Genomic DNA, 56,344 nt, shown 5'->3' with positions numbered 1-56,344 from the left:
GGTGGCCGACGCGGTCAAGGCCGTGGACTGGTATGCCGACCGCGGCTATTTCCAGATCAAGATCTACAATTCCATGACGCCCGACTGGGTGCGTCCCATCGCGGACCAGGCGCACAAGCGCGGCATGACCGTCACCGGCCACGTGCCGGCCTTCGACACGCCCGACCGCTGCATCAGGGACGGCTATAGCGAGATCACCCACATCAACCAGCTGATGCTGGGCTGGCTGCTGAAGCCGGAGGAGGACACCCGCACGCCCCTGCGCCTGACCGCCATGGCGCGCGCTGCGGACCTGGACCTGAACTCGGCGCCAGTGCAGGCGACGGTGAAGCTGATGGCGGATGGGCACATCGCCCACGACCCTACTGCCGTCATCCTGGAACGCCTGATGCTGAGCCGCGCCGGCGCGACCCCGCCGGGCGATGTCGATTACCTCGACAACATGCCCATCGGCTATCAGCGCTATCGCAAGCGCACCTTCGTGCCCCTGAAGTCGCCCGCCGACGACCAGGCCTACGTGAAAGCATTCGGTAAAGTGCTGGAGACGCTGAAGCTGTTGCACGACAAGGGCATACGCCTGCTGCCGGGCACGGACGACGTCACCGGCTTCACCGTGCACCGGGAGATGGAGCTGTACACCATGGCCGGCATCAGCCCGGCCGAGGTGCTGCGCCTGTCCACCCTGTCGCCCGAGGAGTACATGGGCCACGGCGATCTGGGCACCGTGGAGCGCGGCAAGCTGGCCGACTTGGTGCTGATCGCCGGCGATCCCACCCAGGACATCCGCGCGGTCAAGAAGCCGCGCCTGGTGATGAAGGGCGGGGCCATCTACTACCCCAGCGAAATCTACCAGTCGCTGAGCATCAAGCCCTTCGCCGACGCCCCGCCGGTAACGGTGCCCAAGGTGATGGAGGGCCCCGGTGATAGCCTGGGCGCGCCCGGCCTGTTCGGCGGCGGCCATGACGATGACATGGGCGACTGAGCCAAGACGCTCCAGCGGCATGAGTTCCTACTCATGCCGCCAGGTTTCTGGGGAGCGAAGCGGACTGGAAACCGAGGATAAGCCAAGCCGGCGGATGCCGGCGCCCGGTGCTTGAGGGAACATGACGATGGGCAACTACAAGACGGCGTTGATGGCGGGCGTAATGCTGGCCTGTCTGGCTGGCAAAGCGTCGAACGCAGCGGAGGCGGGCGGGGGGCCCGCCGCCGCACCCCGCGTGTTTACCTCCGAGCACAGCGGCACCTTCAACGGTCGGAAGTTGCGCTATACGGCGACGGTTGCGGAAACCATCCTGACCAACCCGGCCGGGCAACGGACCGCTAGTGTCTTCACCACCAGCTACATCCGCACCGACGTGCCCAAAGGCACCGTACGGCCGGTGGTGTTCGTCTTCAACGGCGGGCCGGGTTCCGCCAGCCTGTGGCTGCACATGGGCTTCGTCGGCCCCAAGCGGGTGGACTTCGCCGACCCGGTGCACCCGCCGACCACGCCGCCCTTCCACACGGTGGACAACCCCGACAGTCCGCTGGACGTGGCCGACATCGTTCTGATCGATCCGCCCGGCACCGGCTACAGCCGCGTCTTGCCCGATGGCAAGCCGGAGCAGTTCTACGGCACGGCCCAGGATGCGCAGATGACGGTGGACGTGATCGAGCGCTGGACGCGGGAGCATGACCGCTGGAACGCGCCCAAGTACCTGATGTCGGAAAGCTACGGCACCATCCGCGCCGCCGTGGTGGCCCGCCTGCTGGCCGGGGGGCCCATGGCCACGGGCAGCATGGACGGCATGACGCTGAATGGCATCATCCTGCTGGGACAATCCATGGACATGTCGGGCACAGCGGGGGATGACGTGCGTGTCCTGACGGCTCTGCCCACCCTGGCGGCGACCGCCTGCTATCACCACAAGGGCCCGGCCGGCTGCACGGCCGAGAGCCAGGTGGCCGCGGCCAAGGCCTTCGCGGCCGACCGTTACCTCAAGGCGCTCTATGCCGGCAATGCCCTGCCGGAGGTGGAGCGCGAGGCGGTGACGGCGGAGCTGTCGTCCCTGACTGGCCTGCCGCCCGCGGTCATCAAGGCCAACGACCTGCGCATCAGCACCGGGGTTTTCGCCCGTGAACTGCTACAGGGCCAGGAGATTGGCGCTTATGATGGCCGCTACACCCTGCCGCTGGCCGGCAGCGCCGAGGATCCGGTGGCCGACGACCCGGCCATGGGCCAGTACGTGCCGGGCTTCGTCGGCGCTTTCAATGACTACATCCGTCACGACCTGGGCGTGACGGTGGCGGAGCCCTACGAGGCCATTTCCTTCCGGACGGTCAACGCCCGCTGGGACTACGGCAAGGCTTCGGGCGCCGAGACCAACCATGCCAAGGATCTCGCCACCGCCATGCGCCGCAATCCGCGCCTCCGGGTTATGGTGGGGGCCGGCTACTACGATCTGGTGACGACCCTGGGCTCCGCCGCCTATACCATCGCCCACGCCGGCATTCCCCAGGACCGCACGGAAACCCATCTCTACCCTTCGGGCCATATGCCCTATATGGGCAATGAGGCGCGTACCGCGCTGGCGCGCGACGTGCGGACTTTCCTGAGCCGGTAGTGTTCCCTCAATCGCCGGGCGTCCGCGTCCTACAACGGCATGGCAATGCCGTTGACCGAGCACATTTAGGATTGGTTCATTCCCGATGAGCGACAGCAAGGCTGGCCTGAAGCCCGGCGGCTTGAAACAGGGCGTCACCCTGATCGACCTGGTGATGCTGGGGGCGGGCACCGCCATTGGCGCCGCCATCTTCTCCGTGCTGGGACCCGCCACACAGGTGGGCGGCGCCGGCATCCTGGTGGCGGCCGGGCTGGCGGCCTTGCCCATGGTGCTGTTCGCCCTGGTCTACGCCTACATGGCCTCGGCCGTGCCGCGCACCGCGGCCTCCTATGAGTGGCAGCGGCAGTTCAGCCACCCGGTCATCGCCTTTTCCATCGTCTGGCTGCGGGTGTTGAGCAACGCCGTGGTCATGATCGTTTTGGGCCGGGTGCTGATGAACTACCTGGGCATGGTGCTGCCCCTGCCGGCGGTGCCGGTCATCCTGGGCCTGTTCACCCTGATCTTCGCCCTCAACTACCTGGGCGTGGCCGTGGCGGCGCGGGTCCAGACGGTGCTGATGATCATGCTGCTGGGCCTGTTCGCCGTACTGGTGGTCAGTGGTGCCCCGGCGATGAAGCCGGAACTGTTCGTGCAGGCCGTGACCGGCGGCTGGACGCCCATCTTGGCGGCCCTGCCGCTGATGATCCAGCTGTTCCTGGGCATCGAGACCGCGACCGAGGTGGGGGAGGAGGTCAAGAACGCCAAGGTGGTTGTGCCCTGGGGCATCGCCTTGGGTCTGCTGCTGACCGTGGTGGTCTACGTCGCCGTCTCCTTCACCGCCCTCAGCGTCGTGGGGCCGGAGGAACTGGGCCAGGCCAAGGCACCCCTGCTGATGGTGGCGCAGGCCACGCTGGGCCGCTGGGCCACGCCCCTGATCGTCACGGCGGCGGTGGCGGCCTTGATCAAGTCGATGAACGCCATCTTCCTGGTCTATGCCCGCTTCCTCTATGCCATGGGCGCCAGCGGCGTCCTGCCGGCGCCGCTGGGCCGCATCCACCCCCGCTTCGGCACGCCGCATGTGGCCACCGCCGTTGCTTTCCTCGCGTCCTGCACCGGCCTGTTCCTGCCGGACAGCCTGCTGTTCCTGCTGCTGTCCATCAACGTGCCGACGATGATGAAATACTTCGGCTCCTGCCTCGCGGCCTATAACGTGGCGGACAAGCACCCGGAAGTGCGGGCCCAGGCCCGGCTGCGCTTCAGCCCGGGCCTGGTGAAGGCGCTGTCGGCCCTGGGCATGGTGGCCGCCCTGGTCATTGCCGCCCTGGGCTTCGGCACCGACTGGCGGCCCTACGCCCTGCTGGCCATCTGGCTGGCGCTGGGGCTGGGGTATTATTTCCAGACGCGGCGGAAGCGGCTGGCGGCGGCCTAATCCATACGAAGTTCATGGGCTTCGCGTCATGCAGGAGGGGACATGAGTGTCCCCTTTTTGCGTTGACGAGGGACATATTTGTCCCCATTCTTTTTCCAGCCAAGCACCCTACCACAGCGCGAAAGGGGATCAGATTGCCTACAAGGAGATCTAATTGCCAACCAAGCCTCGCGTGCTCAAGAGTGCACTAGTCCGGTTAGGTGCTGAAATTCGCCCGGGCAAGGGCGGCCATCAAGTCGCTGTTTTGAATGGGCGCAAAGCGCACATCCCGAATCATGGCAAGGGCTTTGAGATCAGCGATGTTTTGCTTCTCAAAATTTTGAAAGATCTTGGTCTTTCACGGGCAGATCTGGATCTTTGATTTATGTCCGCGTTACAAAAATTGCGAGGTTCCCTATGCGTTTCCCGATCACTATCGAGGAAGATGGCGGCGTCTACATCGCCTCCGCCCCCGATCTTCCTGGTGTGTATGATCAGGGGGACAGTATTGAAGAAGCTGTCGCCCGTCTTCGGGATGCTGCGGTCGTGATGATCGGCGAAATGATCGAGGATGGTGACGCCATCCCCGATCCTTCACCGGTCAACTCCGACAGGAGTATCCTCATTCCGTCACTGGTCTGGGCCAAGGTCCTGGTCTATCGCGCCATGAGGGCGAAGGAATGGCGCCGGGCCGATCTTCAGCGGGCAATGGGTGTGGACAAGACCGTCATTTCGCGTCTGCTCAATGTGCACCATGCCTCGCGCATGGATCAAATCGATCAGGCCTTGGCTGCATTGGGCGTCGATCTGGACATTCGGACAGCCGCCTAGCCGTTCAGCGCCGCGTTCTCCTCATCCGTGAACAGCCGCGACCGGGTGAGGAAGCGCAGGCCCTCCGGCCCTTCCAGGGAGAACATGCCGCCCCGGCCGGGAACGACGTCTATGGTCAGGCGGGTGTGCTTCCAATACTCGAACTGGGCTTTGCCCATGTAGAAGGGCTGGCCGCCGATCTCCCCCAGCAGGACGTCGCCGTCGCCGGTCATGAACTCCCCGCGCGGGTAGCACATGGGCGCGCTGCCGTCGCAGCAGCCGCCGGACTGGTGGAACAGCAGGGGGCCGTGGCGGGCCTCCAGCCTCTGGATCAGCGCCAGCGCCTCCGGTGTCGCGTCGACCCTCAGCACGGCGGCCCGGACCACCGTTTCCGATGGTCCGGGATCCGTGGAGGCCTGGATGTCCGGGTTGGGAATGGCCAGGCCCGCCATCAGAAGAAGCCCAGGGCGTTGGGGCTGTAGCTGACCAGCTGGTTCTTGGTCTGCTGGTAATGGTCCAGCATCATGGCGTGGTTCTCCCGCCCGATGCCGGACTGCTTGTAGCCGCCGAAGGCCGCGTGCGCCGGGTACAGGTGGTAGCAGTTGGTCCACACCCGGCCCGCCTGGATTTCCCGGCCGAAGCGGTAGGCGCGGTTGATGTCGCGCGTCCACACGCCCGCACCCAGGCCGTACAGCGTGTCGTTGGCGACGTGCAGGGCCTCCTCCTCATCCTTGAAGGTGGTGACGGCCACGACCGGGCCGAAAATCTCCTCCTGGAAGATGCGCATGCGGTTGTTGCCCTGGAACACCGTGGGCTGGACGTAGAAGCCGCCGGCCAGGTCGCCCGACAGTTCCGCCCGGTTGCCGCCGGCCAGCACCTTGGCGCCTTCCTTTCTGCCGATGTCGAGGTAGGAGAGGATCTTCTCCAACTGCTCGCTGCTGGCCTGGGCGCCGATCATGGTGTCGCCGTCCAGCGGGTTGCCCTGCTTGATGGCCTGCACGCGGGCCAGCGCCTTGTCCATGAAGCGGCCGTACAGGCTTTCCTGGATCAGGGCGCGCGAGGGACAGGTGCAGACCTCGCCCTGGTTCAGGGCGAACATGACGAAGCCCTCGATGGCCTTGTCCAGGAAGGCGTCGTCCTGGGCCGCCACGTCATCGAAGAAGATGTTGGGCGACTTGCCGCCCAACTCCAGCGTTACCGGAATCAGGTTCTGCGAGGCGTACTGCATGATCAGCCGGCCGGTGGTGGTTTCCCCGGTGAAGGCGATCTTGGCGATGCGGGAACTGCTGGCCAGCGGCTTGCCGGCCTCGACACCGAAGCCGTTGACGACGTTGAGCACGCCCTTGGGTAACAGGTCCTGGATCAGTTCCACCAGCACCAGGATGCTGACCGGCGTCTGTTCCGCCGGCTTCAGCACCACGCAGTTGCCGGCGGCCAGGGCCGGGGCCAGCTTCCACGTCGCCATCAGGATGGGGAAGTTCCAGGGGATGATCTGGCCCACCACGCCCAGGGGCTCGTGGTAATGGTAGGCGATGGTGTTGTGGTCGATCTCCGAGATGCCGCCTTCTTGCGCGCGAATGGCGGCGGCGAAATAGCGGAAATGATCGGCGGCCAAGGGGATGTCGGCGGCGCGCGTCTCGCGGATGGGCTTGCCGTTGTCCCAGGTTTCCACCGTCGCCAGGGTTTCCAGGTTGTCGTCGATGCGCTGGGCGATCTTTTCCAGGACGCGGGCGCGGTCGGCGGCCGAGGTGCGGCCCCAGTCGCGTTTGGCGGCGTGCGCCGCGTCCAGCGCGCGCTCGATATCCTCCGCGTTCGACCGCGGTATCTCGCAAATGACCTGGCCGGTGATGGGGGTGGTGTTCTGGAAATACTCGCCGGACGCCGGCGGCACCCACTCGCCGCCGATGAAATTGCCATAGCGGCTCTTGAACGAGACCGGGCTGCCATACTGTCCGGGGGCGATCTTGGCCATGTAACGTGTCCTCCAGCTTGTTTTGCGCCTCAGGCGGGCGGTTTGCGCTGGCTTACCAATGGCAAGGGCCGTGCCAACGGCGTTGGCGATTTCAGGAATCCCGCCGGATCAAGCCCTTAATCCATGCCACTTAGGTCGGGTTGCGGGGGCCGCCGATCTGCCCCATGCTTTCCCCCAAAGACCGGCGCCGGACCTGTCGCAACGCGCGACACGTCCGCGACACCTGTCGCGATTATCGGGAGGATCAGCATGGCGAACGCCCCGCAAAGCCTGGCGGCTGTCCTGGCCATGGCACGCGAGCGGCTGGGCGAGGCTGGCGGCCTGGAGGGTGCCTCCATCCCGCCCATCATCGCGCGGTCCTGGCGCCGCTGCGCCGATCGGGGCCTGCGCGCCGACCGACCCGCACGCCAGGATCCGCTGTCACGCGCCGATCTGGCGGTGCTGCGCGAGCGCCACCATACCCTGATGCATCTTGCGACACCCGAGCTGGACACCCTGCACCAGGCCATGCGCGACCTGGGCGGCATGGTGCTGCTGACCAACGACCGGGGCCTGATCCTGGATGCGCGCGGCGACGCCGGCTTTGTCCGCCGCGCCCGCCGCGTTTCCCTCCAGCCTGGCGCCGGCTGGGGGGAGGATGACGAGGGCACCAACGCCGTGGGCACAGCCTTGGCGGAACGTGCCCTGGTGCAGGTGCGGGGGGCGGAGCATTACCTGACCGACAATGCCTTTCTCATCTGCACCGCCATGCCGGTGATGGACCCCTATGGCGCGCTGGCCGGGGTCATCGACTTGTCGGGCGACACGCGCGCGGCCCGGTCGGACAGCCAGGGCACCAGCGCCAGAAGCCTGGCCAGCCTGGCGGTGGCCCACCTGGAACATCGCTGGGCGGCACAAGCGGCGGAGGGGCACGAGCTGGTGGTGCGCCTGCACGCCCATCCCGGCTGGCTGGGCACGCCGCAGGAAGGCCTGCTGGCGGTGGACGATGGCGTGGTGCGCGCGGCCAACCCGGCGGCGCTGGCCCTGTTGGGCCTGGACGCCGCCGCCATCGGCCGCGTGCGGCTGGAGAGCGTGCTGGATGGCGGCCTGGCCCGGGGCGACCGTATCCTGCGCACTGCCGACGGCGGCCGCCCGCTGCATGCCCGCATCACCACGCCGGGCAAGAGCCGTCCCGCGATACGCCGCCCGGCCCATACCAAGGACCTGTCCCCGCCGGCGGCCGCCCCGGACGGCATGCTGTGGGATGCCGGCACCCGGCCGCTGCTGGAGCGCGCCGTCCGGGCGCTGGACGCCGGCATCCCCGTGCTGCTGCAGGGGGAGACGGGAACGGGTAAGGAGGTGTTCGTGCGCGCGGCCCATGCCGCCTGTGGGCGGGCGCAGGCGCCCCTGGTGGCGGTCAACTGCGCCGCCATTCCGGAAGGCCTGCTGGAATCCGAGCTGTTCGGGTACGAGGATGGTGCCTTCACCGGCGCCCGGCGGGGCGGCCATCGCGGCCAGATCCGCCAGGCCGACGGCGGCATCCTGTTCCTGGATGAGATCGGCGACATGCCGCCGGCCCTGCAGGCCCGCCTGCTGCGCGTGCTGCAGGATGGGGAGGTGACGCCCGTGGGCGGCCGCCCGGTGAAGGTGGATTTCCTGCTGGTCACCGCCACCCACCGCGACCTGGCGACATGCGTGGCCGAGGGCACCTTCCGCGCCGACCTCTATTACCGGCTGAAGCACCTGGTGGTGACCCTGCCGCCCCTGCGCGAACGGCCATTGGACGGCATCATCGACGCCCTGATGGCCAGCTTCGGCGCTGCCGAGCGGGGCGTCCGCCTGGCCCCCGCCGCCCGCGACCGCCTGCGCCGCCATGACTGGCCCGGCAACCTGCGCGAACTGGCCAACCTGCTGCGCACCCTGGTGGCCCTGTCGCCGCCAGGGACCTTGATCACCCCGGCCGACCTGCCGCCGGATGTGGTACCGGCCCGCGCGGCACCGGCGCCCAACCTGAAAACGCGGGAGGAGGATGCCATCCGCCAGGCACTGGAGCGCCACCGTGGCAACATCAGCGCCGCCGCCCGGGAACTGGGTGTGCACCGGAGCACCCTGCACCGGCGAATGCGGCCGGAGTGATCCTATAGTCTATCAGCGGGCTATGACCGCCAGCGCCGCCTCCGCCATGGCGCGATAGCCGGCGTCGGAGGGATGCAGGTGGTCGCCGCAGTCATAGTCGGCGCGGATGCGCTCCGGATGGGCGGGGTCGCGGACGGCGGCATCGAAATCGATCACGTCGTCGAAGGCGCCGCTGGTGCGGATCCAGGTGTTGATCTTTTGCCGCACCGCGTCCTTTTCCGGCGTGGCATACCCGGGGAAGGTGGCGCCCATGGCCGGCGTAAGGGTGGCGCCATGCACCTTCAGGTGCCGCGCCCGCGCCCGGTCGATCAGCTGGCGATAGCCGGCGATGATGTCCTCCGCCGTCACCGCTGGGTGGGTGGCGCTGGTCCGCAGGGTCGGCAGGCCGCTCAGGCCCAGATCGTTGATGCCCTCCAGCAGGACGATGTCGGTCACGCCTGGGACAGCCAGCGCATCGCGGTCGAACCGGGCCAGGGCTGATGGCCCGACCTCGCCCCGCAGAACCCGGTTGCCGCCGATGCCGGCGTTGGCGATGCCGATATCGCGCCGACCCTTGGCGCGCAGCAAGGCGGCCAACTGGTCCGGCCAGCCCCGCATCAGCCTGTCCTTGGCACCGAAACCGTCGGTGATGGAATCACCGAATGCGACGATGGTGCGCGCCTGCGCGCCGGCATGGACCAACAGGGCGGACACGATCTCCCGCGCGTCCTCGGCCCGCGCGCCGTTCAGCGCGACGGCCTCGGTCCGGTCATCGCCGGGCAGGATGTCGGTGTGATGGTTGTTGTCCGCCTGCGGCACCGTCACCGGTTGAGGCAGGTGCAGGCTCACCACCAGCACCGCGCCGGCCTCGACCGGCAGGTCGAGCGGATCGCTCAGCAGCGGTGCGCCCGCCGGCACGCGAACGGCGCGGGCGCCATCGAAGGTCAGGGTGCGGAAGGCACCGGGCGACACATGACCCTGGGCGTCGGCCACCGCCACCGTGACATGATCGACCAGCAGGTCCTGCGGCAGGGTCTCGGCCGACAGTCGGACGCGCACTTGGTCGCCCCCGGCGCTGATCCGCAGGGTGTAGCGCACCGTGCCTTGCACCTCCGGCGCCGGCTTCCAGAACGGCAGGGGCAGCTTTTCCGTGGGCAGGGAAGGGCTGGACGCCCAGGTGGTTATCCAGGTGCCGGTATCGGTTGCCCCGGCCGGGCCGCATAGGCCCGTAACCAAGCCAACCGCGAGAAGCGCGGAAAGCATCGTGTGTCGCCGCATCGATGTAGTCCCCCCCTTATCAATCGTTTATTGGCGGCGACTTGGACGGCGCGGTCACTACGCCTATCCTGCCGTCGCAGTTAATAGATGTTGCGTATAACTTTTATAGCGCGCAGTCGCCTGAAGCAAGAGTGAATTGCAACCGATTGCAGAAACCTGTGGGCGTCCCACGCCGGTGGTCAGGCGTCGCTTTAGACTGGGCAGAAGGGCGCCTGGCGGGGCTTTCCTCACGCCCGCAACTGATCCCGGATCGGCAGGCTGCGGATGCGCTTGCCGGTGGCGGCGTGGATGGCGTTCAGCAGGGCGGGGGCGATGGGGGGGACGCCGGGTTCGCCCACGCCGCCCAGGGGCGCGTCGTACTTGGCCGCCGGCATCAGGTGGACGCGGATGTCCTTGGGCGCCGTGTCGATGCGGGTGACCTGATAGGTGTCGAAGTTGTCCTGCTGCACCTGGCCGGCCTTGAAGCTGATCTCGCCCAGCGTGGCCAGGCTGACGCCCTGGGTCACCGCCCCCTCCAGCTGCGCCCGCACCCGGTCGGGGTTGATGACGGGGCCGCAGTCGAAGGCGATGTCGATGCGGGGGATGGTCAGCTTGCCCTGGGCATCCACCGCCACCTGCACGACGGCGGCGGCGTAGCTGGCGAAGCTGCGGTGGGCGGCGATGCCCCGTCCCTGGCCCTTGGGTAGGGGCTTGCCCCAGCCGGCTTCCCTGGCCGCCCGCTCCACCACGCCGCGCAGACGGCCGGTGTCATAGGCATAGGCCACCGGGTCTTCGTTGTAATTCCAGCTGTCCGACAGGTCGGCCGGGTTGATCTGCCGGGCCGGGCCTATCAGGTCCAGCAGGAAATCCTTGGGGTCGCGTCCCGCCGCCTCCGCCAGTTCGGCGACGAAGCTCTGCACCGCGAAGGCGTGCGGGATGTTGGAGACGCTGCGGAACCAGCCGATGCGGGTGTGGCTCTCGGCCTCCGGGTTCTCCACCCGCAGGTTGGGCACGATCCAGGGCGTGTTGACGGCGCCCATGCCCAGTTCCGAGGCGCCTTCATGCTTCACGCCGGCGGTGAAGGTGGCGCCGATGGACGGGGCCACGGTGCGATGCAGCCAGGCCACCGGCTTGCCCTTGGCGTCCAGCCCGCCCTCCAGCCGCTCCACCGACACGGTGTGCAGGAAGCCGTGGTGCAGATCGTCGGTGCGGGTGAAGGTCAGCTTTACCGGCCGGCCATCCATGGCGCGGGACAGCAGGGCCGCCTCCGCGATGTAATCCGGCTTGGACTTGCGGCCGAAGCCGCCGCCCACCAGCGTCTGGTGGACCGTCACGTTCTCAGGCGGGATGCTCAGCACCTTGGCCACCGTCTCGCGCGTCGTCTGCGGCGCCTGGGTGCTGCCCCAAATCTCGCATTTGTCGCCCGTCACCTGGGCGGCGGCGGCCGGCGGTTCCATGGGCGCCTGGGCCAGATGGGGGATGTAGTATTCCGCTGTGACATGCTTGGCCGCCGACTTCAGCGCGCCGTCCACGTCACCCACGTTCCGCACCACCTGGCCGGGGGCGCGGGCCGCCGCCTCCAGCTCCGCCCGGTAGGCGGCGCTGTCATAGCTGGCGTTGGGCCCATCCTCCCAGGTGACCTTCAGCTTCTCGCGGCCCTTCAGCGCGGCCCAGGTGTTCTCCGCCACCACGGCCAGGCCGCCCTTGGGCAGGAAGCCGGAGGGCAGGGGTGCCGTGTTCAGCACCACCACCTTCAGCACGCCCGGCACCTGCAGCGCCTCATCCACGTTGTAGTGGCCCAGCTTGCCGCCATGCACCGGCGGGCGGGCGACCACGGCGTACAGCATGTTGTCCCGCCGCACGTCGATGCCATAGGTGGCGCGGCCGGTGGTGATGTCGAAGCCGTCGACCAGGCCAACGTCGCCCCGGCCGATGTAGCGGAACTTGGCCGGGTCCTTGAACACCAGGGTCTCACGGGCCGGCACAGGCAGGGTGGCGGCGGCCGCCGCCACTTCGCCGAAGCCCAGCCGTCGCCCGCTGGCGACATGCACCAGGCTGTGGTGATCCACCGTCACCTCCGCCACCGGCACACCCCACTGCGTGGCGGCCGCCTGGGCCAGCATCTGGCGCGCGGCGGCGCCGATGCGGCGCAGGGCCTGGAAGTGGTGGCGCATGCTGCGCGAGCCGTCGGTGTTCTGGTTGCCGTAGCGCGCCTCGTCACCCAGCGCCTGGTCCACCTTCACCTTGGCCCAGTCGGCGTCCATCTCGTCGGCGATGACCATGGCCCAGCTGGTGCGCACGCCCTGGCCCATCTCCGCCCGATGGCAGAGGATGGTGAGGGTGCCGTCGGCGGCCACGGCGACGAACAGGCGCGGGTCGTCCTTCACCCCGCCGGGCATGGCGTCGCCGCCATACTTCTTGGGCGTATCCTCCGCCAGGGCGCCGGGGGCGGCCGCAAGGCCGAGCCCACCGGCCAGGACGAAGGTGCCGGCACCCAGGCCCATCAGGACGGCGCGGCGGCTAAGGTTGGTGATGCCGTTCATCACTTCGCACTCCCGCCGCTGGCCGTCTTGCGCTGTACCTCGCCGGCCGCGCGCTTGATGGCGGCGCGGATGCGGGGGTAGGTCGCGCAGCGGCAGATGTTGCCGCTCATGGCGTCGTCGATGGCTTCGTCGCTGGGGTGGGGCGTGTCCTTCAGCAGGGCCGCCGCCGACATGATCTGCCCGGCCTGGCAATAGCCGCATTGGGCCACGTTCAATTCCCGCCACGCCACCTGCACCGGGTGCATGCCGTCGGGGGACAACCCCTCGATGGTGGTGACGGCCACGCCGGACAGGTCGCCCAGCGTCGTCTGGCAACTGCGGATGGGGGCGCCGTCGGCGTGCACGGTGCAGGCGCCGCACAGCGCCTCGCCACAGCCGAACTTGGTGCCGGTCAGGCCCTGGACATCGCGCAGATACCACAGCAGGGGCATCTCTGGATCGCCCTCGAAACGCTGCGCCTGTCCGTTCAGCGTGAACGTGATCATGTAAACCGCCCATCCATTGTCGTGCCGGGCCTTCACCGTTGCGGCGGTGAACAGCCGGCACCCATTCTGCCACCGGTCCCGAAAGAGGGGAACCGTTCTCGGGCGCTGCGGTGGCGCGGCCCAATGGCATCCCTCAATGGCGTCCTATGAGCGAAACCGGAATACGCAACAAGATCAAGGTCGTCATCAGCGCTTTCCCCGGGCGGTATACAGCTTCGGCGCGCATGAGTTGGGGCAGTTGATCCGGCTAGGGTGTGGCCTCCCCGCGGGCTCCCCAGGCCCGTATCCGACAGGGTTTCCCCATGCCGCTCATTTCCAACTGCACTTTCGCCAATCCCCAGGGCGCCCAGATCCCGGCGGAGCCGGCACCGACCGCCGCGCCACCCCTGGCCCCCATGCAAGGCGACCATGTTTTCGGTGACGTCGTCGGCGTCGTCCGCAACGCCTTGTCCGACATCTTCGGCGGCGGTGCCGTCTGGCCGACCCGCATGGCCAACTACAGCGGCATGCTGGCCGAGGTGTGGAACGGCCTGTCGTCGATCGACCTCGGCCATGCCAACACCGGGGCCCCCGTTGTCACCCGGACCGGCCTGCCGGAACAGGACCAGCACGCCCACATGTTCGGCGGCTACGCCAGCCGGCTGCGTTGGCACCTGGCGGAGGTGGTGTGCGCCGGCCACGCCCATGGCGGGGAGGAACGGCGTATCGGCGGCGTCACCACCCGCTGGCGCGGGGAGGTGCTGCACGCCCTGGATGACGTGCTGCGGCACCTGGTGGACGAAACGGCGCTGCTGGCCTACATCCGGGCCCCCAATGCCACCCGTCAGGCCGCCCCCGGCACCATCGTCCACCGGGCCATTCCGCTGGACGAGGCGATCACCCTGGCGGGCCGGACCGCCGGCCCGGGCCAGGCGCAGGTGCAGGCCATCCTCAACCGCTATCAAAGCCTGCCCGGCCTGCTGGATGGCCTGATGCGACGCTTCGAGGGGCCGGTCAAACGCCTGGACCCCAACACCAACGGCTGGACGGTACTGCCGACATCCTGATCGTGCTACAGGTCGAGAGGGCGCGACAGGTCAGGCGCCCTGCATCATCTGTTTGAACGTCAGCTCGATGAACTCCGCCGGGTGAACCAGCTGCAAGGTCACGGAAACGATCATGTAGCCGTTCAGGATGTCCTGCGGGGTCATGGTCGATCCCAGCCCGCATTGGACGCTGAAGGCGTCGCTGGCCTTGTCACCCATCAGGCCACCCTGGCTCCACAGCCCCGTCAGGAAGTTGGAGATCGTGGCCGTGACGGTGACCCAGGTTTGGCCATCATTTGGTGCGAAAACAAACTGTTGCAGGGCAGTCTTGATGGATTGCTCGATGTAGATCAGGGTACGGCGCACCTGGATGTAGCGATAGTCGTTGCTGTTGCCGTCCAGGGTGCGGGCGCCCCATACCAGGGTGCCGCGATTGACGAAGGCGCGCAGGATGTTGATGGCGTTGCCGTTCAGCGGGACGTTGTAGTCCCCCTGCTGCGCGTCGTTCAGAAGCACCGTGGGCGTCGTCACGCCGACCGGCGCCATATTGGCGGGTGCGTTCCAAACGCCGCGACTGGTGTCGTTCGCCGTCCAGATGCCGGCCATGATGCCGCTTGGCGGCGTCACATTCAGCTTCTGCGCCACGATGCCTTCGATCGTGCCCAGCAGGGGCAGGGCACTCAGCAGGGTCTGGTTGGTGGCGCTGATCTGGCTGGCGCTGGGTGCCGTGGCCGGGGGCGTTTCGGGGAAGGCCGCCGCCAGCTGTGCCTGGACCTCGGCCAGTTTGGCGCCGGTGTAGAGGATCGACGCCTCTTGGTTCAGCAGACCCAGCACCACGGCGGCGCTGCCCTGCAGGCAGGTGTAGTCGACGTCACCCGCCGTGATCAGGCTGGTCCGCAGCGCTGGGGCGTAGGCGGCGCCATAGCTGAAGGCATCTGAGGCGGGGGCGATGGCGGTGTAGAAGGCGTCGCGCTGGGCGGCCAGGCCGTCGGCGGTCCAGCTTGCCGGATCGACGGCGCCCGGCAGATCCAGCACGGCCATGCGGTCCTGCAGGGTAGCCGCCTGTGTCAGCATGGCCGTTACCACCGCCCCATAATCGGTACCGGACAGCAAGCAGGCGTCCGGCACCACGGTCATGGTCGGCCCCACCTGCGCGCCGGCGGCCTGCAAGCCGGCCAGCAGGGCGTCCTTGGAAACCCCGCCTTGGCTGTAATCCGCGACCGACACGACGTAGCAATTGCCGCCGCCATTGGCATAGAAGGCTTGGATGGCCAGGTACAGGTTGAAATGCGGTCCGCTGGGGCGGACCGCGTAGTAAGCGGTTCCCTGGCCATTCGGCGGTGTCGCCTGGAAATCGGCCGTGCCCGCGGTCGCCGGCGCCACGTCAAAGGGCTGGGGATAGGCGCCACCGAAATAGGTGGTGTAGTCCGCGAGAGAGCTGAGCGGCACCGCCTGAAGATGGAGCGGCTTTTGGCTCACGGGGTTGCTGGCCCGCTCGGTATAGCCGACAAAGATGGGAACGGCCGTCTGCACCCCGACGATGCTGGGTGGAAAGGCCGAAAGCTCCGTGATGTAGACGCCGGGCGTGGCGCGATTGATCGGGTTGGGCACGGGCGATATCCCCCTTGGTGGCGCATCGCCGGCAGTATGCCCGCCGGCCAACACACGCCCAAGGCGAATATCATCTTAGGGTGGCGGTACCAGTTCGCGCTTGGCTGTGGCCACCACCCGGCGGCTGAGGTCGGCAAGCTGGTCGGCGGCCAGGCGGCTCACTTGCCAGAACAGGGGCACATCCAGAATGGCGCCGGGCACCAGTTCCACCAGCCGGCCCGCCTCCAGATGGCCGCGCACCAGCTGGGCGGGGTTCATGCCCCAGCCCATCCCGGCCAGGGCGCCATCGACGAAGCCTTGGGTCGATGGCAGCCAGTGGGTGGGAAGAACGATATCCCGGCCCAGCGTCCGCCGAATCCAGTCATGCTGCAGCCGGTCCTTCTGGTTGAAGGTCAGCGCCGGCGCCTGGGCCAGCGCATCGGCCGTCACCCCGCCCGGGAAATGGCGCGCCATGAAGTCCGGGCTGGCCGTGGCGTGATAGCGCAACGCGCCCAGGGCGGTGACGCGGCAGCCTTGTATGGGCTTTTCCAGCGAGGTCACCGCCGCCAGCACCCGGCCGCGCCGCAGCCAGTCGGCGGTGTGATCCTGGTCGTCGATAACGATGTTCAGCAGATGGTCGCAGCCCTGGGTGAAGGCGGCGGCCGCCGCCAGGAACCAGGTGCCCAGGCTATCCGCGTTGGCGGCGATGGCCAGGGTCACGCGCGGCACCGGTGCCGTTGGATCGACTAGGCCCGGCAAATGGGCTGTCAGCTCCCGCTCCAGCAGGCTGACGTGGTCCATGTGGCGGCATAGCCATTCGCCCTTTTCCGTGGCGGTGCAGGGAATGCCCCGCTCGACCAGCACGGCGCCCAGCCGCTCCTCCAGCTGCTTCACACGCTGGGACACGGCGGAGGGGGTGACGTTCAGCGCGGCGGCGGCCTTCTCAAAGCTGCCGGTCTGCACCACCAGCGCCACGGCGCGCGCCGCCGGGTAATCGATCATGGCTAAGTTTCGCTAAATTTGGATTAGGTGATTTAATTAGCCTAATCCTGGGGCGGCGCTTATCACAAGGCCCAGCCACCTCTGGGATTTCGCCTTACCACCATGAATATCTCGGTTTACATCGCGGGCCTGAGCATGGGGCTCAGCCTCATCGTCGCTATCGGCGCGCAGAACGCCTTCCTGTTGCGCCAGGGCCTGCGTGGCCAGCACGTCTTCGCCGTGTGCCTGGCTTGCGCCCTGTCCGATGCGATCCTCATCGGCGTTGGCGTGACCGGATTCAGCACCGCCGCCGCCTGGCTGCCCTGGCTGGACCCGGTCATGCGCTATGCCGGTGCCGCTTTCCTGGCCTGGTACGGGGCCAAAAGCCTATGGTCGGCCTGGCGCTCCACCGGCGCGCTGACGGCAGGCCCCCAGGCAGAGGGGCAGGGCTTGGGCAAGACCCTGCTGGCCTGCCTCGCCATCACCTGGCTGAACCCGCATGTCTACCTGGACACGGTGGTCCTGCTGGGCACCATCTCCACGCAGTTCGACGGCTTCCAGGCGTCCTTCGCCGCCGGGGCCATCACCGGTTCCTTCCTGTTCTTCTTTTCGCTGGGCTTCGGCGCCACCCAGCTGCGCCCCATCTTCGCCCGCCCCGCCGCCTGGCGGCTGCTGGAGGGCGTCATCGCGCTGGTGATGTGGGGCATCGCGTTCAGGCTGGTCACGGGCAGGTGACGCCGGGCGGGAACCCTGCCGCCGCTGCCTCGTTGTATCTCCCACCAGCTGGAGGAGGCCGCCTTTGCGTACCCTGACACCGATCGATGTGTGGGAAGCCCCTTCCGTCCGCCGCACCATCACAACGGTGGACGAGGCTTCCAACTGGCTGATCTACCGTTGGCCGGAAGCCCACCTCAACGATCCCGCCCGCCAAGCCGCCACCGCCGCGTGCCTGGCCGCCCTGGACGGGTCGGGTGAGGCAGAGGCCGCCCGCGCGGCCTTCGTCACCGCCGCTGAGACCGCCCACATACTGGCGGAATGATCTCAAACTGGTTCCAACGGCCCGGGCGGCCGCTGGAACCGGCCCGCCCCTACTTGGCGTGCAGCGCCTTGACCGCGTTCAGCATCAGCTGGACATGCTGGTCGGGATTGTAGTCCGTGTAGCTGGCGACGACCTTGCCGTCCTGGCCGATGACGTAGGACGTGCGGTTGGAGACGGCGGAATTGCCCTGGCTCTTGGCGTCATACTCGGCGGCGATCTTGGCGTCCGGGTCGGCCGCCACCATGAATTTGTCCCGGCACTCCACCGAGGAGAACTCGGCCACGCGGTCGATGTTGCCGGCCGTGATGCCCACCACGGTGGCGCCGTATTGCTTGAACGTCTCCGTCGCCTCGGCGAACTCATGCGCCTCCACGGTGCAGCCCTTGGTGAAGGCGGCGGGGAAGAAGTAAAGCACCACCGGCCCCTTCTTCAGCGCGTCGGTCAGCGAGAAGGTCGACGTCTTGCCGCCCAGGGCGCCCTGGGCGGTGAAGGCCGGGGCCGCGGCGCCGTTGGGCAGGGCCGCCCAGGCCGGAGCCGTGAACGCCAGCGAGAGGGCGGCGGCGAGAACGATCTTGCGCATATGATCTCCAGAGAGTTTATCGGGGCGCGTCCGCCCCCGGGTTCGTGGCCAGACCCTACGTCATCGCGGGCGTGGACGCGGGGCGGTCTTTTGCCTCAGGCGTGCTTTGGCCGCCGCTCACACGATCCCGGCCAACCCCCGGGCGGCGGCGACGAAGGTGTCCACGTGCGCCGGGTCGGTGTTCCAGGCGGTCACCAGGCGGATGCAGGCGCCATCCCAGCGGTAGAAGTGGAAGCCGGCGGCCTCCAGGCCAGCGATCATCGGCTCCGGCATCACGGCGAAGACCTCGTTGGCCTGCACCGGGCTGCGCAGGCCAACGCCGGGCAGGGCGTCCAGGCCCTGGGCCAGGCGCGTCGCCATCGCATTGGCGTGGGTGGCCAGGCGCAGCCACAGGCCGTCCGTCAGGTAGGCGTCCAGCTGTGCCGACAGGAAGCGCATCTTGGAGAACAGGTGGCCGGCCCGCTTGCGACGGTAGGCGAAGCTGTCAGCCAGGGCCTTGTCGAAGAAGATCACCGCCTCCGCCGCCAGGGCGCCGTTCTTGGTGGCACCGAAGGACAGCACGTCCACGCCGGCGCGCCAGGTGATGTCGGCCGGGGCGCAGGCCAGGCTGGCCACCGCGTTGGCGAAGCGGGCCCCGTCCATGTGGACGCGCAGCTTGTGCGCCCGCGCCACCTCCGTCAGGGCCATCACCTCGTCGGGGGTGTAGACGGTGCCGGACTCCGTCGTCTGGGTCAGGGTCAGCGCGGCCGGCTGCACATGGTGGACGACGCCGGCGCCGCCCTTGTCCAAGGCAGCCTTCAGCGCCATCGCGTCCAGCTTGCCATGGGGGCCCGCCAATGGAACCAGCTTGGCGCCGCCGGACATCAGCTCCGGCGCGCCGCACTCATCCACCTGCACATGGGCCTCGTCATGGCAATAGACGGCGCCGTAAGGCGGGGTCAGCACCGACAGGGCCAGCGCGTTGGCGGCGGTGCCGGTGGCGACGGGGAAAACGGTGACGTCGCACTCGAACAGCTCGGCCAGGTCCCGGGTCACCCGCGCCGTCAGCGGGTCGCCGCCGTAAGAGGGCTGCGCGCCCTCATTGGCCGCGGCCAGGGCCGCCAGGATCTCCGGGGCCGCGCCCACCACATTGTCGCTCATGAAGTTCATGGGGGACCGTCTCGCCTATTGCTGGATGTCGGGTGATGATCGGGGCCGGCGCGCACGAAGAGGAAGCAAAAAAGTATGGAAGAGCCTAATGCTGCCGTGCATCGCTGAAATATTGGGCAGCCGCCGCCGGCCCTCATTCCAGCGCCGTTTTCCTGACAGGGGCCATTAAATCTCTGTCATGTAGGGCGATTACGCTGGTGGGCGGCCGGCCGGTGTGACCGTAATCACGGCGTCCGGGGAACCTGCGGGCGCATCGTCTGGTTGGGTTCAGGCACCCCACCTGTGGAAGCCCCAACTGGGGAAGATGGGGTGCCCGATGAAGTGGTTCCAGTAACGACCGCGATCTGGACCTTTCCGGTACTGGGCTCCAGCAGGACGATCTGCTGGGCACCGCCGGGAAGGGCGACCTGGACGGCCAGGCGGCTGCCCACGCTGGTCATGGCTTCGATGCGGCTGCCTTCCGGCAGTTTCAGCAGCGGGGCCAGGGCCTCGGGCGGCAGGGCTGAAGCGGCGGTTGTGCCCGCAGTGGTCGCGCCCAGGGTCGCCGTATCAGGATGGCGGCCGAAGGCGCGGGGGTGGTTCGGGTCGGTGGCACGCCGCCAGACCTCCACCCCGATGAAGGTGAAACCGGCGACGATCAGTACGCCCATGATGACGAGGAAGGTCTTTATTGTCCGCACTTGCTTCAACCATCTGTGCCGCCCCGGGCCAGCCTGCCGACCCTGCCGTCGCGCGTTTCAGCGCCATGGCGGGTGAGGGCGGGGCTGACCGCCTGGACCTTGGCGCCCCGGTGGTGGATGGCGCGGATGATGAGGAACTGGAGGGCGAGGAGGCGGGTTGCACCCTTATCGCCGTCACCATCCCCGACACCGCGGCCCGCGACCGGTTGGACAAGGCCCTGGCCCAGCTGGTGCCGGAGGCCGCCGGCCTCACCCGCTCGCGCTTGCAAGCGCTGATCGGGGAGGGGCGCGTGGCCTTGGATCAGCCGGGCGGCCAGACCATAGACGACGCCTCATACCGGGTCAAACCCGGCCAGGTGTTCCAGATTGCCGTGCCCGCGCCCGAGCCGGCCGTGCCGGTGGCGCAGGACATCCCGCTGACCATCGTCTTCGAGGACGATGACCTGCTGGTGATTGACAAGCCCGCCGGGATGGTGGTGCACCCCGCTGCCGGCAACCCGGACGGTACGCTGGTGAACGCCCTGCTGTTCCATTGTGGCGAGCGGCTGTCCGGCATCGGCGGCGTGCGCCGGCCGGGCATCGTCCACCGCCTGGACAAGGACACCAGTGGCTTGATGGTGGTGGCCAAGACCGACCGTGCCCATGCCGGCCTGTCGGCCCAGTTCGCCGATCGCACCCTGTCGCGCACCTACCACGCCGTCGTCTGGGGCTCACCGGCGACGGGTGAGGGGGAAATCGAGGGCAACATCGGCCGCCATCCGACGGATCGCAAGCGCATGGCCGTGGTAAGCAAGGGCGGCAAGCCGGCGCTGACCCGCTGGCGCACGCTGGCCCGCTACGGCCTGCTGGCCGCCCATGTGGAATGCAAGCTGGCCACGGGCCGTACGCACCAGATCCGGGTGCACATGGCCCAGATCGGCCATCCGCTGGTGGGCGATCCGCTGTACGGCAAGGCCCGCCCCACCGGCGCCCTGGGCGCCCGGCTGAAGGAGGCGACGCCAGACGCGCAGGCCCAACTTCTCGGTTTTCGTCGCCAAGCGTTGCATGCGAAGGACATCGCCTTCCGTCACCCGGCCAGCGGTGACATGGTGGCCTTCACCAGCGACCTGCCCGCCGATCTTGCAGGGCTGATCTTTAGTTTAGAATGATTTTAAAGTGTGGTCGGATACGAGTCAGAGGCGTATACTGATCAATGTGTCACCCCAACCCCGTCCGGGGGGCTCCATTTGAGCATCCGGTACGGGGGGACCGCCCGATCCCCGGGGGTCCTTAACCGTGAAAGGTTGTTGACCATGGCCACCTTGCCCGCCATCCCCGCCGTCAGTTCGGAATCGAGCCTGTCGCGGTATCTTCAGGAAATCCGCCGCTTCCCCATGCTGGAGCCGGAGAAGGAGTTCATGCTGGCCAAGCGCTGGCAGGAACATGAGGACGGCATTGCCGCCCACCAGCTGGTGACCAGCCATTTGCGCCTCGTTGCCAAGATCGCCATGGGCTACCGCGGCTACGGCCTGCCGTTGTCCGAGCTGATCTCCGAAGGCAACGTCGGCATGATGCAGGCGGTGAAGCGCTTCGACCCCGATCGTGGCTTCCGCCTGGCCACGTACGCCATGTGGTGGATCCGCGCCGCCATCCAGGAATACATCCTGCACAGCTGGAGCCTGGTGAAGATGGGCACCACGGCCGCGCAGAAGAAGCTGTTCTTCAACCTGCGCAAGCTGAAGGGCCAGATGCAGGCCATCGAGGACGGCGACCTGTCACCGGAGACGGTGACCGCTATCGCCACCAAGCTGGACGTGCCGGAACAGGACGTCGTGTCCATGAACCGCCGCCTGGGCAGCCCCGACCACAGCCTGAACGCGCCCCTGCGCGTGGATGGTGAGGGCGAGTGGCAGGATTGGCTGGTGGATGAGACCGAAAGCCAGGAAATCCGTCTGGCCGACCGGGAAGAGCTGGGCAAGCGCAAGGCCCTGCTGGCCGGCGCCATGAAGGGCCTGAACGACCGCGAGCGCCGTATCCTGGCGGAGCGTCGCCTGCGCGACGACCCGACGACGCTTGAGGACCTGTCCCAGGAGTTCGGCATCAGCCGCGAACGTGTGCGCCAGATCGAGGTGCGGGCGTTCGAAAAGCTTCAGAAGGCCGTGAAGAACGCGGCGCTGGAGACCCATTTGGCCTAATTCTGGTGAGCGATCACCCCAGGGCAAGTGGCAGTTGGACGGAACGGCGGGGCCCCCGGGTCCCGCCGTTGTTTTTGTGGGATTTGGCCTCAGTGGCGCAAGACCAGGATGGCAACAAGCGCCAAAATTGGGGCAATTAAGGCCCCAGCCACGAGAAGTCCCGCGCCCCACGCGGTCTTGGCGTCCTTGGTGAAACGGATAGGCTCCGGTTCCGGTGGCAACGGCAGCCGCCCGCACTGATCATGATAGCGTCGTAGCAGATCAGATAGTGCCGTCCGATTTAGCGCGAAGTCATCCGGGATGAAGAACCAACTTTTATCGAAGCGACCCTGGTCCGCGACAGCATCACTACGCCGCCGAATAAAAATGCCTGCGGCCTGAGATTTGTTTCCCATGACGCGCATCATCATAACGGTATCGTCCCAAGCGCAGACCGCTACCTTCCGACCTTGAATCAAGGTTACTCCATCCACGTCGATGACCAGCTTAAGCCACCCTGGCCGAAAAACGCGCAGCCCATGGATGCCCCAGGCCGCGAACGCCACCATGCTCAACTTCACCCAAGCGGCTTGGGCCTGCGGAAAATCAAGCACGATCACAAACGCCATGACCAGGCTGGCGAACAAACCGGCCAAGTAACTGCGGCGTCCACGACGCAGGACAACATGCGCGGCTGGAGAGGCATGTGTGACAGGCATTCGGTGTCCTCAGGTGATGCTTAATGAGACCAGAAAGAATGCGATGACGGAACTGGTGAACTTGCCGCATGCATGGCGCATTCGCGAGAAGAGATTTGGCCCGACCCTACCGAGGTGGGACGTGCAATGGCATTTTGCTCGGTCACCGGATTTTTCTCGAACGCGCGTCAAATCAAACGGATATCGCTGCCACCGGCTGTTTCTCGGTGTATTTGATTTCCCTCACTTTTTGGCCCCCCCGGCTGCCTGCTTCGGATTAATGACCTTTTATTAACGAACGGCCGCTATCACATAGGCTCCGCGTTGATGAACCGTGCAGCCTGAGATCGATAATGAGCCCTAGGGCCGACGTTGACAGCCTCGATATTGGGTACCGGCGCCTGTCGGCCGGGGAGATCGAGCAGGCGCTAACCCTTCATCTGCGCTACCTCCAGGGGCAACGGGGCGGGGCACGGGCCAGCCTGAAGTTCTGCGACCTGTCCAACGCCGTACTGCGCGGCCGGGTGCTGGCCGGCGCCGATCTGACCGGCGCGCGGCTCAGCGAGGCCGACCTGTCGGAGGCCGATTTGCGCTCCGCCTGCCTGTTCGGGGCGGACCTGCGCCGCGCCACGCTGGAGCGCACCAACCTCACCCGGGCCGATCTCCGCGGTGCCGCCTTCCGTGGGGCCAGCATGCAGCGGGTTGTGATGGTGGAGGCCGACTTGCGCGACGGTCATCTGATGCGCAGCAAGGACGGCGAGCTGACGCCCAATGTGCAGGGCAACCCTTCGGCCGAGCTGGCGGAGGCGTCCATGACCAAGGCCGACCTCAGCCACGCCAAGCTGTCCAACGCCTTCGTCGTCCAGACCGATCTGCGCGACACCGACCTGCGCGGCGCCATCTTCGTCAGGGCGGACCTCAGCGGTTCCGACCTCACCGGCTGCAACCTGGAAGGGGCGGACCTGTCCGAAGCCAACCTCAGCGGCACCAAGCTGGACGGCGCGGTGCTGACCCGCGCCTTGCTGCGCAGCGCCAACCTGTCCAAGGCCAGTCTGCTGGGCGCCCTGCTGGACGATGTCGACCTCTCCATGGCCAACCTGACGGGTGCCGACCTGGTGCGCCGCCTGGACGATATTGAGGGCACCATCGGTGAAACCCTGCGCCAGCACCGCTTGTGGATATTGAGTAACGGCGGCAAGGGAAAGCGCGCGGACCTGTCGGCCACCGACCTCAGCGGCCAGGACCTGTCCAACCTGAACCTGTCCGCCGCCATCCTCAGGCAGACAACGCTGAAGGGCGCCAACCTCAGTGGCACGGTGCTGGCCATGGCCGATCTGTCCATGGCCGACCTGCGCGGTGCGGAGCTTGCCGGCGCCGATCTGCGCGGCGCCTGCCTGGAGCGGGCGACGCTGAACGAGGCCAACCTGGCCAATGCCGTGGCCTGTCCCATGGATTTGCGCAACGGCCACGAATGGCCCACCAATTTCAGCAAGGCGCGCCTGGTGCGGGTGAACCTGGCGGGTGCCGACCTGACTATGGCCCGCCTGGAAGATGGTGACCTGACCCAGGGGAACCTGCGCAACGCCGTCCTGGCCGGCGCCTGCCTGACAGACGCGACCTTGACCATGGCCGACCTGCGCGGGGCCGACATCCGCAACGCCGACTTCCGCGGCGCCAGGAATTTTTCAGTTGAAGCCTTGGCCGTCTGATCCGGTTAGGATGGCGCCCATGACAGACGAGATACCCCCCTCCACGGCCGATCGCCGCCAGGCCACACGCCTGTCCGGCGACGCGTACCCGTTGCGGGTGGGCCGCCACCAGGCCCGCCTGGTCGACTGGTCGGCCAAGGGCATCGGCCTGCAGGTGCACGGCGGTGTCGAGGATATTGTCCCGGGCCAGGCCCTGACCGTCAGCATCCATAGCGAGGTCACCAACGGCGTCGCCCTGTTCCCGATCGTCGTGCGACGGGTGGATGTGGGGCGGCGGATCATCGGCGCGGACTTCCTGGCCGACGCCGAGGACGCGCCCGACTTCCTGGCCCGCCTGCTGGCGGCGTCGGCCGCCCCCGATCAGACGGCCTGACCACTTCACGCCCCGTTTTTCACAGGCGTCGCCCTCCGACGGATTTCCCGGCGCGGAAGGGGTGTGTCTCCCGGCTAGCCTCCCTGAAATTTCAGATTGTCAGCGATATTCAGGCGCAGGACAAATCCGTCATTTGCTCCGACTGCTTTCCAGGGAATCGGCAATCAGGCCGGGCGATCCATCGTGGCCAAGCGGGATTGTATGGTCCAGCCCCGGCGAAGTTACTGACAGGTCAGATGACGGAACAGGCCTTTACGAACCATCGGTCCACCGCTAGGATGGCGCCCGTGTTGCCGCCATCACTGCCGAAAGCATCAGTTTCGGAGGTCAAACGCCCCTCAGCTATGGCGGCGGCCGGCAAAACTGGAAAGAGGCATGTCAAATGGGGAACCCCGCCGCGCCCATCGCCGCTGGCCGTGAACTTGCTGTTGACAGCGCCCTGCGCCATGGCTTGGGCCTGCCCGTGATCGTCCAATGACGCTGCCGATCTTCACTTTTCGCGAAGGGACGGCACCGCTGCTGATCTCCTTTCCCCATGTCGGCATCCAGGTGCCGGGGGACATAGCGTCCCGCCTGCTGCCTGAGGCCCACGGCCTGCTCGACACCGACTGGCATGTTGATCTGCTCTATGATTTCGCGGCCGAGCTTGGCGCCTCTACCCTGGTGGCGGCCTACAGCCGCTATGTCGTGGATCTGAACCGCCCGGCGGATGACGCCAACCTCTATCCCGGCCAGGCTGGCACTGGCCTGATCCCGGAGGTGATGTTCGACGGCACGCCCTTGTATCTACAGGGGCAGGGGCCGAACGAGGCCGAAAAGGGCGCCCGCGTCGCCACCTACTGGCAGCCTTACCACGCCCAGCTTACGGCGGAGTTGGACCGGTTGAAGGACCGGCACGGCTACGCCCTGTTATGGGATGCGCATTCCATCGCGGCGGAGGTGCCGCGGCTGTTCGACGGCCGGCTGCCCGACCTGAACCTGGGCAGCAACGCCGGTGCCTCCTGCGCCGGCAGTTTCGCCGGCGCGGTGTTCCAGGTAGCCCAGGCCAGCGGCTATAGCGCGGTGCTGAACGGCAGGTTCAAGGGCGGGCACATCACCCGCCACTACGGCCGGCCGGCGGAGCATGTCCACGCCCTGCAGTTGGAACTGTCTCAGGACACCCACCTGGCCCCCGGCCTGGTGCCGTCGCTGGATGACGGGCGCTGTTCCCGCCTGCGGCCCGTACTGCGCCAGATGATCGCAACCTTCCTGTCCTCAGCGGCGGCGCATTACGGCACCGCCTGAAGATAGGCCTTTAGTCGATTGATTTATCTCCGGAGTTTCCGTGCCATGTACACCTTGACCCTGGTCCCCGGCCGCCTGACCCTGGCCGACCTGCGCGCCACCCTGGCGGGCCCTGTCCACCTGATGGTCGATGACGCCACCCTGGCGAATGCGGAAAAGTCAGCCGCCACGGTCGATGCCGTCATGGCCGCCGGTCGCACCGCCTATGGCATCAACACCGGCTTCGGCTTGCTGGCCAAGACCCGCATCGGCAATGACCAGCTGTCTCAGCTTCAGCGCAACCTGGTGCTGAGCCACGCGGTGGGCACCGGCCCGTTGCTGGACGACGCCATCGTGCGCCTGATCCTGGTGCTCAAGATTTCCAGCCTCGCGCGCGGCTATTCCGGCGTGCGCGGCAGCGTCATCCGGGCGCTGGTGGCGCTGGCCAATCATGGCGTTTATCCCTGCATCCCGTCCAAGGGCTCCGTCGGCGCCTCGGGCGACCTGGCCCCGCTGGCCCACCTGGTGGCGCCGCTGCTGGGCGTGGGCGAGGTGCGGGTGGACGGTCAGATCCTGCCCGCCGCCGAAGGCATTCGCAAGGCGGGGCTGGAGCCCATGGATCTGGGCCCTAAGGAAGGCTTGGCGCTGCTGAACGGCACCCAGGTGTCGACCGCGCTGGCGCTGAACGGCCTGTTCGCGGCGGAGCGGGTGTTCCAGGCCGCCCTGACCGCCGGCGCCCTGTCGGTGGACGCCGCCCGCGGCTCCGACACCCCCTTCGACGCCCGCATCCATGAGCTGCGCGGCCAGAAGGGCCAGATCGACACCGCTGCCGCCTATCGCCGCCTGCTGGACGGCAGTGCGGTCCGCGCCAGCCACCTGGATTGCGAGCGGGTGCAGGACCCTTACTGCCTGCGCTGCCAGCCGCAGGTCATGGGCGCCTGCCTGGACCAGTTGCGCATGGCGGCCGGCACCCTGTTGATCGAGGCCAACGCCGTCACCGACAACCCCCTGGTTTTCCCCGACACCGGCGACATCCTGTCCGGCGGCAACTTCCATGCCGAGCCGGTGGCCTTCGCCGCCGACCAGATCGCGCTGGCGCTCGCCGAGATCGGCAACCTGTCGGAGCGCCGCATCGCCATGCTGGTGGATCCGCACCACAACGGCGGCCTGCCGGCCTTCCTGGTGAAGGACGGCGGCATCAACTCCGGCTTCATGATCGCCCACGTCACCGCGGCGGCGCTCGCCAGCGAAAACAAGGGCCTGGCCCATCCGGCTTCGGTGGACAGCATCCCCACCTCCGCCAACCAGGAGGACCACGTCTCCATGGCCACCTGGGCGGCCCGCCGCCTGATCGACATGGCCGACAACGCCGCCGGCATCGTCGGCATCGAGGTGCTGGCCGCCATCCAGGGCCTGGAATTCCACCTGCCGCTGCGAACCTCGGAAGCGTTGGAGGCGGCCCGGGCCAAGCTGCGCGCCGTGGTGCCGGCCTATGACCAGGACCGCTATTTCGCCCCCGACATCGCCGCCGCCAAGGCCCTGGTGATGAACGGCGATCTGGGCGCGGGGCTGGAGTTCTAGTAAGAGGGGCGGCATTAGGGCGGCATGAGCGGGAGGGAAGCGGGCCTTGACCACCACTGAGGAACGCCTGAGCGAACGGGCCTATCAGGCCCTGCGCGCCGACATCATGCTCTGCCGCCTGACGCCCGGGCAGCGGGTTAGTGAGGCCCTGCTGGCGGAGCGGCTGGGGTTTGGCAAGGCGCCGGTGCGGACCGCCCTGGCCCGCCTGTGCCAGGAAGGGCTGATGGCGGCGCGGGCGCGCAGCGGTTTCACCGTGGCGCCCATCACGCCGGAAGACATCATGCACTGCTTCCAGCTCCGCCTGGCGCTGGAGCCCATGGCTGGGCGGCTGGCGGCGGGGCGGCTGACCACGGCGCATGTCCGCCGCCTGGTACGGGCCACCACCATCACGGTGGAGCCGGACGACCCCGACCAGCACCGCAAGATCCTGGAGGCCGACCAGGATTTCCACGAGACCATTGCCGAGGCCTCGGGCAATCCGCGCCTGCAGCAGATCCTGCAGAACCTGTACGAGCGTGGGCAGCGCCCCCTGTTCATGGGCATCCCCCAGTCCGAAGGGGCGGCGGCCTACCGGGCCGGCAGCCAACCGGTGCTGGCCGCCCTGATCGCCGGCGATGGCGAGAAGGCGGCCCAGTTGCTGTATGAGCATGTCTATACCGGCCAGAATTTCGTCATCGAGGCAGTGCTGCGCCGATATCCGACACCGGAGGATGAAGGCGTGGATTAAAAATTTGATCGCGTTCGGGGCCCGGGCTGGGACGGGCGTGCCGGAACGTGCTAGGACGGGAATAACGAATAGGACAGGGCCCCGGACGTGCGGCCCACCTGATGGCGCGAATGGGGAAAGGGACGGGTATGGGGTTATGGACGGTCAAGCCGGTCGATGCGCTCATCGCGGCCGGTGAGGGGAAGCACGGGGCCGCGAAGCTGACGCGTGGCTTGGGTACGCTGGACCTGATCCTGGCGGGCGTGGGCTGCACGGTGGGGGCCGGCATCTTCGTCATGACCGGTTCCCAGGCCGCCACCCATGCCGGGCCGGCGGTCGCCATCTCCTTCGCCTTCGCAGCACTGGCCTGCCTGTTCGCCGGGCTGTGCTTCGCCGAACTGGCCACTGTCATCCCCGTGGCGGGCAGCGCCTACAGCTACACCTACGCCACGCTGGGTGAAATCGTGGCCTGGCTCGTGGGCTGGAACCTGGTGCTGGAATACATGATCAGCGGGTCGGCCGTGGCCGTGGGCTTCTCCGGTTATCTCAACGCCTTCCTCGGGCAATGGGGGGTGCATCTGCCCACCAACCTGGCATCGGCCCCCTTGTCCTACTCGGATGAGAAGGGCTTCGAATGGACCGGGGCCTTCATCAACGGGCCGGCCGTGTTCATCATCGCCCTGTGCGGCGTCATCCTCAGCCTGGGCGTCAAGGAAACCGCGCGCTTCAACAACATCTCCGTGGCCATCAAGGTTGGCGCCATGGTGCTGTTCGCGGTGGTGGGCATCTTCTACGTCGATACCGCCAACTGGCATCCCTTCATTCCCGAAAGCACGGGCGATGGCGCCTTCGGCTGGTCCGGCGTGTTCCGCGCTGCCGGCACCCTGTTCTTCGCCTATATCGGTTTCGATGCGGTCTCCACTGCGGCGCAGGAGGCACGGTCGCCCCAGCGCACGGTGCCGCGCGGCATCCTGGGCGGCCTGGCCGTCTGCGTGACGCTGTACGTGGTGGTGGGCCTGGTCATGACCGGCCTGGCGCCCTACACCATGCTGGACGCGCCCGAGGCCATCTTCATCGCCATCAAGAACGCCGGCCCGTCCCTGGCCTGGCTGGGCATGATCATCAACCTGGCCGCCATCCTTGGCCTGGGTTCCGCCATCCTGATCTGCAACTACGGCCAGATCCGCATCTTCTACGCCATGGCCCGCGACGGCCTGATGCCGCCGTCCTTCGCCTCGGTCAATCCGGAGCACCATGTGCCGTGGCAGGCGACGCTGTGGGTGACGGTGGTGGCAGCCATCATCGGCGGCATCGCCCCCCTGGACGTGCTGGGCGACCTGGTGTCCCTGGGCACGCTCATGGCCTTCGCCCTGGTCTGCGTCGCCACCCTGGTGCTGCGCGTGCGCGACCCGCACCGCCCGCGCCCCTTCCGTGTGCCCTACCTGCCGGTGGTGGCCGTCGTCGGCGCCGTGATCTGCGTGGCGCTGATGATCTCGCTGGGTCTCAGCAACTGGATCCGCTTCGGCGCGTGGAGCCTGCTGGGTCTGGCCATCTACTTCCTCTACGGCATGCGCAACTCCGCCCGCCAGCGTGAGGCGCAACTGGCGGAGTGAGTTCCGGGCGGGAGGGGCTCACCCCTCCCAATCCCGCTCCAACCGGCGGCTGGAGAGGATGAAGAACAGGGCGCTCAGCAGGTAGAAGCCCAGCCCGATCAGCAAGGAATAGCGCAGGGCCTCGGTGCCGTAGCGGGGAGCCAGGAAGTCGGACAGGCGGCCGAAGAAGAAGATGCCGAAGCCGATGCCCACCAGGTTGTTGATGAACAGGAAGATGGCGGAGGCCGTGGCCCGCATGGCCGGCGGCACCACATGCTGCACGGCGGCGATGACGGGGCCCAGCCAGGCGAGGCCCAGGGCCAAGGGCAGGGTGCACAGCGCCGCCACCAGCCACAGCTCCTTGGCCAGGAAGCCCAGGGCATAGAGCGGTACCGCCACCAGGAAGGCCACGGCTGGCACCAGCGGGTAGGCCGCCTTCTTCGCCCCGCCCAGCCGGTCGGCCAGGGCGCCGCCGGCCCAGATGCCCAGCGTGCCGGCCACCAGGCTGCCGACGCCCAGCAGCAGCGACACGTCTTTCAGCGCCATGCCGTGCATGCGGCCCAGGAAGGACGGCATCCAGAACGCCAGCCCATACCCCAGGACGGAGCAGGAGGCGGCGCCGGCCGACAGCAGCCAGAACGACGGCTTGGTGCCCAGGATGGACAGTACGGCCCGCAGCGGCACCGGGGCGCCTGCGTTCTTCACGGCGTCGAACGCACCGCGCATCGGCTCGCGCACCGTCAGCAGGAAGATGGGCGTCATGATCAGGCCGGCGATGCCGCAGACGGTGAAGGCCAGGCGCCAGTTCACCGCCGTGGCGATATAGCCGCCCAGCAGGATGCCCAGGGCGCTGCCGAAGGGGATGCCGAAGGAATAGACGGCCAGGGCGCGGGCGCGCTGGTGCTTGGGGAAATAGTCGCTGATCAGGGAATAGGCGGGGGCGACGCCACCGGCCTCGCCCACGCCCACGCCCATGCGGCACAGGAACAGTTGCCAGAACAGGCCCACCTGGCCGGTGAGTGCCGTAAAGCCGCTCCACAGCGCCAGCGACACGGCCATGATGCGCACCCGGCTCATGCGGTCGGCCAATCGGGCGATGGGGATGGCGAGGAAGGTGTAGAACAGGGCGAAGGCCGGCCCGCCCAGCCAGCCCAGCTGCGTATCGGTCAGGCCCAGTTCCGTCTTGATGGGCAGGGCCAGGATGCTGAGGATCTGCCGGTCCACGAAGTTCAGGGTGTAGACCACGAACAGCGCCGCCATCACCAGGACGCGGTATCCTGGCCGTACCAGGGCGGTCGTCGGTGTGGCGGTCGTCTCGTTCATCGTGCTCTCGCTCATGGGCGGCTGGTCCTGGTTATAGGCTCTAGCATGAAACGCCGGCAGGACCGTTTGAGCTGGATCGCCCAAAACAGCCCTGCCGGCCAAGGAACCCGGGCCCTGCGGGGAGTTGAAGGCCCGGGGCCATCCTCAGAAATGCAGGCCGATGGTGCCGGTGATGGTGCGCGGCGGGCCGTAGTAGGCGGCGAAGGAATTGGCGTAGGTGGCGCCGCCGAAGGGATAGCCGCCCACGCGGTACCGCTCATCCGTCAGGTTCTTGGCATGCAGGCCCACCTGCCAATGATCATCGGCGGAGGTCCAGATGAAGTTGAGGTCCAGCAAGGTGTAGCCCGGCTGGTCCAGGATGCTGGCGGTGTCGTACAGCTGGGTGAAGCTGCGATAGGACACGCTGGCGGAGGAGTTCAGGGTGCTCTTGTCATCGAAGGGCAGCAGGTAGGACAGGGTGAAACCGGTGGTCCATTTCGGCGTGTTCTGGAAGCCGCGGGTGTTGGCCACGTCCACGTACTGCCTGCTGGTCAGGTCGTAGGACAGGAACTTGTCGAACTGCGCCAGGGTGTAGCCGACATTGGCCTGGGCGGTCAGCTGGCGGGTCAGCTTGGCCACGGCCTCAAATTCCAGGCCGTAGATATGGCTGGCGCCGGCGTTATCGACGAAGCTGGCGATGCCGGTGGCGGTGGGCACTTGGGTTGTCACCTGCTGGCCGCTGTAGTCGGCGTAGAAGCCGGCCAGGTTCAGTGTCAGGCGCCGGTCCAGATAATCGCCCTTCAGGCCCACCTCATAGCTGTTGACCGTCTCGGGGTTGTAGCCCTTGACCGTGTCGGGGGTGAGCACGGCGTCGCCGCGCATGTCGAAGCCGCCGGACTTGAAGCCCTTGGAGTAGGAGACATAGCCCGTCACGTCCGGCGTCAGCTTGTAGCTGACGCTGGCGCGCGGCGTGAATTCGCCGAAGCTGCGGTCGTTGGTGTAGTTGGTGCGGATTGAGAAGGGCGCCTGCTGCTTGCCGCCGAACATGGGGCTGCGGATGCCCAGGTAATAGGCGCGATAGACGCTGCCCGTCTTGTCGTCGTTGGTGTAGCGCCCGCCTAGCGAAACCTTCAGGTCATCGGTGATGTCGTAGCTAAGGTCGGTGAAACCGGCGATGCTCTTGGTCTTGACCGAGCCGGAGGTCAGGATGCTGAGGCCCAGGTTCTGCACATCAGTGTCGAAGGCGCCGGCGGCGGTCGCGTCCATGTAATAGATGCCGGCCACGCCCTGCAGCCGTTCGCCGGTGTAAACGGCCTGAACCTCCTGGCTGAACTGGTGGTCCTTGTACCAGGCGGGCACGTCCAGATAGGGCTGGGGCAGGTTGTCGAAGTCGATGTTGGTCTGGGTGTAGCCGTCGCGATAGGCGCTGATGGCCTTCAGCAGCCACTGGTCCGACAGTTGCCATTCGGCCGTCAGCGACATGCCCCGGTTGGTCACGAAGTTGTGGTCGCCCACGCCGGCCATGGTGTCGTAATCGTCGGGCAGGGGAGCGGCGCCAGCGGGTGTCGCCGTTTCGCGGTGGCCGCTCTTGGCGTTGGACATGTCGTTGGTCTGGTCGGCCGCCACCTTGATGGTGAATTTCTCGGTAGGCTTGAATTCCGCGCTGATGCGGCCGGCCACCACGTCCTTATTGTACTGGTCGGCCCCGGTATAGAGGTTGTGGCCGTAGCCGTCGTGGCGGTAGATGGCCACGGCGCCGCCGATGGCGAACTTCTCGCTGAGCGGCGTGCTGCCGGACAGGATGACGTTGTGCTCGTTATAGCTGCCGATCTCCACCCGCGCATTGGCGGTGGGCTGGTCGGTCATGTCGCGGGTCACGTACTTGATGGCGCCGCCGATGGTGTTGCGGCCATACAGCGTGCCCTGTGGTCCGCGCAGCACCTCGATGCGGCTGACGTCGTAGATGTCCAGTACGGCACCCTGCGGGCGGGCGACGTAGACATCATCGACGTACAGGCCCACGCCAGGCTCGAAGCCCCACAGCGGGTCCTGCTGGCCCACGCCGCGGATGAAGGCGATGAGGGTGGAGTTGGAGCCGCGCGCCACCTGCACCGTGGTGTTGGGCGACTTGTATTCCAGGTCGGTCAGGTTGACGGAGCCCTGGGCCTGCAACTGGTCGGCGGAAATGGCGGTGACCGCCACCGGCACATCCTTCAGGTTTTCCGCCCGGCGGCGGGCCGTCACCACTACCTCTTGCAGCACGTCGCTGTCGGTGGCGGGGTCGGCGGCCTGTTGCGCCCACGCCACATCCCCCAGCATCAGACCCGCGACCGAAACGCCCAACAACCAGCGTGCAGCCTTGCTCATTCCCTTTGCCCTCCCGTCCATGGCCCCGTTCATGGGCCCGTTCTTTCGTCCGTTGATCGCCGTTCCCCACCCAACCCCTCAGGGCGGCAGGCCGGCGGCGAAGCCGGTGATGATCTCGTTGAAGCGCTGCGGTTCCTCCAGATGCGGCGCATGGCCGGAGGCGGCGAACGTGACCTGTCGCGCCTGGGGCAGGGCCGCTGCCAGCCAATCGGCCGTGCCGGCGGGATAGAGCTGGCTCAGCCCCCCGCGCAGGATCAGCGTGGGCAAGTCCAACTGGCCCAGGTCGGCCCGGAAATCCTGAGCCAGCAGATCCAGCCACAGGGAGGCCATGGCTTCGGCATCGCATCGCGCAACCTCTCCTTCCACCCAGCGGCGCAGGCTAGTGTGCGGGCTGCCGGCGGCGAAGATGCGCCGGGCGATGCGGGGCGCGAACGCGGCCCAGTCGGTGGCCAGCAGGCGGGCGGCTTGGGGCCCGCGCGCCTGGACCGCGCCCCGAAGGCCCCAGGGCCAGCCGGCGTCGTTGCACAGGCGCGGGCTCATATCCACCACCACCAGGCCGGCCACCCGCTCCCGGGCGCCGTCCAGTAGAGCGCGCCACGCCACCATGGCCCCCATGGACCAGCCGACCAGCAGGGTACCCCGCAGGTCCAGGGCGTTCAGCAGGGCACGCAGCGCATCCGCCTGGTCCCGCACGGTGGGGTGGGTGGCTGGGGTAGCGCCGTGGCCGGGCAGGTCCGGCGCCAGCACCTGGAACGAGGCTGCCAGATCCGTGACCTGGGGTGCGAAGAAGCCGCCATGGGTGGCCCAGCCGTGCAGCAGCACCAGAGGGCGGCCCGTGCCAGCCAGACGATAGGCCATCAGGCCCCCGTCAGCCGGTATCAGCGGGCGTGAGTCTTCCCCGCGTGGCCGGGTCCCGGCCTGTCGCCCCAGTTCGTGCATCGGTGTTTTCCGCGCTTCGTGGTATCCACCGACGGTAGCGTCGGCGGATCATCCTCCCGCCGTCATGCTTGCCGTAAGATGAAAGTTGAGTCAACGTTCAAGTTCTAGAAAACGAGAGAGGGAGGTTGGGGCATGGCGCGTTCACCCGAGGCGGCGAAGCGGGCTGCCGGCGATGGCGAAACCGATGCCATGACGCAGGGCGGCGTGGGCGAGGGCCCTGAGACCGAGGCGGCGCCTGGGGAAGCGGCCGCCGACAAGACGCCGCGTACCGAGCGGGGCAAGCGTACTTTGCGCAAACTGCTGGACGCCGCCGCCCTGGAATTCGGTGAGCGTGGCTTCCACGAGGCATCGGTCAGCGGCATCACCCAGCGCGCCGCCGTGGCCCTGGGCACCTTCTACACTTACTTCGACAGCAAGGAATCGCTGTTCCGCGCGCTGGTGGAGGATATGGGCGCGCTGACCCGCCGCTGGATCGCGGAGCGGGTGGCCCACGCGCCTGACCGGCTGACGGCGGAACGCCTGGGACTGGAGGCGTTCATCGAGTTCGTGCGCGCGCACCGCAACCTCTACCGCATCGTGATGGAGGCGCAGTTCGTTGCCGAGGATGCCTACCGGCGCTACTATCAGGTGTTCGCCGACGGCTATATCAATAATTTGGAGTCGGCCAAGAAACGGGGGGAAATCCGCGAGGGCGACGTGGAGGTGCGGGCCTGGGCCTTGATCGGCGTCAGCGTTTTCATCGGCCAACGCTACGCCGTCTGGGGCGATGACCGCCCGGCGGCGGAGGTCGCGGCGGAGGCGGCCGACTTTATCGCCCGGGGGCTGAAGCCGTAAGTAACCAAGCCTTAAGTTGCCTGGATCATTTCTGAACCGGAACGATGAGGGAGCAGGGCGCCTGGCGCCAAACCATGTGGGATCTGTTCGACCTGACGGCGCAGCGCGCCCGGCTGTCGCCGGACCGCAGGGCCCTGGTGGACCTCACCGCGGTTGGGTCCGCTGCCGGGGCGCTGACCTATGCCGGCCTGGACGATCGCGCCGCGCGTGCCGCCAGCCTGCTGGCCGCTCTGGGCGCCGAACCCGGTGACAGGGTGGCGGTGCTGTGCCGCAACCGGCCGGACTTCTTCACGCTGCTGTTCGCCTGCGCCAAGCTGGGCTGCCTGTTGGTGCCGCTGAATTGGCGCATGCCGGCGGCGGAACTGGCTCCCGTGCTGGCCGATTGCCAACCCCGGCTGCTGTTCCATGGGGCCGAGGACAGAGCTACGGCCCAAGCCCTGGCCGGCGGGCTGGCCCATGTCGATCTGGCCCCTGTCGATCTGGACGATGATTTCGAGGACCGGGTGGCGAAGCAGCCGTCGTTGCCCTCCCGCGAAGTCTGGCCGGCCGACGATGTCTGGTACCTGCTCTACACCTCCGGCACGACGGGGGAGCCGAAGGCCGTGCTCTACACCTACGGCATGGCCATGGCGAACTACGTCAACCTGCGCCAGGGCGTGGATTTGTCGGAGAACGACCGCACCCTGAACTACCTGCCGCTGTTCCACACCGCTGGTATCAACCTGCACACCCTGCCGCTGCTGATGGCGGGGGGCGAGGTGCTGGTGCAGCCGCAATTCGACGCCGGCGCTGTCCTGGATCTGATCGCCGAGGGCCGCATCACCACCTTCTTCGGCGTGCCCGCCGTCTATCGCCAGTTGGCTTTGCATCCCCGCTTCAGGAGCACGGACTTGGGCGCTGTGCGGCGCTGGGCCTGCGGCGGCGCCCCGCTGGAGGATGCGCTGGCCCGCCGCTTCATTGAGCGCGGCGCGGTCGTGTGCAACGGCATGGGCATGACGGAGACGGGGCCCACCCTGTTCCTGAACGACCCGGCTGGGGCTGCCGCCAAGGTGGGCTCCATCGGCAAGCCGCAGATCCTATGCCGCGTGCGCGTGGTGGACGGGGCCGGGCGGGACGTGCCCGCCGGCCACGTGGGCGAGGTGTGGGTGAAGGGGGCCGCGGTGACACCCGGCTATTGGCGCCAGCCGGCGGCCACCGCCGCCGCCTTTTCCCCGGACGGCTGGCTGCGCACCGGCGACTTGGTGCGCCAGGACGAGGACGGCTATTACTACCCCGTGGGGCGGTTGAAGGAGATGTTCATCTCGGGCGGGGAGAACGTCTATCCGGTGGAGGTGGAGAACGCCCTGCTGCGCCATCCCGGCGTGCTGGAGGTTGCGGTGGTGGCCGTGCCCGACCCGGTGTGGGGGGAGGTGGGGCATGCCCATGTCCGCGCCCAGCCCGGCACCGACATTGACAGCCTGGCCAGGCATTGCCGGGGACTGCTGGCCGGCTACAAGGTGCCGCGCCGGTTCGTGCTGGTGGAGGATTTCCCCCGCACCGCCGCCGGCAAGATCCAGAAGCACCGTCTGGTGCCGCCGCCGGGCCTGGATCTGGCCTCGTGATCCTCACGCGCACCCTGAGCCAGGATGACTTCCACGCCTTCGCCCGGCTGTCGGGCGATGACAACCCCATTCATGTGGACCCGGACCATGCGGCCCGCACCCGCTTCGGCCGCACTGTGGCCCACGGCGCCCTGCTGTGCGCCCTGCTGCGCGGCCTGGCCGCCGACGCGCAGCCCGGCCAGCCCCTGGCCCGCTTGGCCGTGACCTTCCCCGCCCCCGCGTACGCGGACGAGGTGCTGACCTTCCGCGCCGATCCGCAAGACAGCGCCCACGTGCGTCTGGTGGCCCAGCGGCGGACGGACGGCCAGGTCGTGTGTGACGGGGTGGCCACCCTGGCGCCGCTGGCGCCGGATGAGGACTGGCGTGAGCCGCCGCCGGGCGCCGCCGCCCACGTTACCCGCCTGTACGCGGACCAGGATCTGGCGCTTTATGAGCGCCTGACCGGCCAACGCCTGCGCGAGCCGCTGGTGCTGAGCCTCTTCTCCTTCCTGCTGGGCGTCCGCCTGCCGGGGCCGGGCACCAACTACCTGAAGCAAGACACGGTGTTCTGGCGCCGGGTGCCCTTGGATGCGGCGCTGTCCGCCACTGTGGCCATCACCCGCCTGCGACCCAAAAAGCGGCTGGTGGACTTGGCCACGGTGTGCCGTATTCATGACAGCGGGCGGGACGGCGACATCGTCGCCACTGGCCGCGCCCTGGTGTTGGCGCCGCACTGGACGCCGGACGACTGGGGCCGTCATGCCCAAATGGCCGCTTGCCAGGGCTGACGGTTGCGGGTATCCACAACGCGTCGGTGTTCGTGCCGGCACTGTTGCATCAGGAGCGGGGCCGGCGTCCCGCACCAACCTGCCAGCCCAGGCAAGGTGGTTTCCGCGTTCGCGCGGAGATGTGGCGGCCCCCGGTTCCCGGGCGGCGGCAACCAAGTGGGTCGCAGCGTATGGTCGCGTCATGCCGGGTCAGCTCCGTCTGGAGTGTACATCCCGTGCATATTCCCGCCGCTTTCCCGCTGAATCCGCCCAGTACCGTTACGCAGGCGGAGGAAGATTCGCCCACGCTGCCTTTGGGCACCTCACCGGGCATCAGCAGCCGTCCCGGGGATGCCGTGCATCTGCTGCGGGAAGAGCGCATGCCCCTTGCCGGCGTGCCGGATTGTGTCGCCCGCACCTACGCCGTCGTCCACCGCCGTCACGGCGTGTACACCCATATCTACACGGTGCTGGAAAGCCGGCAGCAGGCGCGCCGGATAACCCATCTGCGGCGGGTCCTGGACGGCGAACAGTTGGCCGCCGCCCGCGCCTGGGTTCTGGCCGGCCGTCACCTGGGGCGCCTGGCGTTTTAACGTCAGGGCTTTCTTGTCAGGTCTTTTCTTGTCAGGTCTTTTCTTGTCAGGTCTTGGGCATCGCCGGCTGCAGGTAGCGCATCAGGACGATCATCTCGGCGGCGTAACCGTCGATATCGGGGCCGGCGGCATCGGGCGGGTCATCCATGGCGTGCAGGATCTGCGCCCGCCCCTGCATCCAGGTGGAGACGATCTGCGCCTGGAAGGGGGAAAGGGACGATTGCGGTCCCACCACATAGTCCAGAGCCGCGCGGATGCGGGAGCCGCGGCCCTGGCGGAAGGCCAGGTACAACGGCACGAGGCTGGCGTCCCGGCAGGCCTCCAGCGCGAAGTCGCCCATGGCGTGGGTGGTGTTGCGGCCGGCGATGCGCCCGCCTTCCACCGGGGTCAGCATGTTGTCGGCCACGGCCCGCAGGAAGATGTCCAGCGGTGGCGGTTCGCGATGCACCGTCGGGATTTCCCGCCGCAGCTCCTCATGGATGAACTGAAAGGCGCGGCGGATGATGTCGCCGCGCGAGCGGAAGTAATAGGTGGTGGAGGAGAGGGAGACGCCCGCCCGCTGCGCCACCGCGCGATGGGTCACGGCGGCCACGCCCTGGTCGATGATGGTGGCCACGGCGGCGGCGACGATGCGCCGCTCCGTCTCGCCCACCGGTTCCCCGCCGTCGTCGCTTGCGCCGCCGGGACGGCGCAGACGCTCATGCCACAGGGCGCTGCGGCCTTCTTCCGGGTCGCATAGGTGGCGGATGTTCTCCACCACCGACAGGGCGAAGCCCGACGCGCCGCCGGCCACCAGCAGGGTGGACCGGTCGCCCACCAGATAGTGGGTCATGATGTCGGCGATATGGGTGGGCAGGCCGGCCAGCGCAAACAGGTCGCGATAGCGGCCGCGCCGCTCCTCATACCATTGCGTCAGGATGGGGCGCAGGGCGGGGGTATGGCGGGCCTGGTGGATCAGCTCGTACCATACCAACTCGATGGTGCCCTGGCGGGACGACAGGTCCAGCGCCTGCACCACCAGCGCGTCGGCCAGGGCGTGGACGGGCAGGCCGCCATCGCCGAGCGACACCCGGAACTGGGCCCAAGCTTGACGGTCACGCTCCGCCCCAGCCAGGAACACGGCTTGGGTCAGGCTGTCCTTGTCGCCCAGGTGATAGGGGACGGCGCTGGTGGATAGGCCGGCGGCAGCGGCCAGGTTGCGGACGCTCAACGCCTTCAGGCCGCCCTGGGCCAGCAGGGTGTGCGCCTGGTCGATCAGCCGTTCCCGGGTGCTGTCCTGGGGCCGCGCCGCAGTGCGGGATGGCGCCGACCCTCCCGCCGCCGCTGGCGGAGAATCGGAAAGGGACGGGTCCAAGGGGGGGATCAGGCCGGGCTTCATGACCGCGCTTTTATCTGCCGAAGCGCACTGATAGTCCATCCCCGACACGACGGCAACGGCGCCGTGTCAGAATACGTCACATATGCCCGAAAGGACGGCCCGGCCCGCGATCGCCTTGGTCGGCAGCAGGCGCCACCTAGGGTTTTTCGGCCAGGTAAGCGGCGCTGAGGGTTTTCTTGGCCTCGGCGATGGGGCGCAGGGTTGGATAGAATTGCACGAAAGTAGTGTCCACCGCCCCATGGTCCCGATGGCAGCTGTAACAACTCTGCTCCACCGGCAATTGCTCCGCGGGCGGGGGAGCCGCCTCGCCCGCGTCGAAGGAATAGAAGCCCCAGCCGTCGTCGTGGAAGCGGGCGGTATCTTTCACATGAACCTCCAGCCCCATGACCTCCGGGGTCTGGAAATGGCCGGACTTGTTGATGGAGCCCTTGTCCGCAGCGCCGCGCACCTCCAGCACGAAGGTGGTCTTCTCCGGCCAGGTGCCCGTCTGTTTGAAGGCCAGGTAGGCCTCACGGTTCACGAAAACGTTGTCGAACATGGAATGGCCCATGCGCATGGCCGGGCCATAGGCCATGTCGATGCCGGTGGTGACATAGACCCAGTCGCGGTAGTCGGCAGGGAAGGTCAGTCGATCGTCCTTGTCGAATTGCGGAACGAAGGGGGCGGGACTGTCGGTGGCGGCGGACCCGGTTGCCGGGGTGAGCAGCAGGCAAAGCAGGGGCATCGCCGCCGTGAGGCGGCGGGCAGGGGAAAACCAGGCCATGGGGCCCTCCGGTGGTTCAGGGTGGGATGAAACGGCTCAGCTGCTGCCGGCCGGCGAGAAATGCGCCTGATATTGGCTGGGGGACACGCCGTAGCGCTGGCGGAAGGCCCGGCGGAAGGCGTCGGCGCTACGGAAGCCGACGGCGGCGGCCAGCGTCTCCACGCTCACGCCTGGCTGCACCAGGCGGCGGCAGGCCTCGCCCAGGCGCAGGTCGGCGACATAATCGGCGGGCGGACGGCCCAGGGCGGCGGTGAAGCGGCGCCGGAACTGCCGGGGGCTGAGGTTCACCCGCGTAGCCAACTCCTCCACCGACAGGTCGCGGTCCAGGTTGCCCAGCATCCAGGCCGACAGGTCGGCGAAACGGTCGGCCGCCCGGCTTTGAAACCGCAAGGGTTCGGAGAATTGCGCCTGGCCGCCCGGGCGCTTCATGAACACCACCAACTCCCGGGCCGTCGCCAGGGCCAGCGCCGGCCCATGGTCCTCCTCCACCAGCGACAGGGCCAGGTCGATGCCGGCGGTGACGCCGGCAGCGGTGTAGAAATCACCGTCCTTCAGAAACAGGGCGTCGGCACAGACGCTCAAGCGCGGGAAGCGCCGGGCCAGGTCGGCGGCATGACGCCAGTGGGTGGTGACACGGCGGCCATCCATCAGGCCGCTGGCCGCCAGGCCATAGATGCCGGTGCAGACGCTGGCCACCCGGCGGAAACGATGGGCATTTCCGACCAGCCACTGCGCCACGGCAGCATTGGTGACAGGCTCGCGCAAACCTTTGCCGCCGGCGATGATCAGGGTGTCCAAGTCCGGCACGTCGTTGGCCGCCAGGCTGTGCGCCGGGGTGAAGGTCAGGCCGGACTCGCTGGTGAAGGGCCCTGCCTTCACGCCCAGCGGCACGACGCGATAGGGCCGTTTCCCCGGCGCCATTTCGGCCTCGCCCCATTCTGCCAGGTCGGCGGCATTGGCGAAGACCTCGGCCGGACCGGTCACGTCCAGGGCGTTGACATCGTCATAGCCCAGAATTCCGATGCCTGCCGGTGCCCGCGTCATTCCCTATCCCCCTCATCGCGCCGCCCCTCCGGCCGGCCGCGTCGTGGGGGCAGTATCGGCTGGGCGCGTGCCGGGCGGAAGGACATCCACCCGACACTATCGGCCACGACCGGTGGCACCATGCGAAATGGCACCATCCCCCATTCAGGGGACTTCATGGCCCTGGCTGGCCTCAAGGATCTGGAACCAGTGCTGGCGCTGCATCTTCAGCTGTGCTGCCTGCATGTAGGTGCGCACGCGGTCCAGCCGCGTGGTGCCCAGCACCGGCACCGGGCGTGACGGATGGCGCATCAGCCAAGCCAGCGCCACGGTGCCCGGGTCGCCGACGCCCATCTCCGCGCCCACGGCTTCCAGCGCCGCCAGGGTGCGGCGCGCCTGCTCCGTGGCGCCGGTGAACAGGCCGCCGCCGCCCAGGGGTGACCAGGCCATGGGCCGCATGCGCAGTTCCAGCGCCTGGTCCAGCGTGCCGTCGAACAGGGGCGCCAGGCTGGTGACGGAGAATTCGATCTGGTTGGTCACCAGCGGCCGGCCCAGGCGGGATTGCAGCAGCCGCACCTGTGACGGGTTGTGGTTGGACACGCCGATGTGGCGGATCACGCCCGACCGTAGCAGCCGGTCCAGCGCATCGGCCGTATTGTCCGGGTTCATCAGGGGGTCGGGCCGGTGCAGCAGCAGCAGGTCGATATAGTCGGTGCCCAGGTTGCGCAGCGACTGCTCGACCGAGGCGATGATATGGTCGCCGCAGGTGTTGTAATGCTTCACCACATGGCCCGGCCGCAGCGGTGACAGCAAGGCGATATCGCATTTGGTGACCAGTTGCAGGGCGGAGCGCTTGCCGCCCCATTCCTTCAGCGCCTGGCCGAACAGGGCCTCCGCCCCGTAATCGCCGTAAATGTCGGCATGATCGAAGCTGCTGATGCCCAGTTGCAGGCATCCGTCCAGGAAGCGGGCAAGCTTTGCCGGGGTGCCGGTTTCTTCCCCCTCGCGTGAGCGCCAGGCGCCCCAGACCAGCGGCGACAGTCGCGGGCCTTCGGCGTGCAGGCAGCTCTGGGCGTCGGGAACGGGCGGGGTGTGGGTGGGGGTGCCAGGCATGGATCAGGATCCGGTTCTGAGATGGGGAATGGAAACCGTATGAAAACCGTCTGGAGAAGGGGACGCTCTTGCCGTCCCGTCAGTCCTGCACCGATCTTCGACCTCTCCAGGGACCGCCGTCGAGTGGAAAACGTCAAGCCCACGCCATATGCCACACCCGGCCGCCGTCACGGCGGCCGCACGCAGGGCGTTGCCCGTCCGCCTTCCATCGGAAAGGGTAGCCGCGGCCTCTTGTCGCCGCGCCGCCGCTGCTGGCACAATCCCTGCATTCTTATCAGGCCATGCGTCGTCCACACCGGCGGTGCCGGTATCGAGGAGGGATCGCGATGGGCCTGACCATACTGTTCGATGACAGCCGCCGGGTTCCCGACGACATCCTCAGCATGACCGGCGTTGGCAGTTTCGGCGGCCTGATCCACGGCCGCCGGACCTTGCTTCGCCATGTGCAAGAGGCGGCGCAGGAGGCGGGCCTGCCTCCGCCCGTGGTGGCCACCACCCGTGCCGCCCTGGATGAAGTGGCGGAGCGGGCGGGGACGGCCCCGGCTTCCACACAATTCCTGCTGTTCCCCGCAAATCTCGCCGCCGCCGGCCCCCGTGGGCAGCTGACGCAACTGCTGAAGACCTTGGCCCAGACCACCGGCAACCAGGCCTGGCCGGTGCGTACCGCCGCGGAGTGGACCGGCCTGGTGCTGGTGGAACAGCGCCTGGCTGAGGGCGCGCTGAGCGCCCTGGCTCAGGGGCGCCTGCGCGAATTCGTGTCGCGGCGGCGCAAGGACTTCACGGCGCCCGACCTGGCCGACACCGGCCTGATCGATTTGCGCGACCCGGCGCAGTTCGTGGGATTCCTGGCCAACAACTTCGACGCGCGCCACTTCAATTCCATCAGCGACGGGCCGGACTATACCCTGGTGAAGCGGTCGCGCGACCGCGCCAAGCTGCGGCGGGAATTCGAGTATTACGGACTGTTGCCGGCGCAGCAGCGCATCTTCTTCGTCCAGCCCTTCGACTTCCAGGACGACGGCGACACCGCCAGCTATCGCATGGAGCGCCTGCTGATCGCCGACATGGGCATCCAGTGGGTTCATGGCACCATGACCCCGGCGGAGTTCGGCCTGTTCCTGGACCGGGTGTTCAGCTACGTCACCCAGCGCCCGGCGCGCCGCGTCGGCCGGCCGGAGAGCAGGGCCGTCATGGACCGCCTCTACCGCGACAAGGTGGTGGAGCGGGTGGCCCTGCTGAAAAGCCTGCCGGCCTATGGCGACCTGGCCCCGCTGTTGGCCCGCGCGGTGGGCGGTATCGACGCGCTGGCCGACCGCTACCTGGCAGCCTATGAGGGTCTGCGGGACCGCTTCCCCGCCGACCGGCTGGTGATGGGCCATGGCGACCTGTGCTTCTCCAACATCCTCTATTCCAAGGCGACGCAGCTGCTGCGCTTCATCGATCCGCGCGGCGTGGAGTCGGCCGATGAGCTGCACACCGATCCCTATTACGACCTGGCCAAGCTGTCCCACTCCATCCTGGGCGGCTACGACTTCGTCAACAGCGGGCAGTATGAGGTGGCGCTGGGCGCCGACCTGGGCCTGACCCTGGCCAGCAACGCTGGGGAGCGTGCCTGGGCGCAGACATTGTTCCGCGACCGGCTGGCCCAGGCGGGCTTCGACCCCCTGCTGGTGCGGCTGTGCGAGGCCTCGCTGTTCATCAGCATGGCGCCCTTGCACATCGACGTGCCGAAGAAGATTTTAGGCTTCGCCCTGACCGCCCGCTCCATCCTGGAAGAGATCGAGCAGGCGACCGCCGCTTGAAGCCAATCCGCTTGATGGAAGGTCCACGTGCCCATGTCCACCGCCGCCCCGCCCACGGTCATCATCACCATGGCGGGCATGGGCCAGCGCTTCCGCGACGCCGGCTACACCGTGCCCAAGTATCGGATCGAGGCGCATGGCCGCACGCTGTTCGCCTGGTCCATGCTCAGCCTGCGCTCCTTCATCGAGGCAGGATCGCCCTTCATCTTCGTGGCCCTGCGGCAGGATGGGGCGGAGGATTTCATTCGTGAGCAAGCGGCCGCCCTGGGCATCCGCGACGTGTCCTTGGTTGAACTGGATGCGCTGACCGACGGCCAGGCGACCAGCGCCTTGGCGGCCCGGGATGCGGTGACCCGTCCGGACCGGCCCATGCTGGTCTACAACATCGACACCCATGTCGACCCGGCCCACCTGCCGGCCGATGCCGTGCGCGGCGACGGCTGGGTTCCCTGCTTCCCGGGACCAGGGGCGGCCTGGAGCTTCGCCCGCGCCGATGAGAGCGGCCGTATCACGGAACTGAGGGAGAAGGAGCGCATCTCCGACGATGCCACCGTCGGGCTCTACTGGTTCTCCTCCTTCACCCTCTACGCCCGATCCTATGCCGAGTTCTTCGCCAACCCGGCCAACATGGCGAAGGGGGAGAAGTACATCGCCCCGCTTTACAACCATTTGATCCGGGCGGGGCTCCCCGTCTACCTGCACCGCATGCCGTTCACGGCGGTGGTGCCCCTGGGCACACCGGCTGAGGTGGCGCGCTTCCTGGAGGCGACGCCGCCTAAACTTTAGCCCAAACTTTAGGTGGCCGGCGGGATGCGTATCGGCGGCAGGGATGGGCAAGCCCAGGCCGATAGGGCATTGGCGCTTTATGCCGCGGCCTTTCCGGATGTGGAGGTGCTGGAGATGGCCCGCTACGGCGCCGAGGGCCCCGGCGCGCCGGGCAGCGTACAGAAGGCCCGCTTCCGCATCGGCGCGCAGGAGGTGCTGTGCATCGACAGCCCGGTCACCCACGCCTTCACCTTCACGCCGTCGCTGTCCCTGTTCGTGACGTTCACCGACACGGCTGCCCTGGATCATGCCTTCAATACGCTGTCGGAAGGCGGCGGTATCCTCATGCCCCTGGATGCCTATCCCTTCAGCCCGCGCTTCGCCTGGCTGACTGATCGGTTCGGCGTGTCGTGGCAGGCGAGCTTGGCGTAAGCCGCGGCGGCGGCCCGTCACTTGATGCCGAACAAGTCCCTGAATTTGCCGGACAGATCGCCTTTCAAATCCGTCCACTCCACGGACACGTCCGCTTCGGAACCGATGAACTGGTACGGGTCCAAGGCCAGGGTCACACCGGATGACTCGATCTTCCAGTTGGAGAGGCTCGAGCAGACTTCGATTATCGCCTCCAATCCAGCCTGGGGATTCGGGAAATCGAGCTTGGCGATAGTGATCACCCGTTTGGCCATTTTCTCAATCGCTGCTTTTTGACGACCGGCTTTGAATACATCGCCCAAGGTCATGGGGCGTTCTTCCTTCATGAGGAAGTATACACTCCTGTTATCATATACGGGATGCGTCATCCCGATATAGTAATGCCCTCCACTTATATGCTTCTGGCACATTAACCCGCGATCATCGCAGATGACACTTTCCGTCCCGTCGACCTCCCCATTGGAGCCATAGTCATCAAGATCTTGCGCGTCGCCATTTAAATGTTGGTTGGTGGACTTGCTGAACGCGTCCGGCACCCCCGGTTCGGGATAGGCATAGACGAGGCTATCATTGACATCGCTATAGCCATTTTCTTCCATTTCCGAGCAATGACCCGGCGCGGGTTTGTGATGATCAAGGCAATCCTTCTCGTCATCATCCTCCATGCCGTTGGCCTCCAAGGCACGATGGAACTGCCGGCTGATGGTTAATAGGATGTGGCCGTGGGTGTGGCCCACGGCACTTTCGAGATTGCCTATTTGCGCCTTGTAAGCGTCCGTAAGGCACCGGGCCAGGTATCCCGGCACTGCGCGCACAGGGTCGCGTGGGGCGTCGCAATGCGGTCCGAGGCGCTTCAGCCAAGCCAATTGCTCCCGCTTCAGGTCCCGCTGCCCCTCGGCCGGCAATTTAGCCATCGCCGACTTGTAAGTCGCTGAGAGCTTCTCGTCCAATTTCGACAGGGCAGGGTTGGCGCAGATGGCTTTCTCATTAGCCGTCGTTGCCTTATGGCAATCGAAGCTGGCTGCGCGGGCGGGGGAAACAACGCTGGTCGTCGCCAAGGCAAAAATCGCGCACAGGACGATACGCCCCAATCCCACAATCATGACAACTCCAGTCGAGCGGCCCAGGCCAGGCATGTTCGCCTTTTTGCAAGTAATGCCGGAACCCATCCTGGACGCCATTGCGTCATGCTGCCGCAGCTATTGCCTGCCTCTTCACACCAGCACCCCGCCCAGGATCATGTCCTGGTGCAGGCGGATCAACTCTTCCTCGCCCATGCGGCCGGCGGGGTTGTACCAGGTGCAGACGCCGGTCAGCATGGCCAGGATGGCGTAGGCGGTGACGGGCGGGTCGGTGCGTTTGAACTGGCCGGCGGCCATGCCGTCCTCCAGGATGGCGACCAGCAGGCGTTCGTACTCGCGGCGCATGGCCAGGATGGCGGTACGGTTCTCCCCCTCCAGGCTGCGCAATTCGGACCCGCCAATGAACACCTCGTCCGTGCGGCGGATGTGGTAGGAGACGTGGAAACGGATGAAGCGCCGCAGCCGGTCCAGGGGATCGATCGCCCCCTCCAGCGCCGTCGCCACCTCGGCCGACAGGGCCACCATATGGTCGCGGATAAGGATGAACAGCAGTTCCTGTTTCGACTGGATGTAGTTGTACATGGACCCGGGCTGGATACCCACTTCCTGCCCCAGTTGGCGCAGCGTGATGGCCTCATAGCCATGCTCACGGATCAGCCGCAGGCCCGCCGTGCGTATCGCCTCCATCGTCTTCGGGCCGCGAGAGCCCACCGTGCGCACCATGCTCAAAAATCCAATCTCAAACGTTTCCGGGGCTTAGCCCGTCCCGGCCTTGCGACTTTTCGGACCATGGGTGGCGGCCGTCAAGATCACGCCCCATTTGGTCCCTAAATCACCCTTGCGGCCCGCTCGAAAGAAACGTATGACCGTTTGTAAATAAGCAATCTCACATTCCCTGAGGGAGGACAAGCCCGCCATGTCGATCTCCGCCGCGTTCCCCACCATGGATTTTGGCCTCGGTGAAACCGCCGACATGCTGCGCGACGCCGTCGCCGCCTTCTCGGCGGCGGAGATCGCGCCGCGCGCGGCGGAGATCGACCGCACCGACCAGTTCCCCATGGACCTCTGGCGCAAGCTGGGCGACCTGGGCGTGCTGGGCGTGACGGCGGAGGAGGAGTACGGCGGGGCGGCCATGGGCTATGTCGAGCACATGGTGGCGATGGAGGAGATCAGCCGCGCCTCCGCGTCGGTCGGCCTCAGCTACGGCGCCCATTCCAACCTGTGCGTCAACCAGATCCGCCTGAACGGCCGGCCCGAGCAGAAGGCCCGATACCTGCCCAAGCTGATCTCGGGTGAGCATGTCGGCGCCCTGGCGATGAGCGAGCCTGGCGCCGGCTCAGACGTGGTGTCCATGAAGCTGAAGGCGGAGCGCCGGGGCGACCGCTACGTCCTGAACGGCACCAAGATGTGGATCACCAACGGCCCCGACGCCGACACCCTGGTGGTCTATGCCAAGACCGATGTGTCGGCGGGCCCCAAGGGTATCACGGCCTTCCTGATCGAGAAGGGCTTCAAGGGCTTCTCCTGCGCGCAGAAGCTGGACAAGCTGGGCATGCGCGGCAGCCACACCGGCGAACTGGTGTTCGAGGACTGCGAAGTGCCGGAGGAGAACATCCTGGGCCAGGTGGGCGGTGGCGTCCGTGTGCTGATGAGCGGCCTGGACTATGAGCGTGCCGTGCTGGCCGCCGGCCCCCTGGGCATCATGCAGGCCTGCCTGGACGTGGTCGTGCCCTACATCCACGACCGGGAGCAGTTCGGCCAGCCCATCGGTGAGTTCCAGTTCGTCCAGGGCAAGGTCGCGGACATGTATGTGGCCCTGAACTCCGCCCGCGCCTACGTCTACGCCGTGGGCCGCGCGGCGGACGCCAAGAAGATCACCCGCAAGGACGCGGCTGGCGCCATCCTGCTGGCGGCGGAAAGCGCCACCAAATGCGCGCTGGACGCCATTCAGATCCTGGGCGGCAACGGCTACATCAACGAATACGCCACCGGTCGCCTGCTGCGCGACGCCAAGCTGTATGAGATCGGCGCCGGCACCTCGGAAATCCGCCGCATGCTGATCGGCCGGGAACTGTTCCGCGAAAGCGCCACCTGACCGGCGCATCGGCCCGCCGACCTCATCTGCCTGAGACAACAAGGGGGAACACCCGCGTCATGCCCCAGCTGATTTCCCAGATCGACACCCGCGCCGCCGCCTTCGCCGACAATGTCGCGGCCATGCGCGCCCTGGTCGACGACCTGCACACCACCGTCACCGGCATCAAGCAGGGCGGGGGCGAGAAGGCGCGGGCCAAGCACCTGTCGCGCGGCAAGCTGCTGCCCCGTGACCGGGTGCGCCACCTGCTGGACCCGGGCAGCCCCTGGCTGGAGTTCTCGCAGCTGGCCGCCCACGGCGTCTATGATGACGTGGTGCCGGCCGCCGGCATCCTGACTGGCATCGGCAGCGTCTCGGGCACCGAGTGCGTGGTGGTGGCCAACGACGCCACGGTCAAGGGTGGTACCTACTACCCCCTGACGGTGAAGAAGCACCTGCGGGCGCAGGAGATCGCGCGGGAGAACAACCTGCCGTGCGTCTATCTGGTGGACAGCGGTGGCGCCAACCTGCCCAACCAGGATGAGGTGTTCCCCGACCGCGACCATTTCGGCCGCATCTTCTACAACCAGGCCACCATGTCGGCCGCCGGCATTCCCCAGATCGCCGTGGTCATGGGCAGCTGCACGGCGGGCGGCGCCTATGTCCCGGCCATGGCGGACGAGTCCATCATCGTCCGCAACCAGGGCACCATCTTCCTCGGCGGGCCGCCCCTGGTGAAGGCCGCCACCGGTGAGGTGGTGAGTGCCGAGGATCTGGGCGGCGCCGACGTGCACAGCCGCACCAGCGGCGTCACCGATCATCTGGCCCAGAACGACGCCCACGCCCTGGCCATCGCCCGGCGCATCGTCGGCAATTTGAACCGCGTTAAGGCGCCGGCCCTGGCGCTCCGCGAACCGGTGGCGCCCAAGTACGCGGCGGAGGAAATCTACGGCATCATCCCTACCGACAGCCGCAAGCCCTTCGACGTGCGCGAGATCATCGCCCGCCTGGTCGACGGGTCGGAATTCGATGAGTTCAAGCAGCTGTACGGCGCCACGCTGGTCTGCGGCTTCGCCCACCTGTGGGGCTATCCCGTCGGCATCATCGCCAATAACGGCATCCTGTTCTCGGAAAGCGCGCTGAAGGGCGCGCACTTCATCGAGCTGTGCAACCAGCGCGGCATCCCGCTGATCTTCCTGCAGAACATCACCGGCTTCATGGTCGGGCAGAAGTATGAGAACGCCGGCATCGCCAAGGACGGCGCCAAGCTGGTGACGGCCGTGGCCTGCGCCAAGGTGCCCAAGTTCACCGTCATCATCGGCGGCAGCTTCGGCGCCGGCAATTACGGCATGTGCGGCCGGGGCTATTCCCCCCGCTTCCTCTACATGTGGCCCAACGCCCGCATCAGCGTCATGGGCGGGGAGCAGGCCGCCGGCGTGCTGGCCACCGTGAAGCGCGATGGCCTGGAGGCCCAGGGCAAGACCTGGAGTGCGGAGGAGGAGGAGGCGTTCAAGGCCCCCATCCGCGCCCAGTACGAACACCAGGGCCACCCCTATTACGCCAGCGCCCGCCTGTGGGACGACGGCATCATCGACCCGGCCGAGACGCGCATGGTGCTAGCGCTGTCCTTGTCCGCCGCCCTTAATGCACCGGTGGAACCGACCACCTACGGCGTCTTCCGGATGTGAGATCAAGACCATGACCGATGTTCTTGCCACAGTGGATCAAGCCGGGACCGCCACCGTCACCCTGCACCGGCCCGCCCTGCACAATGCCTTCAACGAGGGCGTGATCGCCGAGCTGACCCAGCTGTTCGACCAGCTGGGCCGCGACCCGGACGTGCGCGTCATCCTGCTGAAGGGCAACGGCCCCAGCTTCTCCGCCGGGGCGGACCTGGACTGGATGCGGCGCATGGCGGGCTATACCCGCGACCAGAACCACGCCGACGCGCTGGGCCTGGCCACCATGCTGCGCACCCTGAACCGCTGCCCTAAGCCCACCATCGCCGTGGTGCACGGCGCTGCCTTCGGCGGCGGCGTGGGCCTGGTGGCCTGCTGCGACATCGCCGTCGCGGCCGAAAGCGCCACCTTCTGCCTGTCGGAGGTCAAGCTGGGCCTGATCCCGGCCACCATCGGCCCCTATGTCGTGGCCGCCATGGGGGAGCGTGCCTGCCGCCGCTATTTCCTGACGGCGGAGCGCTTCAGCGCGGCGGAGGCCCAGGCGGCGGGCCTGGTGCACCAGGTGGTACCGGCCGAGCAGCTGAACGAGGCCGTGGCCACGCTGGTGAAGCGCCTGGGCGAGGGCGGACCCGTTGCCCAGGCGGCCGCCAAACAGCTGGTCTTCGACTGCGCCAACCAGCCGGTGACCGACGCGCTGATCAGCGACACGGCAGAACGCATCGCCCGCATCCGGGCCAGTGACGAGGGGCGGGAGGGTGTTTCCGCCTTCCTGGAAAAGCGCAAGGCCGCCTGGGTCCAGCCTGCAGGGGACAAGTGATGATCGATACGCTGCTGATCGCCAACCGCGGTGAAATCGCCTGCCGCATCATCCGCACGGCCCGCCGCCTGGGCATCCGCACCATCGCCGTCTATTCCGACGCCGACGCGAACGCCCTGCACGTGGCCATGGCGGATGAGGCGGTGCGCATCGGCGCCGCCCCGGCCCGCGACAGCTACCTGCGCATGGACGCCATCCTGGACGCGGCCGCCCGCACCGGCGCCCAGGCCATCCACCCCGGCTATGGCTTCCTGTCGGAGAACGCCGGCTTCGCCGAGGCCTGTGCCGCAGCGGACCTGATCTTCGTCGGCCCGCCGGCCAGCGCCATCCGTGCCATGGGCGGTAAGTCCGAGGCCAAGGCCCTGATGGAAACCGCCGGCGTCCCCTTGGTGCCCGGTTACCATGGGGAGGAGCAGAACAGCGGCGTGCTGGCGGCGGAGGCGGCCCGCATCGGCTTCCCCGTGCTGATCAAGGCCTCGGCCGGCGGTGGCGGCAAGGGCATGAAGGTCGCCACCTCGGCCGAGGACTTCCATGAACAGCTGGCCTCCGCCAAGCGCGAGGCACAGGCCGCCTTCGGCAATGACCGGGTGCTGATCGAGAAGTACCTGGGCCGGCCGCGCCACGTGGAAATCCAGGTCTTCGCCGACGGCCATGGCAACTGCGTCTACCTGTTCGAGCGCGACTGCTCCATCCAGCGCCGCCACCAGAAGGTGGTGGAGGAGGCGCCGGCGCCCAACCTGCCGCTGGAGCTGCGGCAGGAGATGGGGGCGGCGGCCGTGGCGGCGGCCAAGGCCATCGGCTATGTCGGCGCCGGCACGGTAGAATTCCTGCTGGACCCGGTGGAGACGGGCGGCGACGGCCGCTTCTACTTCATGGAGATGAACACCCGCCTGCAGGTGGAACATCCGGTGACGGAGTACATCACCGGCCAGGACCTGGTGGAGTGGCAACTGCGCGTGGCGGCCGGCGGCACCCTGCCGCTGAGCCAGGACCAGCTGGCGGTGAACGGTCACGCCATCGAGGTGCGCCTCTACGCCGAGGATCCGGACAAGGGATTCCTGCCGCAGACCGGCACCCTGTCGCACCTGCGCTTCCCGGAAGCGGGGCCGCATGTGCGTGTGGATACCGGCGTGCGCCGGGGCGACGCCATTTCCATCCACTATGACCCCATGATCGCCAAGCTGATCGTCTGGGACGTGGACCGCCCCGCCGCGGTGCGGCGCCTGCGCCAGGCCCTGGCGGCGACGGAGGTTGGCGGCCTGGCCGCCAACATCCCCTTCCTGGCGTCCATCGCCGGCCATCCTGCCTTTCTGGCGGCCGACCTGGACACCCGCTTCATCGAGCGATACCAGGCCGACCTGCTGCCCGCGCCGGCCGCTCCTGACGACGACGTGCTGGCGCTGGCCGCCTTGGGCGTGCTGCTGGAGCGCAAGGCGGAGACGGTGGCCGCGGCGGCCCGAACCAACGACCCGTGGAGCCCGTGGGCCACGGCGGACAGCTGGCGCCTGAACGACGCCGTACCAGAAATACTGACCTTCACCGATGGGCGCGAGGGCGCTGAGCCGCAGGAGGTGCGGGCCTGCCGCCGGCGCGACGGTGGCTTCGACATCACCCTCCCCAGTGGCCAGGAACTGGCGGGGAATGCCCGCTTCGCGGCGGATGGCCGCCTGGTGGCCGAGGTTGGCGGGCGCCGCCTGACGGCCGGGTGGTCACGCCGGGGGCGGGAGCTGGACCTGTTCCGCCCCGGCCGGCATCACCGCCTGACCCAGATCGACCCGCTGGACGTGGGTGTGGTCGAAGCCGGCGGCGGTGGCCGCCTGGTGGCGCCCATGCCGGGCAAGGTCATCGCCGTGCTGGTGGCGGCCGGCGACCGGGTGGAGAGGGGCCAGGGCTTGGTGGTGCTGGAGGCCATGAAGATGGAGCACACCATCAAGGCGCAAGGACCCGGCACGGTGGAGGCTGTGCGCTACTCCGTGGGCGACCAGGTGCCGGATGGCGCCGAGCTGATCATCGTGAAGGGGGATGAGGCATGAGTGGTCCTGCCATTCGCATCGTCGAGGTCGGTCCCCGCGACGGCCTGCAGAACGAGGCGGCGCTGGTGCCCACCGACACCAAGGTGGCCCTGATCGACCGCCTGTCGGCCACCGGCCTACCGGTGGTGGAGGCCGGGGCCTTCGTCTCGCCCAAATGGGTGCCGCAGATGGCCGACACGGCCGACGTGTTGGCCCGCATCCATCGGCGACCGGGTGTCGGCTACCCCGTGCTGGTGCCCAATGAGCGGGGCCTCACCCAGGCATTGGCGGCTGGCGTGACAGAGGTCGCCGTCTTCGCCGCCGCGTCGGAGGCCTTTTCCCAGCGCAACATCAATTGTTCAATCGCCGAGAGCCTGGACCGCTTCGCCCCCGTGACGCGCCTGGCGCGGGACAACGGCATCGCCGTGCGCGGCTATGTCTCCTGCGTGCTGGGGTGCCCGTATGAGGGCGCGATCGACCCCGCCAAGGTGGCGGACGTATCGGCCCGCCTGGTGGAGCTGGGCTGCGCCGAAATCTCCCTCGGCGACACCATCGGCGTGGGCACGCCGGCCAAGGCGGCCGCCCTGATCCGGCGCGTGGCCGAAGAGGTTCCGGTGTCGCGGCTGGCTGCGCATTTCCACGACACCTACGGCCAGGCCTTGGCCAACCTGCTGGCCTGCCTGGACGAGGGCATCCGGGTCATCGACAGCTCCGTCGCCGGTCTGGGTGGTTGCCCCTACGCCAAGGGCGCCACCGGCAACGTGGCGACGGAGGACGTGGTCTACATGCTGGAAGGGCAGGGCCTGTCGACGGCCGTGGACCTCGACGCGCTGTCCGTCATCGGCGGCTGGATCTCCGACGCCATTGGCCGCCCTAACGCCAGCCGCGCCGGCCGCGCCCTGCTGGCCAAGGCGGGCTGAGGTGCCGTTATTCGCCGATCTTATGCAAGATCAGGTCGTGAAGGGCGGACGCGGGCTGGCTCAGGCGCGTGCCGGCGCGGGTGACCAGGCCTAGGGTGCGGCTGAGTTCAGGGTCCCGCATCGGTATGCCCACCAGCCCCGGATAGGCGTTGTTGGCCAGGGCCAGCGCGGGCAGCACCGCCACCCCCAGCCCGGCCGACACGAGGCCCAGCGCCCCGGCGACGTGGTTGGTCTCATAATGGATGGTAGGCCGCCGCGGCAGGCCGGCCAGGACATTTTCGATCAGGATGCGGTTGCCGCTGTTCAGCGAGACGGCGATCAGCCGCTCCGTTTCCAGGCTGGTCCAAGGGGCCGCCGGCGCCGTTGCCAAGGGATGGTCCCGGCGCACCGCCAGCACATAGGGTTCGCTGCGGATGGGGATGAAATCCACCTCCGCGTTCTGGGCGCCCAGGAAACTGATCCCGATATCGGCCTCGCCCTCCATCACGGCATCCAGCACCTTGCCGGCGCTTTCGTCGATGATGCGGATGCGTACTCCCGGATGGGTTTGGGCGTAAAGGCGCAGGATGTCGGGCAACACATGATTGGCCACGGAGGGCACGCAGGCCACCGTCACCAGTTGCTTGGCCCGGCTGGCGCGCGCCACCATGCTTGCGCGCGCCAACTCCAACTCTTCCAGGATGACGACGGCGTGGTTCAGGAATTGGCGGCCGGCCTCTGTCAGTTCCACCTTGCGCGTCGTGCGCTCCAGCAGACGCATGTCCAACGCCGCCTCCAGCTTTTCCACCCGCCGGCTCAGCGCGGGCTGGGATAGATGCAGCCTGTCCGCCGCCGCGCGGAAGTTCAGCGTCTGCGCCACCGTGACGAAGGCCAGCACCTCCCCGAACTCGAAATCCAGCCGCATGCCATGCGCTCCAATTGATGCGCCATCATTATTAATTGAGAAGATAAATGCAATTCCTGTCCAGTCGCCGGCATTCCACAATGGCGGCGATATGAAAACCGGAGGAGACGGTGATGACCGGAAGTGTCCCGCGTTCCGCGGGCGGCGTCATGTCGCGTGCGTTCGCCCTGCTGCTGGCATTGTCGCCGCTGCCGGCCAGCGCCGCGGAACTGCACGTCGCCAGTTCCGGTGGCTTCGCCGCCGCGTACAAGGCCTTGGCGCCGGAATTCGAAAAACGCACCGGGCACACGCTGGTCTCGGTGTGGGGCCCGTCCATGGGGGACACGCCGGAGGCCATCCCCAATCGGCTGCGCCAGCATCAGGATATCGATGTCGTCATCATGGTGGGCGACAGCCTTGATACGCTGGTGCGGGACGGGCAGGTGATGGATCTGGACCACCGGGTCCTGGCCCTGTCCAAGATCGGCCTGGCCGTGAAGGCCGGCGCACCCCGTCCTGACATCTCGACCGTGGCGTCCTTGAAGAAGGTGCTGCTGGACGCCAAGTCGGTCGCCTATTCCGACAGCGCCAGCGGTGTCTTCCTGTCCACGGTCCTCTTCAAGCGCCTGGGCATCGCCGACGCCATGAGGGACAAGGCGCGGATGATCCCGGCGGAGCCGGTCGGCAACGTCGTCGCGCGCGGCGAGGCGGAGATCGGCTTCCAGCAGATCAGCGAATTATTGCCGCTGTCCGGCATCGACATCGTCGGGCCCCTGCCTGATGAGGCGCAGAAGGTGACACCGTTTTCCATCGGCATCGTCGCCGGAACGCGCGAGACGCAAGCGGCAGAGGATCTGATCGCGTTCCTGTCCTCGCCCGAGGCGGCGTCGCTGATCACCAAATCCGGGCTGGTGCCCGCCACCGCAGCCCCCCGCTGAGGATCGCCCCT

The 56,344-nt window shown here is 67.6% G+C and carries 51 protein-coding genes and 1 riboswitch (1 of these 52 only partly in view); of the genes, 30 read left to right on the top strand and 21 right to left on the bottom strand.

Annotation, left to right across the window (positions count from 1 at the left end):
• From FBZ88_RS21400 to FBZ88_RS21380, 5 genes are all read left to right on the top strand, one after another.
• Positions 1-982 carry the final stretch of an amidohydrolase family protein gene (locus tag FBZ88_RS21400; protein ID WP_246138784.1) on the top strand. It extends 1,169 nt beyond the left edge of the window, so 982 of the gene's 2,151 nt are visible here — the last part of the coding sequence; its start codon lies beyond the left edge, outside the window; its stop codon occupies positions 980-982.
• Between the two features lie 127 nt (positions 983-1,109).
• Entirely contained in the window at positions 1,110-2,603 is a 1,494-nt protein-coding gene (locus FBZ88_RS21395) for a S10 family peptidase (protein WP_145619169.1), read from the top strand.
• An 85-nt stretch (positions 2,604-2,688) separates the two neighbouring features.
• Positions 2,689-4,011 (top strand): APC family permease, encoded by a 1,323-nt coding sequence (locus FBZ88_RS21390; protein WP_145619168.1) that lies wholly within the window; start codon positions 2,689-2,691, stop codon positions 4,009-4,011.
• A gap of 154 nt (positions 4,012-4,165) precedes the next feature.
• Positions 4,166-4,372, top strand: a complete 207-nt coding sequence (locus tag FBZ88_RS21385) for a type II toxin-antitoxin system HicA family toxin (protein WP_211102751.1) — start codon at positions 4,166-4,168, stop codon at positions 4,370-4,372.
• 35 nt (positions 4,373-4,407) lie between these two features.
• Positions 4,408-4,821, top strand: coding sequence for a type II toxin-antitoxin system HicB family antitoxin (locus FBZ88_RS21380; protein WP_145619167.1), 414 nt, complete (start codon positions 4,408-4,410; stop codon positions 4,819-4,821).
• Here the strand turns inward: FBZ88_RS21380 and FBZ88_RS21375 are convergent.
• Complete coding sequence (locus tag FBZ88_RS21375; RefSeq protein WP_145619166.1) at positions 4,818-5,252, bottom strand: DUF779 domain-containing protein; 435 nt, start codon at positions 5,250-5,252, stop codon at positions 4,818-4,820. The genes FBZ88_RS21380 and FBZ88_RS21375 overlap by 4 nt on opposite strands.
• The gene (gene adh / locus FBZ88_RS21370) at positions 5,252-6,772 is read right to left on the bottom strand and encodes an aldehyde dehydrogenase (RefSeq protein ID WP_145619165.1); all 1,521 of its coding nucleotides are present in this window, start codon (positions 6,770-6,772) and stop codon (positions 5,252-5,254) included. Before adh ends, FBZ88_RS21375 begins: the two co-directional genes overlap by 1 nt.
• Before the next feature lie 249 nt (positions 6,773-7,021).
• Here adh and FBZ88_RS21365 point away from each other — a divergent pair, with 249 nt between their 5' ends.
• On the top strand, positions 7,022-8,887 hold the full coding sequence (locus FBZ88_RS21365; RefSeq protein ID WP_145619164.1) for a sigma-54-dependent Fis family transcriptional regulator: 1,866 nt from the start codon (positions 7,022-7,024) through the stop codon (positions 8,885-8,887).
• Between the two features lie 12 nt (positions 8,888-8,899).
• On the opposite strand, the gene FBZ88_RS21360 is transcribed toward FBZ88_RS21365, so the two are convergent.
• The 3 genes from FBZ88_RS21360 to FBZ88_RS21350 all read right to left on the bottom strand — a co-directional run bounded on the left by FBZ88_RS21360 (position 8,900) and on the right by FBZ88_RS21350 (position 13,151).
• A complete protein-coding gene (locus FBZ88_RS21360; protein ID WP_186464535.1) occupies positions 8,900-10,129 on the bottom strand; it encodes an SGNH/GDSL hydrolase family protein in 1,230 nt (409 codons plus the stop codon).
• Positions 10,130-10,371: 242 nt separating this feature from the next.
• Positions 10,372-12,666: a xanthine dehydrogenase family protein molybdopterin-binding subunit gene (locus tag FBZ88_RS21355; RefSeq protein WP_186464534.1), complete on the bottom strand. Its 2,295-nt coding sequence runs from the start codon at positions 12,664-12,666 to the stop codon at positions 10,372-10,374.
• Positions 12,666-13,151, bottom strand: a complete 486-nt coding sequence (locus FBZ88_RS21350) for a (2Fe-2S)-binding protein (RefSeq protein ID WP_145619162.1) — start codon at positions 13,149-13,151, stop codon at positions 12,666-12,668. Before FBZ88_RS21350 ends, FBZ88_RS21355 begins: the two co-directional genes overlap by 1 nt.
• A 302-nt stretch (positions 13,152-13,453) precedes the next feature.
• Between FBZ88_RS21350 and FBZ88_RS21345 the strand changes: the two genes are divergently transcribed.
• Positions 13,454-14,197, top strand: a complete 744-nt coding sequence (locus FBZ88_RS21345) for a hypothetical protein (RefSeq protein ID WP_145619161.1) — start codon at positions 13,454-13,456, stop codon at positions 14,195-14,197.
• Between the two features lie 30 nt (positions 14,198-14,227).
• On the opposite strand, the gene FBZ88_RS21340 is transcribed toward FBZ88_RS21345, so the two are convergent.
• Together FBZ88_RS21340 and FBZ88_RS21335 are read right to left on the bottom strand one after the other, a co-directional pair.
• Entirely contained in the window at positions 14,228-15,787 is a 1,560-nt protein-coding gene (locus FBZ88_RS21340; protein ID WP_145619160.1) for a phage tail sheath family protein, read from the bottom strand.
• 75 nt (positions 15,788-15,862) lie between these two features.
• A complete protein-coding gene (locus FBZ88_RS21335; protein ID WP_145619159.1) occupies positions 15,863-16,768 on the bottom strand; it encodes a LysR family transcriptional regulator ArgP in 906 nt (301 codons plus the stop codon).
• 102 nt (positions 16,769-16,870) lie between these two features.
• Between FBZ88_RS21335 and FBZ88_RS21330 the strand changes: the two genes are divergently transcribed.
• Both FBZ88_RS21330 and FBZ88_RS21325 read left to right on the top strand, forming a co-directional pair.
• On the top strand, positions 16,871-17,482 hold the full coding sequence (locus FBZ88_RS21330; protein ID WP_145619158.1) for a LysE/ArgO family amino acid transporter: 612 nt from the start codon (positions 16,871-16,873) through the stop codon (positions 17,480-17,482).
• A gap of 64 nt (positions 17,483-17,546) precedes the next feature.
• Positions 17,547-17,786 carry a DUF982 domain-containing protein gene (locus FBZ88_RS21325; RefSeq protein WP_145612637.1) on the top strand — a complete coding sequence of 80 codons (240 nt, stop codon included), beginning with the start codon at positions 17,547-17,549 and terminating at the stop codon, positions 17,784-17,786.
• Positions 17,787-17,835: 49 nt separating this feature from the next.
• On the opposite strand, the gene FBZ88_RS21320 is transcribed toward FBZ88_RS21325, so the two are convergent.
• The 3 genes from FBZ88_RS21320 to FBZ88_RS21310 all read right to left on the bottom strand — a co-directional run bounded on the left by FBZ88_RS21320 (position 17,836) and on the right by FBZ88_RS21310 (position 20,204).
• A complete protein-coding gene (locus tag FBZ88_RS21320) occupies positions 17,836-18,366 on the bottom strand; it encodes a peroxiredoxin (RefSeq protein ID WP_145619157.1) in 531 nt (176 codons plus the stop codon).
• A 117-nt stretch (positions 18,367-18,483) separates the two neighbouring features.
• Positions 18,484-19,515, bottom strand: coding sequence for a threonine aldolase family protein (locus FBZ88_RS21315; protein WP_145619156.1), 1,032 nt, complete (start codon positions 19,513-19,515; stop codon positions 18,484-18,486).
• Positions 19,516-19,739: 224 nt separating this feature from the next.
• Positions 19,740-20,204: a hypothetical protein gene (locus FBZ88_RS21310; RefSeq protein WP_145619155.1), complete on the bottom strand. Its 465-nt coding sequence runs from the start codon at positions 20,202-20,204 to the stop codon at positions 19,740-19,742.
• A gap of 56 nt (positions 20,205-20,260) precedes the next feature.
• Here FBZ88_RS21310 and FBZ88_RS21305 point away from each other — a divergent pair, with 56 nt between their 5' ends.
• Together FBZ88_RS21305 and rpoH are read left to right on the top strand one after the other, a co-directional pair.
• A complete protein-coding gene (locus tag FBZ88_RS21305) occupies positions 20,261-21,343 on the top strand; it encodes an RluA family pseudouridine synthase (protein ID WP_145619204.1) in 1,083 nt (360 codons plus the stop codon).
• Positions 21,344-21,487: 144 nt separating this feature from the next.
• Positions 21,488-22,369 (top strand): RNA polymerase sigma factor RpoH, encoded by an 882-nt coding sequence (gene rpoH, locus FBZ88_RS21300; RefSeq protein WP_004272279.1) that lies wholly within the window; start codon positions 21,488-21,490, stop codon positions 22,367-22,369.
• A gap of 89 nt (positions 22,370-22,458) precedes the next feature.
• On the opposite strand, the gene FBZ88_RS21295 is transcribed toward rpoH, so the two are convergent.
• Positions 22,459-23,004 carry a hypothetical protein gene (locus FBZ88_RS21295; RefSeq protein WP_145619154.1) on the bottom strand — a complete coding sequence of 182 codons (546 nt, stop codon included), beginning with the start codon at positions 23,002-23,004 and terminating at the stop codon, positions 22,459-22,461.
• 395 nt (positions 23,005-23,399) lie between these two features.
• Here FBZ88_RS21295 and FBZ88_RS21290 point away from each other — a divergent pair, with 395 nt between their 5' ends.
• The 6 genes from FBZ88_RS21290 (at position 23,400) to FBZ88_RS21265 (ending at position 30,291) form a co-directional block, all read left to right on the top strand.
• Positions 23,400-24,755: a pentapeptide repeat-containing protein gene (locus FBZ88_RS21290; RefSeq protein ID WP_145619153.1), complete on the top strand. Its 1,356-nt coding sequence runs from the start codon at positions 23,400-23,402 to the stop codon at positions 24,753-24,755.
• Between the two features lie 19 nt (positions 24,756-24,774).
• A complete protein-coding gene (locus FBZ88_RS21285) occupies positions 24,775-25,128 on the top strand; it encodes a hypothetical protein (RefSeq protein WP_145619152.1) in 354 nt (117 codons plus the stop codon).
• 474 nt (positions 25,129-25,602) lie between these two features.
• Entirely contained in the window at positions 25,603-26,412 is an 810-nt protein-coding gene (hutG, locus tag FBZ88_RS21280) for an N-formylglutamate deformylase (protein WP_145619151.1), read from the top strand.
• A gap of 45 nt (positions 26,413-26,457) precedes the next feature.
• A complete protein-coding gene (hutH, locus tag FBZ88_RS21275) occupies positions 26,458-27,972 on the top strand; it encodes a histidine ammonia-lyase (RefSeq protein WP_145619150.1) in 1,515 nt (504 codons plus the stop codon).
• 46 nt (positions 27,973-28,018) lie between these two features.
• Complete coding sequence (locus FBZ88_RS21270) at positions 28,019-28,699, top strand: GntR family transcriptional regulator (protein ID WP_145619149.1); 681 nt, start codon at positions 28,019-28,021, stop codon at positions 28,697-28,699.
• 128 nt (positions 28,700-28,827) lie between these two features.
• Positions 28,828-30,291 (top strand): APC family permease, encoded by a 1,464-nt coding sequence (locus tag FBZ88_RS21265; protein WP_145619148.1) that lies wholly within the window; start codon positions 28,828-28,830, stop codon positions 30,289-30,291.
• An 18-nt stretch (positions 30,292-30,309) separates the two neighbouring features.
• Here FBZ88_RS21265 and FBZ88_RS21260 read toward each other — a convergent pair whose 3' ends face one another.
• The 3 genes from FBZ88_RS21260 to FBZ88_RS21250 form a co-directional block, all read right to left on the bottom strand.
• The gene (locus tag FBZ88_RS21260) at positions 30,310-31,608 is read right to left on the bottom strand and encodes a spinster family MFS transporter (RefSeq protein ID WP_186464532.1); all 1,299 of its coding nucleotides are present in this window, start codon (positions 31,606-31,608) and stop codon (positions 30,310-30,312) included.
• 129 nt (positions 31,609-31,737) lie between these two features.
• The gene (locus tag FBZ88_RS21255) at positions 31,738-33,939 is read right to left on the bottom strand and encodes a TonB-dependent receptor (protein WP_145619147.1); all 2,202 of its coding nucleotides are present in this window, start codon (positions 33,937-33,939) and stop codon (positions 31,738-31,740) included.
• A gap of 78 nt (positions 33,940-34,017) precedes the next feature.
• On the bottom strand, positions 34,018-34,797 hold the full coding sequence (locus FBZ88_RS21250; protein WP_186464531.1) for an alpha/beta fold hydrolase: 780 nt from the start codon (positions 34,795-34,797) through the stop codon (positions 34,018-34,020).
• Positions 34,798-35,010: 213 nt separating this feature from the next.
• Here FBZ88_RS21250 and FBZ88_RS21245 point away from each other — a divergent pair, with 213 nt between their 5' ends.
• The 4 genes from FBZ88_RS21245 to FBZ88_RS21225 all read left to right on the top strand — a co-directional run bounded on the left by FBZ88_RS21245 (position 35,011) and on the right by FBZ88_RS21225 (position 38,652).
• On the top strand, positions 35,011-35,712 hold the full coding sequence (locus FBZ88_RS21245) for a TetR/AcrR family transcriptional regulator (RefSeq protein ID WP_004273323.1): 702 nt from the start codon (positions 35,011-35,013) through the stop codon (positions 35,710-35,712).
• 44 nt (positions 35,713-35,756) lie between these two features.
• Positions 35,757-37,313, top strand: coding sequence for an AMP-binding protein (locus tag FBZ88_RS21240; protein ID WP_246138782.1), 1,557 nt, complete (start codon positions 35,757-35,759; stop codon positions 37,311-37,313).
• On the top strand, positions 37,310-38,080 hold the full coding sequence (locus FBZ88_RS30580; protein ID WP_211102750.1) for a MaoC/PaaZ C-terminal domain-containing protein: 771 nt from the start codon (positions 37,310-37,312) through the stop codon (positions 38,078-38,080). Before FBZ88_RS21240 ends, FBZ88_RS30580 begins: the two co-directional genes overlap by 4 nt.
• A gap of 41 nt (positions 38,081-38,121) precedes the next feature.
• Positions 38,122-38,246, top strand: a riboswitch (SAM-I-IV-variant riboswitch).
• Between the two features lie 49 nt (positions 38,247-38,295).
• Positions 38,296-38,652, top strand: coding sequence for a hypothetical protein (locus tag FBZ88_RS21225; RefSeq protein WP_145619145.1), 357 nt, complete (start codon positions 38,296-38,298; stop codon positions 38,650-38,652).
• A 46-nt stretch (positions 38,653-38,698) separates the two neighbouring features.
• Here the strand turns inward: FBZ88_RS21225 and FBZ88_RS21220 are convergent, their stop codons facing one another.
• The 4 genes from FBZ88_RS21220 to FBZ88_RS21205 all read right to left on the bottom strand — a co-directional run bounded on the left by FBZ88_RS21220 (position 38,699) and on the right by FBZ88_RS21205 (position 42,929).
• Positions 38,699-40,030 carry a TetR/AcrR family transcriptional regulator gene (locus tag FBZ88_RS21220; RefSeq protein ID WP_186464530.1) on the bottom strand — a complete coding sequence of 444 codons (1,332 nt, stop codon included), beginning with the start codon at positions 40,028-40,030 and terminating at the stop codon, positions 38,699-38,701.
• Between the two features lie 136 nt (positions 40,031-40,166).
• Positions 40,167-40,793, bottom strand: coding sequence for a cytochrome P460 family protein (locus FBZ88_RS21215; RefSeq protein ID WP_211102749.1), 627 nt, complete (start codon positions 40,791-40,793; stop codon positions 40,167-40,169).
• A gap of 36 nt (positions 40,794-40,829) precedes the next feature.
• Positions 40,830-41,837, bottom strand: a complete 1,008-nt coding sequence (locus FBZ88_RS21210) for a GlxA family transcriptional regulator (RefSeq protein WP_145619143.1) — start codon at positions 41,835-41,837, stop codon at positions 40,830-40,832.
• Between the two features lie 144 nt (positions 41,838-41,981).
• Positions 41,982-42,929: an aldo/keto reductase gene (locus tag FBZ88_RS21205; RefSeq protein WP_145619142.1), complete on the bottom strand. Its 948-nt coding sequence runs from the start codon at positions 42,927-42,929 to the stop codon at positions 41,982-41,984.
• A 326-nt stretch (positions 42,930-43,255) separates the two neighbouring features.
• Between FBZ88_RS21205 and FBZ88_RS21200 the strand changes: the two genes are divergently transcribed.
• From FBZ88_RS21200 to FBZ88_RS21190, 3 genes are read left to right on the top strand one after another with little or no spacing between them, the layout of a single operon-like run.
• Positions 43,256-44,731: a capsular biosynthesis protein gene (locus FBZ88_RS21200; RefSeq protein ID WP_145619141.1), complete on the top strand. Its 1,476-nt coding sequence runs from the start codon at positions 43,256-43,258 to the stop codon at positions 44,729-44,731.
• A 27-nt stretch (positions 44,732-44,758) separates the two neighbouring features.
• Complete coding sequence (locus FBZ88_RS21195) at positions 44,759-45,517, top strand: glycosyltransferase family 2 protein (protein WP_211102748.1); 759 nt, start codon at positions 44,759-44,761, stop codon at positions 45,515-45,517.
• Positions 45,518-45,541: 24 nt separating this feature from the next.
• On the top strand, positions 45,542-45,928 hold the full coding sequence (locus FBZ88_RS21190; protein WP_145619140.1) for a VOC family protein: 387 nt from the start codon (positions 45,542-45,544) through the stop codon (positions 45,926-45,928).
• Between the two features lie 17 nt (positions 45,929-45,945).
• Here the strand turns inward: FBZ88_RS21190 and FBZ88_RS21185 are convergent, their stop codons facing one another.
• Both FBZ88_RS21185 and FBZ88_RS21180 read right to left on the bottom strand, forming a co-directional pair.
• Positions 45,946-47,031: a lysozyme inhibitor LprI family protein gene (locus tag FBZ88_RS21185; protein WP_186464529.1), complete on the bottom strand. Its 1,086-nt coding sequence runs from the start codon at positions 47,029-47,031 to the stop codon at positions 45,946-45,948.
• Positions 47,032-47,142: 111 nt separating this feature from the next.
• Positions 47,143-47,733 carry a TetR/AcrR family transcriptional regulator gene (locus FBZ88_RS21180; protein WP_145619138.1) on the bottom strand — a complete coding sequence of 197 codons (591 nt, stop codon included), beginning with the start codon at positions 47,731-47,733 and terminating at the stop codon, positions 47,143-47,145.
• Between the two features lie 193 nt (positions 47,734-47,926).
• Here FBZ88_RS21180 and FBZ88_RS21175 point away from each other — a divergent pair, with 193 nt between their 5' ends.
• Genes FBZ88_RS21175 through FBZ88_RS21155 form a run of 5 tightly spaced genes read left to right on the top strand, consistent with a single transcriptional unit; the run spans position 47,927 to position 54,512 of the window.
• Positions 47,927-49,105 (top strand): isovaleryl-CoA dehydrogenase, encoded by a 1,179-nt coding sequence (locus FBZ88_RS21175; RefSeq protein ID WP_145619137.1) that lies wholly within the window; start codon positions 47,927-47,929, stop codon positions 49,103-49,105.
• 59 nt (positions 49,106-49,164) lie between these two features.
• Entirely contained in the window at positions 49,165-50,772 is a 1,608-nt protein-coding gene (locus FBZ88_RS21170) for a carboxyl transferase domain-containing protein (RefSeq protein WP_145619136.1), read from the top strand.
• 10 nt (positions 50,773-50,782) lie between these two features.
• A complete protein-coding gene (locus FBZ88_RS21165) occupies positions 50,783-51,580 on the top strand; it encodes an enoyl-CoA hydratase/isomerase family protein (protein ID WP_145619135.1) in 798 nt (265 codons plus the stop codon).
• The gene (locus FBZ88_RS21160; RefSeq protein WP_145619134.1) at positions 51,580-53,613 is read left to right on the top strand and encodes an acetyl/propionyl/methylcrotonyl-CoA carboxylase subunit alpha; all 2,034 of its coding nucleotides are present in this window, start codon (positions 51,580-51,582) and stop codon (positions 53,611-53,613) included. Before FBZ88_RS21165 ends, FBZ88_RS21160 begins: the two co-directional genes overlap by 1 nt.
• A complete protein-coding gene (locus FBZ88_RS21155; protein ID WP_145619133.1) occupies positions 53,610-54,512 on the top strand; it encodes a hydroxymethylglutaryl-CoA lyase in 903 nt (300 codons plus the stop codon). The genes FBZ88_RS21160 and FBZ88_RS21155 overlap by 4 nt, the downstream gene beginning before the upstream one ends.
• Before the next feature lie 7 nt (positions 54,513-54,519).
• On the opposite strand, the gene FBZ88_RS21150 is transcribed toward FBZ88_RS21155, so the two are convergent.
• Positions 54,520-55,416 (bottom strand): LysR family transcriptional regulator, encoded by an 897-nt coding sequence (locus tag FBZ88_RS21150; RefSeq protein WP_145619132.1) that lies wholly within the window; start codon positions 55,414-55,416, stop codon positions 54,520-54,522.
• Positions 55,417-55,529: 113 nt separating this feature from the next.
• Here FBZ88_RS21150 and FBZ88_RS21145 point away from each other — a divergent pair, with 113 nt between their 5' ends.
• Positions 55,530-56,333: a substrate-binding domain-containing protein gene (locus FBZ88_RS21145; protein WP_145619131.1), complete on the top strand. Its 804-nt coding sequence runs from the start codon at positions 55,530-55,532 to the stop codon at positions 56,331-56,333.
• The last annotated feature ends 11 nt before the right edge of the window (positions 56,334-56,344 follow it).

It is taken from the genome of Nitrospirillum bahiense (genome assembly GCF_007828025.1).
Classification (GTDB): Bacteria; Pseudomonadota; Alphaproteobacteria; order Azospirillales; family Azospirillaceae; genus Nitrospirillum; species Nitrospirillum amazonense.
This window is presented reverse-complemented; position numbering and strand designations above follow the sequence as displayed.

Bases quoted from the DNA above. Each gene is read 5' to 3' on its own strand.
- FBZ88_RS21395 (WP_145619169.1), top strand. From the start codon at position 1,110: ATGGGCAACTACAAGACGGCGTTGATGGCGGGCGTAATGCTGGCCTGT.
- FBZ88_RS21390 (WP_145619168.1), top strand. From the start codon at position 2,689: ATGAGCGACAGCAAGGCTGGCCTGAAGCCCGGCGGCTTGAAACAGGGC.
- FBZ88_RS21380 (WP_145619167.1), top strand. From the start codon at position 4,408: ATGCGTTTCCCGATCACTATCGAGGAAGATGGCGGCGTCTACATCGCC.
- FBZ88_RS21375 (WP_145619166.1), bottom strand. From the start codon at position 5,252: ATGGCGGGCCTGGCCATTCCCAACCCGGACATCCAGGCCTCCACGGAT.
- adh (WP_145619165.1), bottom strand. From the start codon at position 6,772: ATGGCCAAGATCGCCCCCGGACAGTATGGCAGCCCGGTCTCGTTCAAG.
- FBZ88_RS21365 (WP_145619164.1), top strand. From the start codon at position 7,022: ATGGCGAACGCCCCGCAAAGCCTGGCGGCTGTCCTGGCCATGGCACGC.
- FBZ88_RS21360 (WP_186464535.1), bottom strand. From the start codon at position 10,129: ATGCTTTCCGCGCTTCTCGCGGTTGGCTTGGTTACGGGCCTATGCGGC.
- FBZ88_RS21355 (WP_186464534.1), bottom strand. From the start codon at position 12,666: ATGAACGGCATCACCAACCTTAGCCGCCGCGCCGTCCTGATGGGCCTG.
- FBZ88_RS21350 (WP_145619162.1), bottom strand. From the start codon at position 13,151: ATGATCACGTTCACGCTGAACGGACAGGCGCAGCGTTTCGAGGGCGAT.
- FBZ88_RS21345 (WP_145619161.1), top strand. From the start codon at position 13,454: ATGCCGCTCATTTCCAACTGCACTTTCGCCAATCCCCAGGGCGCCCAG.
- FBZ88_RS21335 (WP_145619159.1), bottom strand. From the start codon at position 16,768: ATGATCGATTACCCGGCGGCGCGCGCCGTGGCGCTGGTGGTGCAGACC.
- FBZ88_RS21330 (WP_145619158.1), top strand. From the start codon at position 16,871: ATGAATATCTCGGTTTACATCGCGGGCCTGAGCATGGGGCTCAGCCTC.
- FBZ88_RS21320 (WP_145619157.1), bottom strand. From the start codon at position 18,366: ATGCGCAAGATCGTTCTCGCCGCCGCCCTCTCGCTGGCGTTCACGGCT.
- FBZ88_RS21315 (WP_145619156.1), bottom strand. From the start codon at position 19,515: ATGAACTTCATGAGCGACAATGTGGTGGGCGCGGCCCCGGAGATCCTG.
- FBZ88_RS21305 (WP_145619204.1), top strand. From the start codon at position 20,261: ATGGCGGGTGAGGGCGGGGCTGACCGCCTGGACCTTGGCGCCCCGGTG.
- rpoH (WP_004272279.1), top strand. From the start codon at position 21,488: ATGGCCACCTTGCCCGCCATCCCCGCCGTCAGTTCGGAATCGAGCCTG.
- FBZ88_RS21290 (WP_145619153.1), top strand. From the start codon at position 23,400: ATGAGCCCTAGGGCCGACGTTGACAGCCTCGATATTGGGTACCGGCGC.
- FBZ88_RS21285 (WP_145619152.1), top strand. From the start codon at position 24,775: ATGACAGACGAGATACCCCCCTCCACGGCCGATCGCCGCCAGGCCACA.
- hutG (WP_145619151.1), top strand. From the start codon at position 25,603: ATGACGCTGCCGATCTTCACTTTTCGCGAAGGGACGGCACCGCTGCTG.
- hutH (WP_145619150.1), top strand. From the start codon at position 26,458: ATGTACACCTTGACCCTGGTCCCCGGCCGCCTGACCCTGGCCGACCTG.
- FBZ88_RS21265 (WP_145619148.1), top strand. From the start codon at position 28,828: ATGGGGTTATGGACGGTCAAGCCGGTCGATGCGCTCATCGCGGCCGGT.
- FBZ88_RS21260 (WP_186464532.1), bottom strand. From the start codon at position 31,608: ATGAGCGAGAGCACGATGAACGAGACGACCGCCACACCGACGACCGCC.
- FBZ88_RS21255 (WP_145619147.1), bottom strand. From the start codon at position 33,939: ATGAGCAAGGCTGCACGCTGGTTGTTGGGCGTTTCGGTCGCGGGTCTG.
- FBZ88_RS21250 (WP_186464531.1), bottom strand. From the start codon at position 34,797: ATGGCCTATCGTCTGGCTGGCACGGGCCGCCCTCTGGTGCTGCTGCAC.
- FBZ88_RS21245 (WP_004273323.1), top strand. From the start codon at position 35,011: ATGGCGCGTTCACCCGAGGCGGCGAAGCGGGCTGCCGGCGATGGCGAA.
- FBZ88_RS21240 (WP_246138782.1), top strand. From the start codon at position 35,757: ATGAGGGAGCAGGGCGCCTGGCGCCAAACCATGTGGGATCTGTTCGAC.
- FBZ88_RS21220 (WP_186464530.1), bottom strand. From the start codon at position 40,030: ATGAAGCCCGGCCTGATCCCCCCCTTGGACCCGTCCCTTTCCGATTCT.
- FBZ88_RS21215 (WP_211102749.1), bottom strand. From the start codon at position 40,793: ATGGCCTGGTTTTCCCCTGCCCGCCGCCTCACGGCGGCGATGCCCCTG.
- FBZ88_RS21210 (WP_145619143.1), bottom strand. From the start codon at position 41,837: ATGACGCGGGCACCGGCAGGCATCGGAATTCTGGGCTATGACGATGTC.
- FBZ88_RS21205 (WP_145619142.1), bottom strand. From the start codon at position 42,929: ATGCCTGGCACCCCCACCCACACCCCGCCCGTTCCCGACGCCCAGAGC.
- FBZ88_RS21200 (WP_145619141.1), top strand. From the start codon at position 43,256: ATGGGCCTGACCATACTGTTCGATGACAGCCGCCGGGTTCCCGACGAC.
- FBZ88_RS21190 (WP_145619140.1), top strand. From the start codon at position 45,542: ATGCGTATCGGCGGCAGGGATGGGCAAGCCCAGGCCGATAGGGCATTG.
- FBZ88_RS21185 (WP_186464529.1), bottom strand. From the start codon at position 47,031: ATGATTGTGGGATTGGGGCGTATCGTCCTGTGCGCGATTTTTGCCTTG.
- FBZ88_RS21180 (WP_145619138.1), bottom strand. From the start codon at position 47,733: ATGGTGCGCACGGTGGGCTCTCGCGGCCCGAAGACGATGGAGGCGATA.
- FBZ88_RS21175 (WP_145619137.1), top strand. From the start codon at position 47,927: ATGTCGATCTCCGCCGCGTTCCCCACCATGGATTTTGGCCTCGGTGAA.
- FBZ88_RS21170 (WP_145619136.1), top strand. From the start codon at position 49,165: ATGCCCCAGCTGATTTCCCAGATCGACACCCGCGCCGCCGCCTTCGCC.
- FBZ88_RS21165 (WP_145619135.1), top strand. From the start codon at position 50,783: ATGACCGATGTTCTTGCCACAGTGGATCAAGCCGGGACCGCCACCGTC.
- FBZ88_RS21160 (WP_145619134.1), top strand. From the start codon at position 51,580: ATGATCGATACGCTGCTGATCGCCAACCGCGGTGAAATCGCCTGCCGC.
- FBZ88_RS21155 (WP_145619133.1), top strand. From the start codon at position 53,610: ATGAGTGGTCCTGCCATTCGCATCGTCGAGGTCGGTCCCCGCGACGGC.
- FBZ88_RS21150 (WP_145619132.1), bottom strand. From the start codon at position 55,416: ATGCGGCTGGATTTCGAGTTCGGGGAGGTGCTGGCCTTCGTCACGGTG.
- FBZ88_RS21145 (WP_145619131.1), top strand. From the start codon at position 55,530: ATGACCGGAAGTGTCCCGCGTTCCGCGGGCGGCGTCATGTCGCGTGCG.